Raw genomic sequence first — 52,472 nt, 5'->3', positions numbered from 1 at the left:
CCCGTGATCACTCGCATGATGCCCGGCTGGCTGCCCGGTGGGCGTGGCGAAGCCACGGGGTTGGCGGGGTCGGGCGGAGCCCGAGATCAATCAAAGGGAGGGTGGGTGGGAGAATCACGTGATCGCGGGGCATGACGAAACGGCGCGAACCCGGGGGTCCGCGCCGTTTCGGAGTGGTCTACAGGTACTGACCCGTGTTGGCCACAGTGTCGATCGAGCGTCCGGCTTCGGTGCCCTGCTTGCCCTGCACGAGCGTGCGGATGTAGACGATCCGTTCGCCCTTCTTGCCGGAGATGCGAGCCCAGTCGTCCGGGTTCGTGGTGTTCGGCAGGTCCTCGTTCTCCCGGAACTCGTCCACGCAGGCGGCCATCAGATGCTGGATCCGCAGGCCCTTCTGCCCGGTCTCCAGGAACTGCTTGATCGCCATCTTCTTACCCCGGTCGACGATGTTCTGGATCATCGCCCCTGAGTTGAAGTCCTTGAAGTACAGGACTTCCTTGTCCCCGTTCGCGTACGTCACCTCGAGGAACCTGTTCTCCTCGATCTCGGTGTACATCCGCTCGACCACCCGCTGGATCATCTCGGCGATCGTGCCCTCGCGGCTGCCGCCGTGCTCGGCCAGATCGTCGCCGTGCAGCGGCAGATCGGAGATGAGGTACTTCGAGAAGATGTCCTTCGCCGCCTCGGCGTCCGGCCGCTCGATCTTGATCTTGACGTCCAGGCGGCCGGGCCGCAGGATCGCCGGGTCGATCATGTCCTCGCGGTTGGAGGCGCCGATGACGATGACGTTCTCCAGGCCCTCGACGCCGTCGATCTCCGACAGCAGCTGGGGCACGATGGTGTTCTCGACGTCGGACGAGACGCCCGACCCACGAGTCCGGAAGATCGAGTCCATCTCGTCGAAGAACACGATCACCGGGGTGCCCTCGGAGGCCTTCTCCCGCGCCCGCTGGAAGACCAGGCGGATGTGCCGCTCGGTCTCGCCGACGTACTTGTTGAGAAGCTCGGGGCCCTTGATGTTGAGGAAGAAGCTCTTGCCCGACTGGCCGGTCTTCTCCGCGACCTGCTTGGCCAGGGAGTTGGCGACGGCCTTGGCGATGAGCGTCTTGCCGCAACCGGGCGGGCCGTACAGCAGCACGCCCTTCGGCGGGCGGAGCTTGTGCTCCCGGAACAGGTCCGCGTGCAGGTACGGGAGCTCGATCGCGTCCCTGATCTGCTCGATCTGGCCGCGCAGGCCGCCGATCTCGTCGTAGGAGATGTCGGGGACCTCTTCGAGGACCAGTTCCTCCACCTCGGACTTCGGAATCCGCTCGTACACATAGCCCGAGCGCGGCTCGAGCAGCAGCGAGTCGCCCGACCTGATCGGCTGCTCCAGCAGCGATTCGGCCAGTTTGACCACGCGCTCCTCGTCGGCATGCGAGATGACCAGGGCGCGCTGACCGTCCTCAAGGAGCTCCTTGAGCATGACGATCTCGCCGACGTCCTCGAAGCCGAGGGCCTCGACCACGTTGAGCGCCTCGTTGAGCATGACCTCCTGGCCACGCTTGAGCGAGTCGACGTCCACGGCGGGGCTGACGTTCACCCGGAGCTTGCGCCCGCCGGTGAACACCTCGATCGTGCCGTCTTCCCGGCCCTCGAGGAAGACGCCGAAGCCGGACGGCGGCTGCGCCAGCCGGTCGACTTCCTCCTTGAGGGCGACGATCTGGTCCCTGGCCTCCTTGAGGGTGGAGACCAGCCTTTCGTTCTGGCTGGTGAGGGCGGCCACCTGGGCCTGCACGTCGTGAAGCCGCTCTTCGAGAACCCTGGCCTGCCGGGGGGACTCGGCGAGCTTGCGACGCAGCGCGGTGATCTCCTCCTGAAGGAAGGAGACCTGAGTTGTGAGGTCAGTGACCTCCCGTTCGCGCTGCGCGGCCCGAGCCTCAGCGTCATCGCGAGCTGCCACGCCCGTCACCTCCTTCCATTCGAGGAAAGACTACTCAAGTCACTACCAATCTGACGGCCTTAAAAAACGTAGCCGACTGGTGTTCGTCTCGTTACGTTGAGTGCCTGGTGATTTGGTGCCTTTTCGACTGGTTCATAGACGTGAGCACATCGAACACATGGTTTGTTCCCCGTGTCACGCCACTTTGCCGGTTCGCCGCTAAATCGTCACTGACCTTCTGTTCCCTCCCCGTACGCACCCTTGGACGGGCGCCTGCGTCGCGGCGGCGGCGTGACGCCGTCCGCCATGCGGCGGGCGGTGACAAGGAACCCGGTGTGGCCGACCATCCGATGATCGGGCCGGACCGCGAGCCCTTCGACATGCCAGTCGCGAACCAAGGTCTCCCACGCATGGGGCTCGGTGAAACTCCCGTGCTCCCTGATGGTCTCCACCGTCTTGGACAACTGCGTCGTTGTCGCCACATAACAGCAGATAACACCACCGGGAGTGAGGGCCCGCGCGGAGGCGTCGACGCACTCCCAGGGCGCCAGCATGTCCAGGATGATCCGGTCGACGTCGGTCTCGTCCAGCGCCTCCACGAAGTCGCCGACCACCAGCCGCCACTGCTTCATCTCGCCGCCGTAGAACTTCTCCACGTTCTTGGTGGCGATCTCGGCGAAGTCGGCCCGCCGCTCGTAGGAGGTGAGCGAGCCCTCCGTGCCGACCGCCCGGAGCAGGAAGCAGCTGAGCGCCCCCGAGCCCACCCCGGCCTCGACCACCTTCGCGCCCGGGAAGATGTCGGCCATGGCGACGATCTGGCCGCAGTCCTTGGGATAGATCACGGCCGCGCCGCGCGGCATGGCCAGGGTGTAGTCCTGGAGCAGGTGACGGAACGCCAGATACTGGGTGCCTCCGGACGAGCGCACCACCGATCCTTCCGGCTGTCCGATCAGGTCGGTATGCGGGATCCAGCCCTTGTGCGTGTGGAAGACCCCGTCAGCCTTCAGCGTCAGCGTGTGCCGCTTGTTCTTGGGGTCGGTGAGCTGAACCTGATCCCCGGCCTGAAACGGGCCGTGCCTGCGAAAACCCATGCCGCAAGGCTATCTGTGTTTCTTTGCCGATCCTTCGGATCGGCGGCTCGGCCGCCCTCAGCCTGCGTCTTCCCTCGTCACTCCGGCCGCTTCGCGACCTGCGTTCCTCAGTCCAGACACAGGCGCGGCCGAGCAATTCCTACCTTACGACTGGCGCGGAAGTTTGCCGGGGTGGGTGGAGAGCCGACTAATCGACTCGCCTGGAGGGTTGCGGCCCTGGTAGGTAAGGGTTCATGCTCCCCCGTGAAACCATCCCCGCCGGCCCGGTCAACCTCCGCCCGCCGGTGGACGCGGACATGGACGCCGTGGCCCGCGCCTGTGCCGACCCGGAGATCGCGCGATTCATCCCGCTCATCCCGGTGCCGTACACGCGGGCGGACGCCCTGTTCTGGAAGAACAAGCTGGCCGAGCACGCCTGGGCGGAGGACGGCGCGGACTTCGTGATGGCCGACCCGGCCACCGACGAGCCGCAGGGCGTGATCGGGGTCAAGCCGCCGGACCGGTTCGGCAACGTGGAGGTCGGCTACTGGGTGGCGCCCTGGGCGCGCGGGAAGGGCATCGCCACGGCGGCCACGCGGGCGGTCTCGGCGTGGCGTTTCGCTCAGGGCGCACAACGGCTGGACCTGCTGGCCGACATCGAGAACCTCGGCTCCCAGAAGGTGGCCATGGCGTCCGGTTTCGTCCGGGAGGGCATCCGCCGCGGCGCCGGCAGCCGGCGCGACGGTTCCCGCTGCGACATGGTGGCCTTCGCCCGGCTCGCCACCGACCCCGGCGACCCGATCCGGCCGTACCTGCCGGACTTTCCGGGCGGCGAGCTCACCGACGGCGTGATCCGGCTGGTACGGCTCGCGCCCGCCGACGCCGGCGACTACCACCGCATGATGGGCGACCCCGAGGTCATGGCCCACCACGTGCCCCCCGGCCGCCCCGACTACGCCACCACCGCGCTCCGCTGCCGCAACGCGGGCTACCGCTGGCTGGCCGCCGAACAGGCCGAGATCGCGATCAGGGACGCGGCCACGGGCGCCTTCGCGGGCGACATCCAGCTCTCGCACGTGATCCCGCCCCTCGGCGAGGCCATGACCGGCTACAGCCTGCTGCCCGAATATCGAGGGCGCGGCTATGTGACCCGCGCGGTCAAGCTGCTGGTGGAGTGGGTCTTCGCGCACACCGCGATCCATCGGGTGATCGCCGGGACGGTTCCGACGAACACCGCGTCGCACCGGGTGCTGGAACGCGCGGGCTTCACCCGGGAGGGCGTGGCGAAGGAGCTCCTGCCCGGGCCCGACGGCACCCGGCTCGACGATGTCCGCTGGGTCAGACTGCGCTCCTGAGCTTGGCGAACGCGGCGTCGGTGCGCTGCAGGGCCCGGTCGATCTCGTCGTCGGTGTGCGCCGTGGACAGGAACCAGTTGTGCCACGGGTGCAGGTAGACGCCCTCGGCCAGGCAGGCGGCCGCCCAGGCGACGCCCCGCGCCAGGGTCTCGTCACCCTCGAACGACAGCCACGGGATCTGCACCGGCCCGGTCTGGTTGACCACGAAGCCGTGTGCGGCGGCCTGGGCGGCCAGGCCCGCCCGGAGGCGGTCGCCCGCGCGTTCCATCAGCGCGACGCCACCGGTGTCCCGGAGGATCTCGATAGTGGCCTTGGCGGCGGCCATGGCGCTCGCGGAGAACCAGAAGGACCCGGTCGAGTACAGCGTCTGGGCCGGGCCGCGCAACGCGTCCACGCCCGTCACAGCGGCGATGGGATGCCCGTTGGCCATGGCCTTGCTCCAGGCCGACAGATCCGGCCGCACCCCGAACCCCTCCCACGACCCGCGCAGGTCCAGCCGCCACCCCGCCCGCACCTCGTCGATCACCAGCGCCGCCCCGAGCCGATCGGCCAGCGCCCGTACGCCCCTGGCGAACTCCGCCTCCGCGAACGCCTGATCCTCGAACGAGTCATGCTTGAACGGCGTGACCAGGATCGCGGCCACATCCCCCACCGCCGCCGCGGCCTCCGCGCTGGCCAGATCGTTGTACGTGAACTCCACGTTGTCGGCCCGCTGGTTGGGCGTCACCCCCGACAACCCGGGCGTACACCACGGATCGGCCCCGTGATAGGCCCCGTGCGCCACCAGCACCTTGGTACGCCCGGTGGCCGCCCTGGCCACCATCAGCGCCTGCGTGGTCGCGTCGGTCCCGTTCTTCGAGAACATGGCCCAGTCGGCGGCCGGAATCACCTCCACCAGCAGCTCGGCCAGCTCCACCATGATCGGCCCAGGCCCGTTCAGGCAGTCCCCGCGCGCCTGCTGCGCCGCGGCGGCCTCCTCCACGACCGGATTCCGGTGCCCCACGATCATCGGCCCCCAGCTGCACATGAGATCGATGAACTCCCGCCCGTCCGCGTCCCACTGCCGGGCCCCTTCCGCCCGTACGAAGAACTGCGGGTACGTCTCCCCATGCAGCACGGCGTTGAGATGCCCGTACATCCCACCCGGAATGACCTTGGCGGCCCGTGCCCGCAATTCCGCGTCAATAGACATGAAGATCCTCGTATCTAGTCGGACAGTAGGTTCCGGGCGTCCGTCAAGCCCGCGTCGGAGCCGAGGCCTCCGGCGACGCGGGCCGCGACCACGGTGCCGAGTTCGGCGGCGGCGATGAGGGAGCGGCCGTTGAGGAGGGCGGCGATGAAGCCCGCGCAGTAGGCGTCGCCGCAGCCGGTGGTGTCGACGACCTCGATGTCCAGGGCGGGGACGTGGGTGATGCCCTCGGCGGTGGCGACCAGGCTGCCCCGGGCGCCCACGGTGATGAGGGCGGCGGTCAGGCCTTCGGCGAGCAGGGCGGTGGCGGCCTCCTCGACGGTGGCGGCGCCGGTGATCATGAGGGCTTGTTCCTCGTTGGGGAGGAAGTAGTCCAGGTGCGGGAGGAAGACCTTCGCGGCGGGCATCAGGTCGGGCATGTTGGACAGCAGGTCCATGGTGATGATCGTGCCGCCCGCGCGGGCTTCGTCGAGTAACGCGAAGAAAGCCGGATCGTGAAGGCCCCAGCTCGCGTCCATGCCGCCCAGATGGACCAGGTTCGCGCCCAGGACCTGAGCCGGGTCGAGATCGGCGAGCGCGAACCCGAGGTTGGCGCCGGGAACGTGGAAGGAGGGGCGGCCGCCGTCCGGACGTATCGGGAGGATCGACGCGGCGGTCTGCTCGCCGGACTTTCGCGCCACACCCGACACATCGACGCCATGTCTGGCCATAATCATCAGGAGGAAGTCGCCGAGTTCGTCGTCGCCGACCGCTCCCGCGGAGGCGACGGGGACGCCGAGCCTGGCGAGATCGACCGCCGTGCCCGCGGCGGCCCCGGCGGCCGTGATCCGGACCTGCTCCACCAGATGCGTGTCCTGGCCGGCCGGAATGGACTCCACCGGGCGCGCCAGCACGTCCACGATATGGACGCCTAGGGTGAGGACGGTCATGCCCTGGATAATAGACGGGCGTCCGACTAAAATGTCAACAGCCGGTTTTATCGGGGGAATCATGCCAAAGATCGTGAATCACGAGGAGCGCCGCCAGGAAGTCGTGGCGGCCGCGCGACGCATCATCCTGCGCGACGGCATCGAGGCGGCCACCACCCGCGCCATCGCCAAGGAAGCCGGATACTCCAACGGCGTCCTCACCCACTATTTCACCGACAAGGACGACATCCTCCTGTCGGCCCTCCAGTCCTCACACCGCCGCATCACCGCCCGCCTGACGGCCAAACTCGCCGGCCGCACCGGCCTGACCGCCCTCCGCGAGGTCCTCCTCGACAACCTCCCCCTCGACGAGGAGCGCGTCCAGGAAACGGGCCTGGAGATCGGCTTCTGGGCCCGCAGCATCAGCTCTCCGGCCCTCCTGCAGGTCCAGCGCGAAGAGGCGGCCGACCTCCGCCGCCTCATCCGCACGCTCCTCCAGTCAGCCCGCGACGCCGGCGAACTGACCACCCAGGAAAACCTCGACGACCTGGCCGAACGCCTCCTGGCCCTGGTGGACGGCCTCAGCGTCCACCGCCTCCTCTACCCCGCCGACGACACCCGCATGGAACGCATCATGCGCTCCGAACTGGACCGCCTCGCATTTGACCACGCCTCCGGCACGGCAGGCCCGGCCGCTCCGTAGCCACCCCGAACACCGCGATGGCCGGGGCGGGCGGAGCCCGAGGGGAATCAAAGGGCTGGGTGGGTGGGGAGAACCGGGCCAGGCAATCCCCACGTACCACTCAGGCTTCTCGGTGACCGTCGAAACGCATCGTTCTGGACACTCCGATGCGGACGGTGGTGCCGGGGACGATGGGGACCGGCTCGTTCGGGGGGATGTCGTAGTAGTTGGGGTCGCCGGGAGGCTGGATCTGGGTGCCGTTGACGGAGCCGAGATCGACCAGGGTGACGTCCCAGCCCTCCAGGGCCACCCGGAGGTGGCGGCGGGAGACCGAGCCGTCGGGGCTGGTGACCCTGGCCGGCCGGGCCTGGCCCGCCTGAACCTCGGACGCGCGTTCCGGATCCCGGCCGAGAATGTAGTCGGAGTCCAGCCGCAACGCGAGCCCGTCGTCGAGCAGCAACACCCCGAGCGCGGGCCTGGTCCCCTTGTACGGCACCAGCGTGCTCTGCACCAAAGGCACCCCGCACACCGCGCAGTACGGCACCCGCGGATCGTTGAAGTGGTCGTTCTTGCAATCCACCCCGTGCACCATCGGCCCGGCCTCAGGGGTCGGCGTGGCGTCCAGCTGGGTGCTCTCGCTCACGTCCCCGGTCCGGGTGACCGACCCGGCCTGATGCCCGTTGGCCTGCCGGTGACTCTCGTCCCGGGTCGCCACCGGCATCGGCTCATCCATCGGGGAGGGCTGGGGCCCGGTCGGCATGGGCGGCGGCATCGGCGGATTGCCCTGGGGCATCGGCTGCGGCATCGGCGGAGGCGGCAGGGGATGCGGCAGCGGCCCGGACGGATGCCCGAGCGGACCGGGCTGCCCTGGCGGACCCGGCGGCATCGGGGGCGGACCCGGCGGCATCGGCGGCGGGCTCGGCGGCATCGGGGGCGGGCCGGGAGGCATGGGCGGCGGCCCCGGAGGCATCGGCGGCGGCGCCGGCGGACCCCCATACGGGGGCACGACGGGCTCGCGGGGCGCGATCGGCTCGTGCGGCAGGATCGACTGGGCCGGTCCGGACTGGGCGGGCTGAGCGGGCTGCGGCGGGTACGGATGACCAGGACCGGGCGGCACCGGCCGGTGCACGGTGTGACCCGGCGAAGTGAAGTCGATCTCCACTCCCGCGCCCGCCACCACGCCACCGTCCAAGCGCGCATACGGGCTCGACGCCCCGGAACCCGGCAGGCGGAGCTCCACCTTGGTCACCGGGCCGTTGACCAGCCGATCGGTCCACGTCAGCGAATCCTGGCCCGACAACATCACGTCGCCGTCCGGACCGCCGAGCACGGACGCCATGGCCGCCCCGCACACCAGGACCGCCACACCGCCACCGGCGGAACCGGCCACCGCGCAGGCGATCGGATCCCCGTTCATGGAACGGGCCAGCACCTGGGCCACCCGGCGAGCCAGCACCCGCCCGTCACCCCCCGTGCCCGCAGTCTCCCGCAGCGCGTCGAGCAACTCCTCCACCACCGGGCCCGCGGGACCGCAGACCAGCAGCAACCCATTGAAGTGGGCCACCACGCCTTCACCCGGAAGCGGACGGACAACCCCCGCGCCCTGATCCGTCACAGACCTCTCCCTCCCCGCACGCGCCACCTGTCCAGCGGCGCCGACATCACACCGCGTCGACGAGTCCTCGCCGCGATCCTCGGCCACCCCGAAAGGCAACCGCCACCTGCTACTCGTAACGTGGCAAACAAGAACACTCCTGATCAGCTGACCAGAACACTAGTGGCGGAACGCGAGTTAGACGAGTGGGACAAACAGGTTCGACATGCCACCCACCACACCCACCCACGTCTGGTTGTCGCGTCCAGCGTTCACACCGGGCGACGCCCTGGATGTCGCGCCCTGAAGCCAATCCCTGGCGAAGCCCTTGTCGTCGTGTCCGAAGCTCATACTCCGGTGAAGACCTTGTTGACGTCGGCGGTGACGAGTACGCCGTAGATCTCGCCGCCCCGCTCGACCAGCAGGTACTCCCCGGCGGGGTTACCGCGCATGGCGTCGATGAGTGGCTCGCCCTCCAGGTCGGCGCCCAGCACTAACGCCGGTTCCAGACTACGCGCGACCGCGCCCGCGGTGACCCAGGGGCGGCGCTGCTCGGGGGTGGCGTTGACGGCGGCCTCGTTCACGATCGCGGTCGGGCGTCCCTCGTGGTCGACCACCACGATCGCGCCCGCGCCGGTCTCGCGCGCGCGGCGCAGGGCCTCAGCCAGGGGGACCTCGGCGGTGACCGGGAGCGCGCGGCGGGCCAGAGTCCTGGCCCGGACCTGGGGCAGCCGGGAGCGCACCTTGGCCACCCGCAGCGACTGGGAGGCGCCGATCCAGATGAAGGAGGCCAGCACCATCGACCAGAGCACCGTGGTGAAGTCCGGCTCCTGCCCGGCCATCAGGGGCAGGATCAGCTGGGACAGCACCAGCGCCACGGCCAGCACGCGGCCCACCCAGGCGGCGGCGACCGTGCCGGAGTTGGGGCTGCTGGTGGCCTTCCAGACGCCCGCGCGAAGCATCCTGCCGCCGTCCAGGGGCAGGCCGGGCAGCAGGTTGAAGATGCCGACGATCAGGTTCGAGAACCACAGCATGAAGACCAGGACGCCGGCCACCGAGTTGCCGTCCATCACCCGGTCGGCCAGGAAGAACACCCCGGCCAGCCCGAGCGAGGCCATCGGCCCCGCGAACGAGACGAGGAACTCCTTGCCCGGAGTGTCCGGCTCCTTCTCGATCTCGGAGACGCCGCCCAGCAGATAGAGCGTGATCCGTTTGACCGGAAGACCGTAGGCCTTGGCGACCACGCAGTGCGCGAGCTCGTGCAAAAGTACCGACACGTAGAGCAACACGGCGAACATCAGCGCGATGCCATACTGCGCGAGTTCGGAGAACTCCGGCAGCCGATCACCCACCTGCGGCTTGAAGCTGATCGTGATGAACGCGGCGACGATCAGCCACGTCGGCGACACGTACACCGGGATGCCGAACGGCCGCCCCATGCGCAGCCCCGGAGATGGTGTGCTCATAGCGGTGATGTTCCCCTTCCTTGGCGTCGATCCTACGCTCCGCCAGCCGATATGCGACGCCCAGCAATCATGACCTCCACCAGACCACCCGCACGATTCCGAACACTGGTGCGACCGACCACACAGCCGGAGCGGAGCCGACGATACGGCCGGGGTCCGATCGGTGCGCGTCCGACGAGGCGACCCGGGGGCCGACCAGCGCCCGGCCGACCACGCGGTCCAGGGTCAGTCGGCGGAGCCGCCGGAGGCCCGGACCAGCGTGCGGCCAACCACGCGACCGGGCCGACCAGCGGCCAGCCAACCACACGATCCCGGGTCAGTCGGCAGAGCCGCCGGAGGCCCGGACCAGCGTGCGGCCAACCACGCGACCGGGCCGACCAGCGGCCAGCCAACCACACGATCCCGGGTCAGCCAGCGGAGCCGCCGACGGCCCGGGTCAGCGTGCGACCGGCCATGCAGCCCGGGGCCGACCAATGCGCGGCCGAGCATGCGGATCGGGGTCGCTCGGCGGTGCTGGAGGGGTTCTGTCGGTCGTGTGGCCTACAGTCTGGGCATGACCCTGACCGAGGAGCGCGCGATCATCGGGGCGCTTTCCCCCTCTCGTGCCGGCGATTTCATGACATGCCCGCTGCTTTACAGGTTCAGGGTGATCGATCAGCTGCCGGAGAAGCCGTCGGCGGCGGCCGTGCGCGGAACGCTGGTGCACGCCGTGCTGGAGCGGTTGTACGATCTGCCCGCCGATGGACGGACGGTCGTGGCGGCCCAGGAGTTGCTGGAACCGCAGTGGCGGCGGCTGCTGGCCGAGGAGCCGGATTATGGCGCGCTGTTCGTCGACGACGGCGAGCGGGACGATTGGTTGGAACAGGCGCGGGCGATGCTCGGGCGGTATTTCACGCTGGAGGATCCGCGGCGGCTCGAACCGGCCGAGCGTGAGCTCTACGTCGAGGCCGTGCTGGACAGCGGGCTGATGCTGCGCGGATACATCGACCGGCTGGACGTGGCGCCCACCGGCGAGGTGCGGGTGGTCGACTACAAGACCGGCAGCGCGCCGGGGCCCGACTTCGAGGCCAAGGCGCTGTTCCAGATGAAGTTCTACGCGCTGGTGTTGTGGCGGCAGCAGGGCAGCGTGCCGCGCATGCTCCAATTGATGTATCTGGGCAACGGCGAGGTGCTGCGCTACCTGCCCGACGAAGCCGATTTGCGGGCGACCGAGCGCAAGGTCCAGGCCCTCTGGGAGGCCATCGACCGCTCGCTGCGCACCCGCGAATGGCGAGCCCGCCGCTCCCGGCTCTGCGACTGGTGCGACCACCAGGCCCTCTGCCCCGAGTTCGGCGGCACCCCACCCCCGGTACCCGACCGGGAACCCCGCCCATCCCGCCGCCTCCCCCGCAGAGCCGCCACCGACGAACTCTGACGCCCTCCACCCCGCTCGAAGGCACCAGGAGCACCGGGCCCAGAGGCACCCCCGCCCGATAGGGCGCGGGGAATGGGTGCGCGCATCATTCGCAGAATCTCGAAGACCCGGGCATCAAAACTCCTCACCCGAGACAGCGTCCAAAACGGAACCGGGATGAGTGCGCGCACCACTCACGGGAACTCGAAGACACCAGGATCAAAGACCCCTCACCCCAGACAGCGCCCGACGACGGCGCGCCCAGCACGAACCCCGGCTTCAACGACCGGCGCGGCGCGGGCAACAACAACGACCTGAGACGATCGAGGCACGGCATCTCCTGCTGGGGACCGCCGCCCTGGAGGGACCCGGCGCACACCAGATCCTGGCCTCGCCCGAGCTCGACCATCAAGCCATCCGCGACACGCTGGACCGGGAGTTCGAGCACAGCCTGGGCGCGGCGAAACGGAACCGGGCGAGTGCGCGCACCACTCGCGGGAGCTCGAAGACATCGGGATCAAAGACTCCTCATCGCCCGACAGCACCCAAACAGAACTGGGTGGGCGCACCACTCAATCTCGAAGACGCCAGGATCCAAAGACTCCTCGCCGCCCGACAGCGCCCGAACGGAGCTGGGGTGGGTGTGCGCATCATTCGTGGGGATGAGGCAGGAGGGGTGGGGAGCGGCCTAAATTTGTTGGGTGCGTAGCAGCTTGCGGTCCTGGCTCCGGGCTTTTCCCCTGATCGGGGACTCAGTGCTCGCGGTCACGCTGACGGTGGCGTCCACCGTTTTCATCCTGATCACCGACGCCGAGATGATCGCGGAGTGGAGCGGGGTCGCGCTGGTCCCGATGCGCGAGCCGAACGCGGGCAGCCTGCTGCTGGCCGGGGTCATGACGATGTCGGTGATGCTGCGGCGGCGCTGGCCGTTCGTGTTGCTGCTGGCCGTGGCCGTGCCGCAGTTCGCGCTGGACATGCTGCATTTCAACGCGGGGCTTGCCAGCCTGGCGGCGGCCATCCTGCTCTACACGGTGGCCGCCTACCGAGGGCTGGCGCTGAGCGTGGTCGGCGCGGTGTACACGCTGCTCGGCTACCTGCTCACGGTGGCGCTCGCCAACGAACGGTTCGGCTGGGCCGACCATGTCGTGGTGGTGGCCTTGGTCACGTTGTGCTGGGTGCTCGGGCGGAGTGTGCGGCTGCGCCGGGCGTACCTGGATGAGCTGGTGGATCGGGCGGACCGGCTGGAGCGGGCCAGAGAGGCCGACACCCGGGCGGCGCGGGCGGAGGAGCGGTCCAGGATCGCGCGGGAGCTGCACGACGTGGTCGCCCACCATGTCAGCGTGATGACCGTGCAGGCGGCCGCGGCGCGCAAGATGCTCTACAAGGACCTCCAGGTGGCCGAGGACGCGCTGCTGGCGATCGAGCAGATGGGCCGCACCGCGATGGCGGAGATGCGCAACATCGTCGGCGTGCTCCGCACCGACGGCCCGGCCGAGCGCGGCCCGCAGCCGGGCATGCACGATCTCCCGTCCCTGGTCGAGCAGATGCGCGAGGCCGGGCTGCGCACCCAGCTCTGGCTGGAGGGCGAGCAACTCGACCTGCCGCCCGGCATCGATCTGGCCGCCTACCGCCTGGTCCAGGAGGCGCTCACCAACAGCCTGCGGCACGCCGGCCCCACGGCCAGGGCCTGGGTGACGGTACGGCAGGACCCCGGCGAGCTCACCGTGCACGTCGAGGACGACGGCCGCGGCCCGGACCAGCGCCAGCCCGGGACGGTTCCGGAGCGGAGTCACGGAGCGGGTCATGGCACGAGTCATGGCATGGGTCAGGGCATGGGTCAGGGAAGAACGGGTCACGGGCCGGGCCGGGGGAAAGGGCACGGCTTGGTGGGCATCAAGGAGCGCGTCGCCCTCTATGGTGGAGTCCTGCGGATAGGCCCGCGCCAGGGGGGCGGCTTCGAGGTCCGCGCCCAGTTCCCCCTCAAGGACAGACCATGACGATCAGGGTGCTGCTGGTGGACGACCAGCCGCTGCTGCGCACGGGGTTCCGCTTCATTCTGGAGGCGGAGCAGGACGTCACCGTGGTCGGTGAGGCGGGTGACGGTTCCACGGCGATGGATCAGGCGCGCGCGCTGCTGCCGGATGTGGTTCTGATGGACATCCGGATGCCGGGCATGGACGGGATCGAGGCGACCCGGCGCATCGTCAGGGAGGCGGCGCCGAGTGCGCATGTGCCCCGGGTGCTGGTGCTGACCACCTTCGACCTCGATGAGTACATCGTGGAGGCGCTGCGGGCGGGCGCGAGCGGGTTCCTGCTGAAGGACGTGCCGCCGGACGAGCTGTTGCAGGCCATCCGGGTGGTGGCGGCCGGAGACGCGATCGTGGCTCCCAGCGTCACCCGGCGCCTGCTGGACCGTTTCGCCACCCATCTGCCCACCGCCCACCAGCAGGCCACCCCGGCCCGCCTGGACCGCCTCACCGAGCGCGAACTGGAGGTCCTGCGGCTGATCGCGAAGGGTCTCTCCAACGCGGAGATCGCTCGCGAGCTGGTGGTCAGCGAGACCACAGTCAAGACGCATGTCGGAAATGTGCTGACGAAACTTGCGCTGCGGGATCGGGTGCAGGCGGTCGTCCTCGCGTACGAGACCGGGCTGATCACACCCGGCGCGCTTCCCTGAAGCCGCTGGGCGATCGGGGCACGACACCGACCGAGCCGGCCGATCGAGTGGGCGTGACGATCGTGAATCTGTCGATCCTGAAGAACGGCAGGGCCCGGGCGATCCGTTTCTCCACGTTGAGCGCGATCTGCCGGGAACTCGACTGCCGGCCGGGCGACCTGCTGGACTACGACGCCTGAAGGTCCAGGCCCTCCCACCGACGAGAGACGCTGCTCACATCCGGCACTTTGGCCTCTGTGTGCGCGTTAGCCGGGATGCGGCCTCCGATGGGATGTGCTCGGCTGTCCCCCATGCGGACAGGCCACAGCCGATCGGCTACGGTCCAACATCAGTGTCCGGCGTCCTCCTCACGCGTTGGCGGGCCTCGGCGGGAAGCGCGCAGGAAAGGTCGGTGGTGGTGTCCGTGTCAGCGGACCCGAGTAGTCGTAGCGTCATGATCTGCCCGTCCAGGCGAGGGGGGTGGGCTCGATGAGCGTGGCGCTCGGCCTGCTGGCCGTCTTCGTGCTGACCTTGGCCACCGGCTACTTCGTGGCCCAGGAGTTCGCCTACGTCAGCGCCGACCGGCTGACGTTGACGCAGCAGGCGGCGGCGGGGGACGCCAAGGCGGCCAAGGCGGTCCGGGTGCTGGAGCGGTTGTCGTTCATGCTGTCGGGCGCCCAGCTGGGGATCACCGTCACCGCGCTGGTGGTCGGCTTCATCGCCAAGCCCGCCCTGGCCGAACTCGTGGCCCCCGTCCTGGCGGCGGTGGGCGTGCCCGAGGGCATGACCGGCGGCATCTCGCTGGCCCTGGGGTTCGCGCTGGCCACCGTCATCCAGATGGTGCTGGGCGAGCTGGCGCCCAAGAACTGGGCGCTGGCCAGGCCCGAACCGCTGGCCCGCGCGCTGGCCGGATCCACCCTGGTCTACCTGTCCATCGCCGGACCGGTGATCAGGCTGTTCGACGCCGCGGCGACCAAGCTGCTGCGCCGGCTCGGCATCGAACCAGTCGAGGAGTTGCACCACGGCGCCGCCCTGGAGGAGCTCGGCCACATCATCGGCGAGTCCCAAGCGCACGGCCACCTGCCCGGCAGCCATGCCGACGTGCTGGAACGCGCGCTCGCCTTCGCCGGCCACACCGCCGACGAGGTCATGGTCCCGCGCGTGAACGTCATCACCGTGGACGCCGAGGCCACCGTCGCCGACCTGGACGAGCTGATCGCCGCCCACGGGCACACCCACTACCCGGTGCTCGCCGACCCGGGCCAGGAGGTGATCGGCATCGTCGGCCTGCGCGAGGTCGCCGCCGTCCCGGCCGAGGCGGCCGCCCGGACGCGGATATCCGATCTGGCCCTGCCTGTGCTCATGGTGCCGTTCTCGGCCTCGCTGCCCGCCCTGGTCGCCCAGATGCACCAGCGCGGCCAGGAGGTCGCCTGCGTCCTGGACGAGCACGGCGGCCTGGCCGGGCTGGTCACGTGGGAGGACGTGGCCGAGGAACTGGTCGGCGAGATCGCCGACGAGAACGACGCCGCCGACGCCTCGATCCGGCGCCGCGGCGACGGCTGGGACATCGACGCCGGGCTGCGCATCGACGAGATCGACCTGGCCACCGATCTGGAACTGCCGGACCAGGACGACTACGACACCCTCGCCGGGCTGATCCTGCACCGGCTCGGCCGCTTCGCCGTCCCCGGGGACGTCATCACCGTCGACCTGCCGCCCACGCTGGAGTCCGATCGGCCCACCCAGGCCCGGATCGAGGTCCTCAGCCTGTACCGGCACGTGCCGGAGCGGGTCCATCTGACGCCCATCCTCCCCGGGCAAGCGGAACCGGCCCACGACGGCCAGATCTTGGAGGAGCAGTCGTGAACCTGACCACCGGCCTGGCGGTCACGCTGGCTCTGCTGATCGGCAACGGCTTCTTCGTCGCCGCCGAGTTCGCGCTCGTGGCCGCCAAACGCCACCGGCTGGAGAAGGCCGCCGCGCGGGGCAACAGAGGCGCCGCCGCGGCGGTGTCCGGGATCAAGGAACTGTCGCTGATGCTGGCCGGCGCCCAGCTCGGCATCACCTTGTGCTCGCTCGGGCTGGGCGTGGTCTCCGAACCCGTCATCGCCGGCACTCTCACCCCGCTGTTCGACAGCCTGGGCCTGCCGGAGGCGGGCGCGCACGCGGTCGCCTTCGTCATCGCCCTGGCGCTGGTGACCTTCCTGCACATGGTGATCGGCGAGATGGCTCCCAAGTCCTGGGCGATCGCCCACCCCGAACGCTCGGCCACCCTGCTGGCGTTGCCGTTCCGGGCCTTCACCCTGGCCGTCCGCCCGCTGCTGCGGCTGCTCAACGGCATCAGCGACCTGCTGCTGAGGCTGTTCCGGATCCGCCCGCGCACCGGGGAGGACAATCACCGCACGCCCGAGCAGCTGCGCCATCTGGTCGCGGAATCACGCCGTCTGGGGCTGCTGGAGGCCGATGAGCACGCCATCCTGGCCCAGGCGCTCCAGGCGCCCGCCACCCCGATCGCCGCGCTGATCACCCCCGCCGCCGACATCGTCGCCGTCCCCGCCGACGCCACCCCGGCACAGGTGATCGGCACCGCCACCACCAGCGGCCGTACCCGGTTGGCGGTCTTCGACGGCCGGCGACCGGTGGGCATCGTCCACGTGCGGGACGCCTACCTGGCCGGCCGGCGCGGCCTGGCCACGCGAGCCGGGGCGCTGGCCTACCGCATCCCCTCGCTGCCCGCCGGCACCTCGGTCGCCCAGGCGGTCAGCGTCCTTCGGGACGCGCACAGCCAGCTGGCCCTGGTCCAGCACGCTGACGGCAGCCTGGCCGGGCTGATCAGCCTGGACAGCCTGCTGGCCACGCTGCTGGTCCCCGCATGACGACGGCGCGGTCCCGCGCCGGGCATAACGACGGCGCGGTCCCGCTCCGGCTGAGCGGGACCGCGCCGGGCGGGAGGCGTCAGGTCTGAGCGGCCACCTCGGGTTCGGCGGTGGGTTCGGCGGTGGGTTCGGCGGCGGCCGGGGCGTTCTCCGGGAAGTGGCAGGCGACCTGGTGGCCGGGGGCCAGCTGCAGCAGCGGCGGCTCCTCGGTCTTGCAGATCTCCCGCGCCTTCCAGCAGCGGGTGTGGAACCGGCAGGCGGGCGGCGGGTTGAGCGGGGACGGCACGTCGCCCTGGAGGCGGATGCGCTCGCGCCCGGCCTTGCCCTTGGGGTCGGGGATGGGGACGGCCGACAGCAGGGCGTTGGTGTACGGGTGCATGGGCGACTCGTACAGGCCCTTGCGGTCGGCCAGCTCGACGATCTTGCCCAGGTACATGACCGCGACCCGGTCGCTGATGTGCCGGACCACCGACAGGTCGTGCGCGATCACCAGGTAGGTGAGGTCGAGCTCGTTCTGCAGATCCTCCAGCAGGTTGACCACCTGCGCCTGGATGGAGACGTCCAGCGCGGAGACCGGCTCGTCGGCGATGATGAGCTTGGGCTTGAGCGCGAGCGTGCGGGCGATCCCGATGCGCTGCCGCTGGCCGCCGGAGAACTCGTGCGGGTAGCGGTTGTAGTGCTCGGGGTTGAGGCCGACCAGGGCGAGGATGTCCTGGACGGCCTTCTTGACGCCGTGCTCGGTCTGGACGCCCTGGATCTTGAAGGGCGCCCCGACGATCGCCCCCACCGTGTGCCGGGGATTGAGCGAGCTGTACGGATCCTGGAAGATCATCTGCATGTCGCGGCGGAGCGGGCGGATCTTGCCCTGCGACATGTGGGTGATGTCGTGCCCCTCGAAGATCACCTTGCCGCCGGTGGGCTCGATCAGCCGGGTGATCAGCCGCCCGGTCGTGGTCTTGCCGCAGCCGGACTCGCCGACCAGGCCGAGGGTCTCCCCCTTGCGCACGTCGAAGCTGACGCCGTCCACGGCCTTGACCGCGCCGACCTGCCGCTGCAGCAGGCCCTTGGTGACCGGGAAGTGCTTCTCCAGCCCTTGGACGGAGAGCAGTGGTTCGGTCATGCGGACTCCAGGTTCGGCTTGATCTCGGTCGCCCAGATGGCGCGCCGCTCCTCCCGCGGCAGGTGGCATCGGACCAGATGGCCGCCCTCGGTCTCGACCAGATCCGGGACCTCGGTGTTCGCCTTCCCGCCCGTACGGCCCTCGAAGGCGCAGCGCGGATGGAACGCGCACCCGGCCGGGACGTTGATGAGCGAGGGCGGGGAGCCCTTGATCGGCAGCAGCCGGTCGGTGGGCTCGCGGTCCAGGCGGGGCATGGAGCCCAGCAAACCCCAGGTGTAGGGGTGCTCGGGCCGCTCGAAGATGTCCTCGGCCGAGCCGTACTCGATGGCCTTGCCGCCGTACATGACGAGGATGTCGTCGGAGAGCTCGGCCACCACGCCCAGGTCGTGGGTGATGATGATGAGCGCGGCGTTGAAGTCGCGCTGCAGGTCGCGCATCAGGTCCAGGATCTGGGCCTGCACGGTGACGTCCAGCGCGGTGGTGGGCTCGTCGGCGATGAGCAGCTCGGGGTCGCAGGACAGGGCCATGGCGATCATCGCGCGCTGCCGCATGCCGCCGGAGAACTCGTGCGGGTAGCTGTCCACCCGCCGCTCCGGCTGCGGGATCCCGACCCGGCCGAGCAGGTCGACGGCGTGCTTGCGGGCGACCTTCTTGGCGACCTTGTGGTGGATCCGGTACGCCTCGATGATCTGGGCGCCGACCGTGAAGTACGGGTGCATGGACGACAGCGGATCCTGGAAGATCATCGCCATCTTCTTGCCGCGCAGCCGGCGCACGTGCTCGGGGGTGGCGCTGACCAGCTCCTCGCCGTCCAGCCAGATCTCGCCGGAGATCCTGGCCCGGCCGCCCTTGTGCAGGCCGAGGATGCCGAGCGAGGTGACGCTCTTGCCGGAGCCCGACTCGCCCACGATGCCGAGCGTCTTGCCCCGCTCCAGCTGGAAGGAGAGCCCGTCGACGGACTTGACCAGGCCGTCGTCGGTCGGGAAGTGGATCTTCAGGTCCCGGACGTCCAGGAAGTGCTCGCTCATGTCAGCCTCACCCTCGGGTCCACGACCGCGTACAGCAGGTCCACGATCAGGTTCGCCATCACGATGAAGAAGGCGGCCAGCATGGTGAAGCCCATGATCTTGGGCAGGTCCTGGGTGGAGATCGCCTGGGTGGCGTACTTGCCGAGGCCGGGCAGCGAGAAGACGTTCTCGGTGAGGATGGCGCCGCCGAGCAGAATGCCGACGTCCAGGCCGAAGATGGTCACGATCGGGGTGAGGGCGGCGCGCAGGCCGTGCTTGGTGATGACCGTGGACTCGCGCAGGCCCTTGGCCCGCGCGGTGCGGATGTAGTCCTCCCCCATCGTCTCCAGCATGCCGGCCCGGGTGAGGCGGGCGTAGGCGGCGGCGTTGAGGAAGGCGAGGGTGAGCCAGGGCAGGATCAGGCTGTAGGCCCATTCCGCCGGATTCTCGGTCAGCGGCGTGTACGCCCCGCCTGGCGCGGTTATTCGCAGGCCGTAGCTGAACAGGGACAGCGCGATCAGGCCGGTGAAGAACGGCGGCAGCGAGACGCCCGACAGGGCGATCACCATCGCCGTCCGGTCGAAGATGGACCCGCGTCTCAGCGCCGACAGCACGCCGACGGAGACGCCGGCCAGCAGCCAGATGACCGACGCGCCGGCGGCGAGGGACAGGGTCACCGGCATCCGGTCGACCAGGTCCGGCCAGACCGGGTTCTTCGTGACGAAGGAGTAGCCGAAGCAGGGGGCGGGGCAGTGCTCGACGCCCTTGCCGTAATCGAACTCGGCGCCGACGAAGATGCCCTTCACCCAGCGGCCGTACTGGACGACCACGGGGTCGTTGAGGCCGAGCTTGTTCGCCACGGCGACGACGGTCTCCTGGGTGGCGGCCCGCCCGACGTAGCGGTTGGCGAAGTCGGTGGCGGTGACCCCGGCCAGCCTCGGCACCACGAAGAAGATCGAGAAGGTGACCATGCTGACCACGGCCAGCATGAGCAGGGCGCCGATCAGGCGCCGGATGATGTATGTGACCACTGTCCCCCCTCGGCTGAAGAGGGCCGACTCGATCGGAGCCGGCCCTCTTCTGGCCGCCTGCGGCTGGCTACTCGACGCCGAGCGCCAGGTAGTCGTACATGTCGAAGGCGCCGGTGATGAACTGGTTCGTCACACCCTTGCCGCGGAGCAGCAGGCCCTTCTGGTAGACGGCCGGGAGGACGTAGGCGCCCTCCATGACCTTGGCGTCGGCCTGACCCCAGATGGCGTCACGCTTGGCCGTGTCCAGCTCGGCGAACGCCTGGTCGACCAGGGCGTCCACGGCCGGGTCCTTGATGCTCAGGTTGTAGTTGCCGGCCTCGCGGATGGTCCGGCTGTCGATGATCTGGGACAGGAAGCCGAAGCCGTCGTTCCAGTCGGCGCCCCAGCCGTTGGTGGCCAGGCCGATCCCGTTGGCCTTGGTGTAGGCGGGCTTGCCGGCGTAGGCGGTGAAGTACTCCGAGGTGGGGAAGCCCTTCAGGGTCAGCTTGATGCCGACCTTGGCGAGCGCCTGCTGCATCGACTCGGCCATCGCCTGCTCGCGCGGGCGGTCCGAGCGGAAGGTCATCGTGGTCTCGAAGCCGTTGGGCTGGCCGCAGGCCGTGAGGGCCGCCTTGGCCTGGGCCTCGTCGCCGGAGCCGGTCGGGTAGGTGTCGATCTTCTTCCAGCCGCCGATGCCCGGGGGCAGCAGGGAGGTGGCGATGTCACCGGCGAGCGGGCCGCCCATGGCGGTCTGCAGGCCGACCCGGTCGGCCGCGAGGATGACGGCCTTGCGGCACTCGATGTTGTCCAGCGGCGGGTTGTCGCTGAGGATCGAGATGTACCAGGTGCGGGCCGCGATCGGGTTGTCGGCGCGGGCGTTCAGCTCGGGGTCCTGCTGGACGGTCGCGATGGCGGCCGGCTGGACGCCGCTGCCGGCGATGTCGACGTGCAGGTCGCCGGAGATAATCCGGTTGTCCAGGTCGTCGCCCTGGACGCCCAGGCTGATCTCGTAGGAGTCCGGCAGCGCCTTGCGGATCGGGTCGGTCGCCTGGTCCCACTGGTCGTTGCGGATCAGCGTGTACTGCTTGCCCGGCTCGACCTTGTCGAACTTGTACGGACCCGACGCGAGCACGTGGTCGCGGTACTTGATGCCGGTGTCCTTGGCCTGCGGGATCGGCACGGTGGCCGGCAGCGCCGCGAAGTTGTCGAAACCGGCGTAGGCCTTGTTGAGGTGGAAGATGATCGTCTGGTCGTCCGGCGTCTCGATGGCCTGGTCGGTGTTGACGTCCGGCGTCTTGTAGACCGACTCGAAGTCCTTCGGCAGGTCCAGCCAGTCGTTGAAGTAGGTCGGCCCGTTGACGTAGGTGGTCTTGTCAAGCTGGCGGAGCACGGCGTACTTCACGTCCTTGGACGTGATCGCGGTGCCGTCCTCGTACTTCAACCCGGCCCGCAGCTTGTAGGTCCAGGTCTTGCTGCCGTCGCTGGCCACGCCCAGGCTCTCGGCCAGGTCGGGGACCAGCTCGCGGCCCTTGGCGCCGGGCGCGGGGTTGTAGGTCACCAGGGGGCGGGCGTAGATCCGCAGCAGGTTCCACGACATGCCGTAGTAGGTGTCACCGGGGTCCACGGAGTCCCAGTCGTCGGTGACGGCCATCTTCAGCACGCCACCCTTCTTGTCCGACGGGTTCACCACGTTTTCCAGGCCGGCGTTGAAGCCGGTCGCCCCGCCGGCGGAGGCGGACGCGGCGGGGGCCGCGCCACCGGTCGGCTCCGTGGTGGTGTCACCTCCGCCACAGGCCGACAGAGCCAAGGCCAAGACCGCGCCGGAGGCTACGGCCGCCAGTGTTCTCTTCTTCATTGACGTAAACCCCTTGTTGGTAGGAGCTGGGGGATCAGGACTTCGATGGAGTTCAGCGGCTCGACTTGGGGTCCAGCGCGTCGCGCAGACCGTCACCGAACAGGTTGAAGGCCAGCACGGTGATGAAGATCGCCATGCCGGGGAAGAGCATGAAGTGCGGGACGGTGTAGTACTTGGTGGCGGCGGAGAGCATGGCGCCCCAGGTCGCGGTGGGCGGCTGGATGCCGACGCCGAGGAAGGACAGCGCCGCCTCGAAGAGCACGTTGGCGGGGACCAGCAGGGTGGCGTAGATCAGGATGGGCGCGATCAGGTTCGGCAGGATCTCCCTGAACAGGATGTACGGCCCGCGCGCGCCCAGGCTCCTGGCCGCGTCCACGAACTCCCGCTCGCGCAGGGAGAGCGTCTGGCCGCGGATGATCCGGGCGATGTAACCCCAGTTGAAGAAGCCGATGACGAAGATCAGGAGCAGGATGCGCAGGGTGTCGCCCTGGACTCCGAGCTGGGTCTCGAACTGGCCGAGCACGCCGACCAGGGCCAGCGCGAAGACCAGGATGGGGAAGGCCAGGAAGATGTCCATCAGGCGGCTGATGATGGCGTCCACCCAGCCGCCGAAGTAGCCGGCCACGACCCCCATCACGGTGCCGATGAGCACCGAGAGCAGGGTGGCGAAGAAGGCGATGAGCAGGGAGATGCGGGCGCCGTAGACGACCCGGCTGAACAGGTCGCGGCCGTTCTGCGGCTCGAGGCCGAACAGGAATTCCCCGCTGATGCCGCTGCCGCCCTTGGGGCGCATCGTCATCGTGTCGATCAGATCCTGGTGGAATTCGTTCGGCGGGTGGCCGAACCAGCTCACGATGAGCGGGGCGAAGATCGCGACAAGGACGAGGAAGATGACGACACCCGCGCCCGTGAGGGCGACCTTGTCCTGCTTGAGGCGCATCCATGCGATCTGCCCGAGTGACCGGCCCTGGATCGCTTTGGGTCCCCCCACGCCGGAGAGGACTGCCTCCGGCGTCGCCTTCGTCTCCTCTCCGGAGACGTCGAGCGGTGCGGTCATGCGTTAGGCCCCCTGGGTTCCAGACGACGTCGTCCTATGGGCTGCGCCCGTTAACGTCGCTCCCATATCTTGCGGGTCCGCGTTGTGAGCGGGTCCCGGAGGCAGAATCTATGGGCTGAACTGGGTAAACAAGACCTAGTAGGCGCTATGTGGCCCAACTGTGATTGACGCGCAATGCATTCGTATCGATCTTGTCAAGAATGTCAGAGGCCGGTTCCGGTTACGTCCCGGAACCGTGACATTGCACCGATCTTCGGCAGGACATCCCATCATCCGAGATTTCGTGAGGCGGGCTCAGCTGATGCCGTGCTTCTTGAGGATGTCCTCGACATCGGAGAAATCATCGGACGCGGGCTTGTTCGCGACGGGCTTGGGTGCGTCCTTCTTCGCGGACGGCAGCGGGCGGGTGGGCGCCTCCGCGGCCGTCGCGCCCTCGGGCGCCTTGCCCGGCCTGCCCATCGCCCGGAACTTCGCGAGGGTACGCCCCCGGATCCCGCCGCTCACGAAAAACAGCAGCACCGAGATTCCCGCCAGCACCACTCCGGCCCACACGGCGGGCGAGAAGACCAGCCCGGTGGCGAAGCTCACCAGCGCGGTGCCGATGTTCCAGATCGTCTTCAGCGCGTTCGTCAGGTAGGCGGCGAGCGGCAGCAGCGCCCAGGCGGTCATCCGCAGCCCGGCCGAGAGTCCCCTGCGGCGGAAGGCGAGGTAGGCCATCGCCACCCCGGCTGCGGTCAGGCCCGCGCAGAGCGGAAGCCAGGCAATCTGATCGAACGTCATGATGGGCCCCCTTAATTGCGACTTGATCCCATCCTGGCACGTGCGGGCCCTGTCCGCGCTCCTCCTCTGGGAGGGCTCTACCCCTAGGGGGCACCCCGGGCTAGCCCTGTAGAGCCTGGGGGTTCACACGGATCCGCCGGAAACGCGGGATTCCTACCGTCGAGAGCAAACGTCAGGGTGTCTCGGAGGTGGATCATGTGGCCTTTCACCGGCCGTACGGCGGAACGCGATCGGGTCCGGTCGGCGCTCCGCGCGGACGGCGGAATTCTGATCTCCGGCGACGCGGGCTCGGGGCGGACCCGCCTGCTCGCCGAGTCTCTCGCGGGCGCGCACGGGAGCGGCGCCCGCGTCCAGGGCATCGGACCCGAGGTGCCGTTCGGCGCGTTCGCGCACCTGCTGGGCACCCCGCGGTGCCCGGTGAACCCGCTCGGCTGGGCGATCCAGGCGCTGGGCGAACCCCCGCAGGTCCTCGCCGTGGACGACGCCCACCTGCTCGATCCCTGCTCCGCCGCGCTGGTCCGGCACCTGGTGACCCGCTCGGGCACCCGCCTGGCGGCCACGATCCGGGCCGGCGCGCCCGTGCCCGAGCCGATCCAGGCGCTGTGGCGGGAAGGCGTGGCCGACCGGCTGGACCTGGCGCCGCTCAACCCGCGCGAGACCGGCCTGCTGCTGGCCGCCGCGCTGGGCGGCCCGGTCGAGGTGACCACGGCCCGCCGCATGCACCACGCCAGCGGCGGCAACGTCCGGCTGCTGACCGAGCTCGTCCCCGGCGCGACGCTGGCCAAGGTCGCCGGCCAGTGGCACTGGCCGGGCGAGCTGACGATCACCCCCCGGCTGCGCCAGCTGGTCGAGGCCGAGCTCGCCGGCCTGGACCCGGCCGAGACCGAGGCGGTCGGCCTGGTCGCGCTGGGCGAGCCCGTCGACCTGGACGTGCTGCTCGACCTGGCCGACCGCGACGCCGTGACCCGGCTGCAGCGGCGCGGCCTGATCGTCCTGACTCCCCCGCGCGCCCGGCTGGCCAACCCGATCGTGGCCACGGTCGCCCGGGATCGCGCCCCCGCGCGCACCCGGGAACGGCTGGCCCGCCTGGTCCCCGCCCCCGGCGCCCGCGCCGAACGCTGGAGCGCGGAGCTGAGCGCCCGCGAGATCGAGGTGGCCCGGCTGGCCTCCTGGAACCTGACCAACCGGGAGATCGCCGACTGGCTGGTCCTGTCCCCCCGCACCGTCGCCAACCACCTGTGCCGCGTCTACACCAAGTTGGGCGTGCACGACCGCAGCGACCTGGCCCCGTTCCTGGCGACGGCCTAAAACAGGGCCCGCAGCACGCTCAGGTCGACTTCGAGCAGGGACGGCACGACCAGCCGTCCCGGCACGGCCGGGATGGGCACCACGCTGGGCACCGCCACCACCCGGCACCCGGCCGCCGTCGCCGCGGCCACCCCGTTCGGCGAGTCCTCCAGCACCGCGCAGCGCTCAGGACGCACCGACAGCAACCCGGCCGCGGTCAGGTACGGCTCCGGGTCCGGTTTCGTCCTGACCACATCGTCGGCGGTCACCACGATCGCGAACCGCTCCCGGCCGACCACCTCCAGCACGGCGTCGGCGACCGGTTTCAGCGAGGAGGTGACCAGGCCTGTCCTGACCCCCGCCCCGTTCAGCTCCGCGAGCAGCTCCAGCGCCCCCGGCATCGGCTCCACCTCCACGGCCAGCCGCTCGATCATCCCGTCGAGGAGCCATTCCGCGACCACCCCGGGCGGCACGTCGGCCCCGGTGAGGGCGAGCATGTAGGCGACCGTGCGATCCCAGGAGCCGCCGACCAGCGCGGCCCCGTGCTCGGGCCCCCAGGAGCCGCCGAGGCGCTCCACCACCTCGGTCTCGACCTCGAACCACACCTTCTCGGTGTCGACGAGCAAGCCGTCCATGTCGAACAGAACCGCGTCCACGGCGTTGATTACCCCTCGATAGCTCAGACGTTGAAATATTTCGCCTCGGGGTGGTGAGCCACCAGGGCGGACGTGGCCTGTTCGGGGTGGAGCTGGAACTCCTCCGACAGCTCGACCCCGATCCGGCCCGGGTCGAGCAGCTCGAACAGCTGAACCTGGTCTTCCAGGTTCGGGCAGGCCGGGTAGCCGAAGGAGTACCGGCAGCCGGTGATGTTGACCTTGAGCATGTCCTGCAGCGACTCCTGGCCGCCGATGCCCAGCTCGGATCGCACCCGGGCGTGCCAGTACTCGGCGAGGGCCTCGGTGAGCTGGACGGACAGGCCGTGCAGCTCCAGGTAGTCGCGGTAGGCGTTCTTGGCGAACAGCTCGGCGGTGGCCTCGCTGATCCTGCGGCCCATGGTGGCGACCTGGAGGGCCACCACGTCCACCTCGCCGGAATCTCTGGACTTGAAGAAGTCCGACAGGCACAGGTGGCGGTCGCGGCGCTGGCGCGGGAAGGTGAACCGGGTCCGCTCGCCGCCCGCCTCGTCGAGGATGATCAGCGAGTCGCCGTCCGCCACGCAGGGGAAGTAGCCGTACACGACGGCGGCCTCCAGCAGGCCCTCGGTCTGCAGGCGCTCCAGCCACATGCGCAGCCGGGGGCGGCCCTCGGTCTCGACCAGTTCCTCGTAGGAGGGTCCCGCGCCGCCGCGGGCGGACTTCAGGCCCCACTGGCCCATGAAGGTGGCGCGCTCGTCCAGGAACGCGGCGTACTCGTGCAGAGCGATGCCCTTGACGACGCGGTCGCCGAGGAACGGCGCGACCGGCACCGGGTTGTCTGCCGCCACATCGGAGCGGGCGGGCAGTCGCTCGACCGGGGTGCGCTCCAGCACCGCGCCGGTCCTGACCCGGCGCTCCCGCAGCGCGGGCAGCTCGGCCCCGGCCTCGCCGCGCTTGACCTTCATGAAGGCGTCCATCAGCCGCATGCCCTCGAACGCGTCGCGGGCGTAGCGCACCTCGCCGTCGAACAGCTCGGCCAGATCCTGCTCCACGTACGCCCGGGTGAGGGCGGCCCCGCCGAGCAGCACCGGATACCTGCCGGCGATCTTCCTGGAGTTCATCTCCTCCAGGTTCTCCTTCATGATCACCGTGGACTTGACCAGCAGCCCGGACATGCCGATCACGTCGGCCCGCTTGTCGTCGGCGGCCTCCAGGATGGCCGAGACCGGCTGCTTGATGCCGAGGTTGATCACCTCGTAGCCGTTGTTGGACAGGATGATGTCGACCAGGTTCTTGCCGATGTCGTGCACATCGCCCTTGACGGTGGCCAGCACAATCCGGCCCTTGCCCGCGCCCTCGACCTTCTCCATGTGGGGTTCCAGGTAGGCCACGGCGGTCTTCATCACCTCGGCCGACTGGAGCACGAAGGGCAGCTGCATCTGGCCGGAGCCGAACAGCTCGCCGACCGTCTTCATGCCCTCCAGCAGCACGTCGTTGATGATCTCCAGAGCGGGGCGCTGCTGGAGCGCCAGGTCCAGGTCGCCTTCCAGGCCCTTCTTCTCGCCGTCCACGATCCGCCGCTTGAGCCGCTCCCACAGCGGCAGGCCGAGCAGCTCGGCGGCCTTGCCCTCCCGCATCGAGGCGGCGTCCACGCCCTCGAACAGCTCCATGAACCGCTGCAGCGGGTCGTAGCCCTCGCGGCGCCGGTCGTAGACCAGATCCAGCGCGACCTGGCGCTGCTCGTCGGGGATCCGGGCCATCGGCAGGATCTTGGAGGCGTGCGCGATGGCCGAGTCGAGCCCGGCGTTGACGGCCTCGTTGAGGAAGACCGAGTTGAGCACGATCCTGGCGGCCGGATTGAGGCCGAAGGAGATATTGGACAGCCCCAGCGTGGTCTGCACGGCCGGGTAGCGCCGCTTCAGCTCGCGGATGGCCTCGATGGTCTCCACGCCGTCCCTGCGGGTCTCCTCCTGGCCGGTGGCGATCGGGAAGGTGAGGCAGTCGACCACGATGTCCTCGACCCGCATGCCCCAGTTGGCGGTCAGATCCTCGATCGTCTCCCCGGCGATCCGCACCTTGTCGGCCCTGGTACGGGCCTGCCCGGCCTCCTCGATGCACATCACGACCACGGCGGCCCCGTGTTCCCGGACCGCCGTCATGATCTTGTGGAACCGGGACCCCGGGCCCCGGCCGTCCTCGTAGTTGACCGAGTTGACCACCGCCCGGCCGCCCAGCATCTCCAGGCCCGCCTCCAGCACGGCCGGCTCGGTGGAGTCGATCATGATCGGCAGGGTGGAGGCGGTGGCGAACCGGAACGCCAGCTCCTTCATGTCCCGCACGCCGTCCCGGCCCACGTAGTCCACGCAGAGGTCCAGCAGGTGCGCGCCGTCCCTGGCCTGGGCCCGGGCGATCTCCACGCACTCCTCCCAGTTCTGGGCCAGCATGGCCTCCCGGAACGCCTTGGAGCCGTTGGCGTTGGTGCGCTCGCCGATGGCCAGGTAGGAGGTGTCCTGCCGGAACGGGATGTGCTGGTAGAGCGAGGCGGCCCCGGCCTCGGGGCGCGGGCGGCGCTCGGCCCGCGGCCGCCCGCCCACCCGCTCGACCACCTGGCGCAGGTGCTCGGGGGTGGTGCCGCAGCAGCCGCCGACCAGGGCGAGGCCGTAGTCCCTGGCGAAGATCTCGTGCGCGTCGGCCAGCTCGGACGGGCCGAGCGGGTAGTAGGCACCGTCGGAGGTGAGCTGGGGCAGCCCGGCGTTGGGCATGCAGGACAGCGGCAGCCGGGAGTGTCTGGCCAGGTAGCGCAGGTGCTCGCTCATCTCGGCGGGCCCGGTGGCGCAGTTGAGGCCGATCAGGTCGACGCCGAGCGGCTCGATCACGGTGAGCGCGGCCCCGATCTCGGAGCCGAGCAGCATCGCGCCGTTGGTCTCGATGGTGACCTGGGCGATGATCGGGATGTCCAGCCCGGCCGCGGCCACCGCCCGCTTGGCGCCGATCACGGCCGCCTTCACCTGGAGCAGGTCCTGGCAGGTCTCGATGATCAGCGCGTCCGCGCCGCCCGCGATGAGCCCGGCAGCGTTGTCCCGGTAGGCGTCCCTGAGCGTCGCGTACGGCAGATGCCCGAGGGTGGGCAGTTTCGTCCCCGGCCCCATGGACCCCAGCACGAACCGGGGCTTGCCCGGGGCAGACCAGTGGTCGGCCCGCTCGCGGGCGATCCTGGCCCCGGCCTCGGAGTATTCGGCGATCCGGTCGCCGATCCCGTACTCGCCGAGGGCGGCCAGGTTGGCGCCGAAGGTGTTGGTCTCGACGCAGTCCACGCCCGCCTCGAAGTAGGCGTCGTGCACGGCCAGGACGATGTCGGGGCGGCTGACGTTGAGCACCTCGTTGCAGCCCTCGTGCCCCTCGAAGTCATCCATGGTCGGGTCCTGGGCCTGCAGCATCGTTCCCATGGCTCCGTCGGCGACGAGAACTCGCTCGGACAGGGCCACACGGAAGGACGGTCTGCTGGTCATGCGCCAAAGCCTATCGAGACGCGAATTGGACGCTTTGTCCAATTACTGGGATGTATCTCCTGGTACCTGAGTGAACAGATGGACCAGGTCAAGCATTCCTGCGGTCCCGGCTCGGTTCCCGCAAACCCGGTGGACACCGGGTTGTGCGGTCCTTCCCGCGCGAAGATAACGCTTTGGGCGTCACTCCGAATAGTCTTAGCCTCACGACTACGTGAGGAGGCGGCTTGATCGAGCTCGAAGGGCTCCCTGAGCTCGTCGATCCGGTGCTCATCGCCGCGTTCGAAGGGTGGAACGACGCGGGCGAGGCGTCCAGCGGCGTGCTCGCCCACCTCGAGACGGAGTGGAAGGCCACCCCGCTGGTCGAACTGGACCCGGAGGACTACTACGACTTCCAGGTCACCCGCCCCATCGTGGAGCTGGGCGAGGGCATGACCAGGTCCATCACCTGGCCGACCACCCGGCTGCTGGTGGCCCGCCCGCCCGGGGCCAAGCGGGACGTCGTGCTGCTGCGCGGCATCGAGCCGAACATGCGCTGGCGCAGCTTCTGCGCCGAGATCGTCGGGCTCTGCCACGACCTGGGCGTGGAGCTGGCGCTGCTGCTGGGGGCGCTGCTGAACGACTCCCCGCACACCCGCCCGGTGCCGATCGTCGGCTCGGTCAGCGATCCGGGCCTGGCCCGGGTGCTCAACCTGGACCTGACCAAATACGAGGGCCCGACCGGCATCGTCGGCGTGCTGCAGCACTCGCTCGGCAGCGCCGGGCTGCAGGCGGTCTCGCTGTGGGCGTCCATCCCGCACTACGTGGCCCAGCCGCCCAACCCGAAGGCCACCCTGGCGCTGCTCCGCAGGGTGGAGGACATGCTGGACATTCCCATGCCGTACGGGGACCTCACCGAGGAGGCGCGGGCCTGGGAGACCGGGGTGGACGAGCTGGCCTCGCAGGATTCCGAGGTGGCCGAGTATGTGCGGGAGCTGGAGGAGCGCAAGGACGCGGCCGAGCTCCCGGAGGCCAGCGGCGACGCGATCGCTGCCGAGTTCGAGCGTTACCTGCGCCGCCGCGACCGGGGCACCGACGGGTAAATCCCGAGCATGACTCGGAAAACCCCATTCAAACCCAATTGCCGGTGTTTCACGTATTGCATCGGGATTTGCGGTAATAATTGGCGGCTACAACCGGTCTATGTATGTCCGGGCCCGCTGTTCGGCAACGGTTCGGTCACCAGGAGAAACACGAGTCAGTAACACGCATGACCGGAGTTCTCGCCGCCTTGAACCTGACCATTGTGACTGCTTGACCTCCACACCTTTAGGCACACCTTAGGCACCGTAGGGCGACCATGGCGACAGCCCAACCCGATCCACACGAGAGAGCACAGGAGACGCGTCAGCGCGTTCTGAAGATGGCCGTAATGATGAAATCGAGTACCGCCGCCGACGGGGGCGCCGCGTATCCGCACCTGCGGGGAACGACACCGCAGCAGGCGGTGGACACCTTTCTCGCCCTGCTCCAGGACCGGCTGCCCGGCTGGCTGCGGACCCTGCACGATCTGATGCACCACGCGGGCCGGGGCCGGGTGGGCGACAACCTGCTGCCGGTCGCCAAGGCGGGCATCGCGTACTACGCCGAGGTGCAGGCCGCGGCGATGCCCGCGTTCGTGTCCCCGTCGCTGACCGTGCGGTTCCGGCAGGCGATGCGGGACAGCGAGCTCGGCCCGCAGGCGGAGATCGAGCCGCTGGCCGCCTACCTGGCGGCCGAGCAGGGTCTTGGCCGGATCGGCCAAGGGGTGAACCCTGAGGCCACCGCCCGGCTGCTGCTGGCGGGCTGCTTCCGGCACGCCTACTACGAGACGTTCACCGGCGTGGACTCCGAGCCCTCCCGGGACGAGAGCGCGGGGGACATCGTCAGGGAACTCCGGCTGGAAGCCCGGGGGGCCCTGGAGAGCTGAGCCTCCTCGACAGCCTCGTCGAACCTGGTCCATACGAGGGCGGCCAGGTCGTCGTCGGCGCCGAGCGGGGCGGACACCAGGTCGGCGCTGCTGTCGGCCAGCCGGCCGTGGAAGTGCCCCGGGGCCAGCAGGTAGGAGGCCACGGCGACCCGGGGGGCCGTGCGCGTGGTGCGCGCCCTGGTGAGGGCGTCGGCCAGGGTGGGGGTGCCACCGGCCGCGAAGGCGGCGGTGACCGGGCGCGACAGCCGTACCGACAGCAGGCGGGCGGCCGCGCGGACGTCGTCCAGGGCCGAGGGGTCGGCCGAGCCGGCGGCGCCGAGCACGACCGCGTCGCCGGGCCGCAGCCCGGCGGCGGCCAGCCGCCGGGCCAGGACCGAGGTGAGCAGCGGGTGCGGGCCGAGCGGCCCGGCCACCCGGGCGTCGGGGCGCACGCCGGCGATGATCGCGGGCAGGTCGACGTGGGCGTGGTAGCCGCCGGCGAGCAGCAGCGGCACGACCACCACCGGGCCGACGGTGGCGGCCAGCACGTCGGCCAGCGGCGGGGTGCTCAGCTCCAGGAAGGCCAGCCGGACGCGATGGCCGGGGCGTAGCCTGCGGACCCGGCCGGCCAGGTCCGCCAGCACCGCCGACCACCGCTCGTCGCGGGCGCCGTGTCCCGCCATCACCAGGGTGGTCATGCTCCGCGTGGTCATGCTCCGGGTGGTCATGCTCCGGGTGGTCATGCTTCGTCCCGCTCGCAGGCCAGCCGGTAGCCGCGTTTGACCACGGTCTCCACGATGCCGCTCGGGCCGAGGGCGCGGCGGAGCCGGGTGATCGCCATCTCCACCGCGTGCTCGGCCGAGTCCCGGGACGGCCCGCCGGGCAGTACCAGGCGAAGGTCGGAGCGGGCCACCACGTGTCCCGGCCGGTCGGCCAGGCGCTTGAGCACGGCCATCGGCGCGGGCGGGAGCGGCTTGAGCTCGCCGTCCACGGCCACCGCGTGGCCGCGGATCTCCAGCCGGTGGTTGCCGGCGACCAGGCGGGTGACGCTGTGCTCGGGCAGGTGCCTGGCGAGCGTGCGGGCCAGCGAGCCGAGCCTGGCCCGTTCCGGCTGGATCACGCGTACGCCCCGGGACACCAGCGGCTGCGCGGTGACCGGGCCGACGCAGGCGGCCACGACCGGGCCGGAGAAGGCGGCGACGAGGGAGTCCTCCAGGCCGTCGGCGCGGGCCGCGTTCAGCATGGCCAGCACGGCGGGGGCGCTGGTGAAGGCCACCGCGTCCACCGAGCCCGAGACGGCCTGGCTGACCAGGCGGCGCAGCGGCGAGGTGTCCCGGTAGGGCAGCCAGCGGTAGACGGGCACCTCGGTCACGTGCGCCCCGGCCGCCCGCAGTTCGGCGACGAAGCCGGTCAGCGGTTCGCCGTGCAGTTGGACGGCGATCCTGCGGCCGCGCAGGTCCTGGGCGAGCAGGTACTGCTTGACCTCCTCGCAGGACTCGGTGGCCGGGGTCCAGTGGTCGGACAGACCGGCCGCGCGGACCGCGCCGCGCGCCTTGGGGCCCCGGGTGAGCAGGCGGGCTCCGTTCAGGTGCCCGGCCAGGTCGACGGACAGGCCCCAGCCCTCGGCGGCGGCCATCCAGCCGCGGAAGCCGACCCCGGTGGTGACCACCACGTCGTCGATAGGGGCGGCCAGGCACTCCCGGGTGGAGGCGAGCAGGTCGGCGTCCTCGGCCAGCGGCACCAGCCGGATCGCGGGGGCCCGGACCACGCGGGCGCCGCGCCGTTCCAGCAGGGCGGCGAACTCCTCGCGGCGGCGGGTGGCGGTCACCCCGATGGTGAAGCCGGCCAGCGCGTCGGGCGCGGTCTCGGGGGATCCGAGCTCGATCGGAGACCCTGGCGGGGCTTCCATTGGAGCTTCCGCGAAAGGAGCTTCTTCGAGTAGCGCGGTCACAGAACGCTCACCTCTACCATCCCACTGGTGACACGAATCGGAAATATCGGGATAAAGGTCGCCGGATCGTCCAGGCAGGCTCCGGTGACCAGGGAGAACACTTGCTTGTGCATGGGGGAGGCCACGGTGGGCTCCCCGTTCCTGGTGCCGACGATGCCTCGGGACAGCACGTACGCCCCGCTGTACGGGTCCCGGTTGCCGGTGGCGTACACGCGGCCGTCGAAGGTCCGGAAGAGCGCGACCTGCTCGGATCCCAGCAGGGCGCAGGCGCCCCGTTCCGGGAGCAGGTCGGCGTAGCCGCAGACGGACGTCCATGTCTTCATGAGCTCACCCCCACGGGTCTGATCTGGTCGCGTTCGGTGACGAAGGTGATCGACGGGTCGGGCACCCCGGGCGCGTTGACGAAGCTGGTGAAACGCCGGAGTTTGTCGGGGTCGTCGAGAGTGGCCCTCCATTCGTCGAAATATCCGGCGACGTGTCGTTCGATCTGGGCGTCCAGGTCGGCGCACAGCCCGAGCGAGTCGTCCACGATCACGTCGCGCAGGTGGTCCAGGCCGCCGTCCATGGCCTCCAGCCAGGTGGAGGTGCGCTGGAGGCGGTCGGCGGTGCGGACGTAGAACATCAGGAACCGGTCGATGGTGCGGATCAGCGTGTCGGTGTCCACGTCGGACACCAGCAGGTCCGCGTGGCGGGGTTTGAAGCCGCCGTTGCCGCAGACGTAGAGGTTCCAGCCGTTCTCGGTGGCGATGACACCGAAGTCCTTGGAGCGGGCTTCCGCGCATTCGCGGGCGCAGCCGGAGACGGCGGACTTGAGCTTGTGCGGGGAGCGCAGGCCCCGGTAGCGGGTCTCCAGCATGATCGCGAGGGCGGCCGAGTCCTGCACGCCGTAGCGGCACCAGGTGGAGCCGACGCAGGATTTCACGGTGCGCAGGGCCTTGCCGTAGGCGTGGCCCGACTCGAAGCCCGCGTCGACCAGGCGGCGCCAGATCTGCGGGAGCTGCTCGACGCGGGCGCCGAACAGGTCGATGCGCTGCCCGCCGGTGATCTTGGTGTAGAGGCCGAAGTCGCGGGCCACCTCGCCGATCACGATGAGCTTGTCCGGGGTGATCTCGCCGCCGGGGATGCGCGGGACGACCGAGTAGGTGCCGTTCTTCTGGATGTTGGCGAGGAAGTGGTCGTTGGTGTCCTGGAGGGCGACATGCTCGCCGTCCAGGACGTGCGCGTTGTGCAGGGAGGCGAGGATGGACGCGACGGCCGGCTTGCAGATGTCGCAGCCGCGGCCGGTGCCGTGCTCCTGGATCAGCTGGGTGAAGGTGGTGATGGCGCGGACCTGGACGATCTCGAACAGCTCGGCGCGGCTCTGCGTGAAGTGCTCGCACAGCGCCTTGCTGACCGGCACGCCGGATTTGACGAGGATCTGCTTGAGCAGCGGGACGCAGCTGCCGCAGGTGGATCCCGCCCGGGTGCAGGCCTTGATGCCGGAGACGTCGGTGAGCGCCTTGTCGAGTACGGCTTCGCGGACCGTGCCCGCGGTGACGTTGTTGCAGGAGCAGACCTGGGCGTCGTCGGGGAGGTCCAGCGTGACGCCGCCGGTGAACAGCAGGTCGCTCGGGAGGCCGGGCAGGGGTTTGCCGACGTAGGGGCGCAGGGTGTCGTACGGGCCCGCGTCGCCGACGCAGATACCGCCCAGGAGGGTTCTGGCGTCGTCGCTGACGAACAGCTTCTTGTAGACGCCGCCGACCGGGTCCATGTAGGTGACGTCCAGCGCTCCGGACATCTGGCCGAACTGGGCGACGGCCACGCCGAGCAGCTTGAGCTTGGTGGACAGGTCCGCGCCGGAGAAGCTCGACGTGCCGCCCATGATCCGGTCGGCGGCCACCTCGGCCATGGTGAAACAGGGTCCGACCAGGCCGTAGATCTGGCCGCCTGTCAGCGCGCACTCGCCGATCGCGTAGATCGACGGATCGGAGGTGCGCATGCCCTCGTCGACCACGATGCCGCCGCGCTCGCCCACCGCGAGGCCGGACGCGCGGGCCAGCTCGTCGCGGGGCCGGATCCCGGCGGAGAAGACCACGATCTGGGCGGGAATGACCTCGCCGTCGGGTTTGACCAGGCCGGTCACCCGGTCCGGTCCGGCGATCTCCTTGACGCCCGCTCCGGCGTGCACGGTCAGGCCGAGGCGTTCCACGTGGTCGCGCAGGACCGCGCCGCCGCCCTCGTCGACCTGGCGGGGCATCAGCCAGGGGCTCATCTCGACCACGTGGGTCTCCAGGCCGAGCCCGCGCAGCGCGTCGGCGGCCTCCAGGCCGAGCAGCCCGCCGCCGACCACGATCCCGGACGTGGCGGTCGCGGCGGCGGCCCTGATCGCGTCCAGGTCCTCGATCGTCCGGTACACGAAACATCCGGCCCGGTCCTTGCCGGGCACGGGTGGCACGAAGGGCGCCGACCCGGTGGCCAGCACCAGCACGTCGTATTCCGAAATTTCGCCATCGGCGGTGATGACCGTACGGGCGGCGCGGTCGATGCCCGTCACCCGGGAGCCGAGCCGCAGCGTGACCCCCTCCGGAACCGGATAGGTCAGATCCTCAGCGGTCTTGCCCGCCAGATACGAGGTCAGCGCCACCCGGTCGTACGCCGGTCGCGGCTCCTCCCCCACGATCGTGATCGACCCGGCGAACCCCCGCAGCGACTCCACCAGCCGGTAGGCCGAAGGCCCGTGACCCACTACCACGACCCGCGTCATACGCTTACCCCTTCCTGCTCGCACAGCCAGCTCACGATTCCCTCGACGGCGTCGGCGCATCCGCCGCACCCGGTGGTCGCCCGGGTCGCCGCGGCCACCGCCGCCAGATCCCGGGCGCCCTCCTCCCAGCAGGCCCTGATCTGGCCTTTCGTCACGTTGTTGCAGCGGCACACCTTGGCCGCGTCGGGCATGCGCACCGGACTGTCGGCCACCGGCGCGGACGACAGGCCGGGGAAGAGCAGGCTGGCCCGGTCCCCTGGCAGCGGCCCGCCCCGGTCGTAGAGCTGGGTGAGCGTGCCGACGGCGGCGCTCTCCCCGACCAGGATCGCGCCGACGAGGCGGTCGTTCCTGATCACGAGCTTGCGGTAGGTCCCGGTCCGGCGGTGGCTGAAGCTGACGATCTCGGCGTCGGCCTCGGTCAGGTGGGTCTCGCCCATCGCGGCGAGCTCGACGCTCCTGGCCTTGAGCCGGGTGACCAGCCGGGATCCCCGGTAGCGAGCGGCAGTGTCGGCGCCGGTGATCAGGTCGGCCACGATGGCGGCCTGCTCCCAGCAGGGCGCGACCAGCCCGTACACCTGGCCGTCGTGCTGGGCGCACTCGCCGACCGCGAAGATCGACGGATCGTCGGTGCGCATCTCGTCGTCGACCACGATCCCGCGTTCCACGTGCAGCCCGGCGTCCCTGGCCAGGTCCACGACCGGCCGGACACCGCAGGCCAGGACGACCAGGTCGCCCTCGACCAGACCGCCGGTGACCTCGACCCCGGCTTCGGTGATGGCGGTGACCTCGGCACCGGTCCTGATCTCCACGCCGAGCGCGGTCAGCGTCTCGCCGAGCACAAGCCCGGCTTCGGCGTCCAGCTGGCGTTCCATCAGGTGCCCGGCCACGTGCAGCAGCGTCACCGGCAGGCCGCGCCCGGCCAGGCCGCGCGCGGCCTCGATGCCGAGCAGCCCGCCGCCGACCACGACCGCCCGCCGGGCCCGTCCGGCCGCTTCGACGATCTTCTCGCAGTCGTCCAGCGTGCGGAACGGGATGGCCAGCTCCACGCCGGGGATCGGCGGCACGAACGGCCGGCTGCCGGTGGCCAGCACCAGCACGTCGTACGGCTCCCGCCGCCCGTCCGCCGTGATGACCGTGCGGCAGTCCCGGTCGATGGCCGTGACCTCGGCGCCGAGCACGGCGGTGACCCCGTGCTCGGCGTACCAGGCCTTGTCGTGCAGCCGGACGATCTCGGGCGTGGCCGTGCCCGCCAGCACGTTGGACAGCAGCACCCGGTTGTACGGCTGCCAGGTCTCGGCCCCGAACACGGTCACCCGGACGCGCTTGTCCCTGGCCCGCACGTCGCTGACCACGCGGGACCCGGCCATGCCGGTGCCGACGACGACCAGCCTCATGGCGTGCCCCCTTCGACCCTCACAGCGCAGACCTTGAATTCGGGCATTCTCGAGATCGGGTCCAGCGCCGGGTTGGTGAGCCGGTTGACGCCCTCCCAGTGGAACGGCATGAACACGGTGTCGGGGCGGATGGCCTGGCTCAGCCGGGCGGGGGCCTCGGTGGAGCCGCGGCGGCTGGCGACCCTGACCCGGTCGCCGGCCGCCACGCCGATGCGCTCGGCGAGTTGGGGATGCATCTCCACGAACACCTCGGGCGCGGCCGCGGTGAGGGCGGGGATCCTGCGGGTCTGCGCGCCGCTCTGGTAGTGCGCGAGCACCCGCCCGGTGGTCAGGTAGAGGGGGTAGTCGTCGTCGATGTCCTCGACGGGGGGCCGGTGCTCGACGGGGACCATCCTCGCCCGGCCGTCGGGGGTGGCGAAGCGGTCCAGGAAGGGCCGGGGCGTGCCGGGGTGATCCTCGGCGGGGCAGGGCCAGAAGACGCCGGTCTCGGCCGCGATCCGCTCGTAGGTGATGCCCGCGTAGTCGGCGACGCCGCCCGCCGTGGCCCGCCTGAGCTCGTCGAAGACCGCGGGCGGCTCGTCGGGGAACTCGTGCCCGAGGCGGCGCGCGAGGGCGGCGAGGATCGACAGGTCGCTCCGCACCCCCGAGGGCGGAGCGACGGCCTGGCGGCGCAGCAGCACGCGCCCCTCCAGGTTAGTTAATGTGCCTGCCTCCTCCGCCCACTGGGTGGTGGGCAGGACGACCGTGGCCAGTTCCGCGGTCTCCGACCTGACCAGATCCGACACCACGAGCAGGTCGAGCGCGGCCAGCCTGGCGGTGATGTGGCCGGAGCGCGGCGCGGAGACGACCGGGTTGGAGCCGAACAGCAGCAGGGCTTTCGGCCCGGCGGGGGTGCCGAGCGCGTCGAGCAGTTCATAGGCGGAACGCCCGGGTCCGGGCAGATCGGCGGGATCGACGCCCCACACGGCGGCGACGTGCGCGCGGGCGGCCTGGTCTTCGATGTGCCGGTAGCCGGGCAGCTGGTCGGCCTTCTGGCCGTGCTCCCTGCCGCCCTGGCCGTTGCCCTGGCCGGTCACGCAGCCGTAGCCGGAGCCCTCGCGCCCGGGCAGGCCGAGGGCGAGGGCGAGGTTGATGAACGCGGTGACCGTGTCGGTGCCCTTCGCGTGCTGCTCAGCGCCCCTCGCGGTCAGGATCACGGCCCTGCGCGCGGTCCCAAGAGCCTGGACGGTGTCGCGCATCCGCGCCACCGGAACACCGGTGATGCGCTCCACCCGCTCCGGCCACCAGGCGGCGACGCTGTCCCGGACGGCCTCGAAGCCGTTCACCCGCTCGGCCAGATACGCCTTGTCCGCGTATCCCTCGGCGATCGCGATGTGCAGCAGCCCCAGCGCGAGCGCCAGGTCGGTGCCCGGCGTGAGCTGCAGGTGCAGGGTCGCGAGCTTGGCGGTCGGGGTGATCCGGGGGTCGGCGACGATCAGCTGCCCCGCCCGGTTGAAGTGCCGGACGAACGGGGGCATGGTCTCGGCCACGTTGCCGCCCGCCAGCAGCACCACGTCCGCCCGGGCGAGATCGGTGATCGGGAAGGGCAGGCCGCGGTCCATGCCGAACGCCCGGTTGCCGGCCGCCGCGGCCGACGCCATGCAGAACCGGCCGTTGTAGTCGATCTGGCTGGTGCGCAGCGCCACCCGGGCGAACTTGCCCAGCTGATAGGCCTTCTCGTTGGTCAGACCGCCGCCGCCGAACACGGCCACCCCGTCGGGGCCGTGTTCCGCTTGGATGCTCTTCAGCCGATCGGCAATGAAATCGAGGGCTTCGTCCCAGCCGACCGGATTTCCGTACAAGAGGGGGGTGGTCAGCCGGTGCGGGGAGGTGAGCAGATCGCCCGCCGTCCAGCCCTTCTGGCAGAGCCCGCCCGCGTTGGCGGGGATGTCGTCGCGTGGGGTGATCCCGTCCGGCCGCACGTGCATGCCGCACTGCAACGCGCAGTACGGGCAGTGCGTGGCCGTTCCCACCGGCAGCCGCGACATCACAGGCGGCGCGGCGGGAAGTGAGACGGGCATGGGTCCGATGGTGCTTTCAGGCCGTTTCACGGCTGGGTCCCTTCTGTTACCGCTGTGCTACAAGGCACTAACCGCCGCTCACGATCGCCTCCGGCCACCGGTGAGGAACCTCACACCCGGGCGGCGGCGAGGCTCGGCGCCAGCCGGTGGCCGACCGTGCGCAGGTAGCAGAACCAGGTCAGCGCGCAGCAGATCGCGTAGAAGATGGCGAAGGCCGCGATCGCCGCGCCCGCTCCCCCGGTCGACGCGATCGAGGTGCCGAAGCCGCGATTGATGAAAAATCCACCGAAGGCGCCGATGGCGGAGATGAACCCGATGGCCGCGGACGCGTCCCGCTTGCCGACGCGGACAGCCTCCTCGTACTCGTCCGTGCCCGGCTCGATCCCCGCCACCGCCTTGGCCCGGAAGATCGCCGGAATCATCCGGTAGGTGGACCCGTTGCCCACGCCCGCCGTGCCGATCAGCAGCATGTAGGCCGCGAAGAACAGCACGAAGTTGTGCTGCGCCAGCCCGGCGTAGACCAGCAGGACCGCGCCCGCCATCGCGACGAAGTTCCACAGCGTCACGGTCGCGCCGCCGAGCCGGTCCGACAGCCACCCGCCCACCGGCCGGATGAGCGAGCCGACCAGCGGCCCCAGGAAGGCCAGCGTGATCAGATCCGCGCGCTCCGCGAACTGCGACTTGATCAGCAGCGGGAACGCCGTCGAATACCCGATGAACGACCCGAACGTCCCGATGTAGAGCACCGACATCACCCAGGTCTGCGGATCCCCGGCCGCCCGCGCCATCTCCCTCGGCTCGGCCTTGGCCGAGCTCAGGTTGTCCATGAAGAAGTACGCCCCGGCGGCCGCCGCCACGATGAACGGCACCCAGAACAGACCCGCCGCGGCCAGCCCGAACCCGCCGATCACCAGTGGCATCACCAGCTGCACCGACGACACCCCGATGTTGCCCCCGGCCGCGTTCAGCCCGAGCGCCGACCCCTGCTTGGCCTGGGGGTAGAAGTAGGTGATGTTCGCCATGCTGGAGGCGAAGTTCCCGCCGCCGAGCCCCGCCGTCGCCGCGATCACCAGGAACATCCAGTACGGCGTCGCCGGATCGTTCACCGCCACCGCCAGCAGCACCGCCGGGATCAGCAGCAGCAGCGCGCTCGCCACGGTGAAGTTGCGCCCGCCGTACCGGGCCGGGCCGAAGGTGTACGGGATGCGCAGCGCGGAGCCGACCAGGTTGGGCAGCGCCACGATCCAGAACAGCTGGTCGGTGGAGAACTTGTAGGCCCCCAGCTTGACCGCGACGATGCTCCACACCGTCCACAGCGTGAAACCCAGATGCTCGGCGAAGATCGAGAAGATCAGGTTGCGGCGGGCGACCGTGCGGCCGGACGCCGCCCAGAACGCGGGGTCGTCGGGACGCCAGTCACGGATCCAGGCCATCGCGTGTCCTTTCCTTGGGGGATGTCCCGAGAAAAGTAAGCGGCGGCCGTTACGCACTTTGACGATTAGTAACGGTGCGCCCGTTACGTGTGACGCACCGAGGAAACACGCAACTCATACGACGCACACAGGCAACATGGAATTAACCAGGGTTGGCGGAGTCCGCGGCGGGGAATTCCTGAACCGGTGTCGCCGTCGCCGCGGGGAGCGTGCATGACTGCCCGACAGATTCGTCCTTTCACCGATCCGGTGCTGCGCGGAGTGGCCGAGCCGGTCACCGTCTTCGACCGCGCGCTGCGCGATGTGGTGAAGGCGCTGACCCTCACCATGCGGGCGGGTCCGGGCCGGGCCGGTCTGGCCGCGCCGCAGCTCGGCCTGCCGCTGCGGGTGGTGGCCTTCGACTACGACGGCAAGGCCGGCCACGTGGTCAACCCGCGCCTGGAGCTGTCCGAACGCCGCATCGTCGCCGACGAGGCCTGCCTGTCGGCCCCCGGCGTGTGGTGTCCGTTGGAGCGCTCCTTCTCCGTCGTCGCCCGGGGTCGCGACATGTACGGCAAGCCGGTCACGGTCCGCGCCATCGGCATGCTCGCGCGCGTGCTCCAGCACGAGGTGGATCACCTCGACGGCGTGCTCTTCAGCGACCACCTGGCCCCGGAGGAACGCGAACGTTTCCTGGCCCGCGTCTGACCTCACCGGGAGATTACGGAAATACGACACGTATCGGTTACGGAGGGTAACCGATCTCCGGGCTGGGGATAGACACTGGTGGACGGCCTCCCGTGACGTGTGGGGTCCCCGAGGTTCCACATCACTCGGGAGGTCGCCACCATGTCCGTCGCACGCAGATCGTTCCTGACGATCGGCGGAGGGCTGGCCGGAGCGGTGCTCCTCACCGCTCCCGCCGAGGCCTCGCCCGCACAGACGGCCACACCGGCGGCCATACCGAGGCCGCCGCGAATATATCTCCGTGAGGAATGGGAGGCCCGCCCGCCGAAATCCAAGGCCGTGGTGCTCAACCGCGTCCCCGACAAGCTGATCGTGCACCACACGGCCACACTGAACCACGCTGAGACCAGCCTGAAGGCGGCCTTCGGGCTGTCGCGCGCCATCCAGCGCTACCACATGCGCCACAACGGCTGGGACGACATCGGCGAGCAGTTCACCATCAGCCGCGGCGGCCACGTCATGGAGGGCCGCAACCGCACGATGCGCGCCGTCCGGCACTGGCGGCACGTGGCTGGAGGCCAGGCCGCCGCCCACAACCGCCACACGCTCGGCATCGAGACCGAGGGCACCTACATGGAGGAACTACCGCCCCAGCGCGCCGTGGACTCCTTGCTCCGCCTGCTCACCTGGCTCTGCTGGCACTACGAACTGGAACCCGACACCGCCATCATCGGCCACCGCGACGTCAACGCCACCTCCTGCCCCGGCGACAAACTCTACGAACTCCTCCCCGAAATCCGCGAAAAAGTCACCCAACGCCTCGACCGCGGCTACCAGTCCCACTACAACTACCGCCTCACCCCCACCGACTGGGACTCCCTCCCCGCCCCCACCCACTACTTCGACCACGGCCCCACCGTCGGCCCCAACGACCACATCCCCGACCCCCATCAACAAACCCAAACCACCCCTGACCCCACCGAAACCCACCCACCGACCCCGGATGCCCTTTATGCCGATGGACCTCTCCCACCAGCCGCAGCCCCTCCCAACGCCAGCGAAGCCCAACCACCGACAACAGATGCCCTTGACGCTGGCGAAGCCCAGCCACCGGCCGCAGGACCCGCCTGACGCCAGCAAAGGTCACCCACAGACGACCGACGCCCTTGACGCCACCCAAACCCACTCACCAGCCGCAGGCCCACATGACGCCACCGAAGCTCACCCACGGACCGCCGAACGCCCCTGACGCCACCCAAACCCACTCACCGGGCGCGGACTCGCCTGACGCCAGCGAAGCCCAACCACAAGACTGCGACGTTAACTCCGCCGAATCTCGCCCACCGGCAACAGACGCTTTTGGCGCCGGTGCGGCGAGAAGTGACGCGGTGGTAAACGGCGCCGGATAACGGCGAGCAACCCTACAAAGCGATGCCCAGGAGGGTGTCGGCGGTGTCGCGGACGAGGTTTGGGGCGTCGGGGTCGGTTCCCTCGTTCGACGCCCATTCGTCGATGGCCGCCAGCGCGCCGGGGGCGTCCAAATCGTCGGCCATACGTTCCCGTACCCGGTCGAGGAGGGCGAGCCCGCCAGGGCCCGATGGGCGGGCGATGGCGGTGCGCCAGCGGGCCAGGCGGGCTTCGGCGTGGGTGAGGTCGGCGGGGGTCCACGCCCAGTCGGCGCGGTAGTGGTGGGCGAGGAGCGCGAGCCGTACCGCCATGGGGTCGTGGTTCTGCCGGAGCTTGGAGACGAAGACGAGGTTGCCCCGGGACTTGGACATCTTCTCGCCGTCCAGGCCGACCATGCCCGAGTGCACGTACGCCCGCGCGAACGGCCACTCGCCGGTCGCCACATGCCCTTCGCTCGCGCCCATCTCATGATGCGGGAACACCAGATCGGATCCCCCGCCCGCGACATCGAAGCCGCTGCCCAGATTGTTCAGCGCGATCGCGGTGCACTCGATATGCCACCCAGGCCGCCCGGGACCGAAAGCGGACGGCCAGGACGGCTCGCCGGGACGTTCGGCCCGCCACAGCAGCCAGTCCAGCGGGTCGCGTTTGCCAGGACGGCCGGGGTCGCCGCCGCGCTCGGCGAACAACTCCAGCATCAGCTCCTCGCTGTACCCGGAGACGGCCCCGAACTTGGGCGCGGCCGAGCGGGCGAAGTAGACGTCGCCGTCCACCCGGTAGACGGCGTCCCCGAGCCGCTCGATCAGCTCGGCCACCTGGCCCACCACCTCGGTCACCCCGACATACTCACGCGGCGGGATGATCCGCAGCGCCGCCATGTCGGAGCGGTAGAGCTCGATCTGATCCGCCGCGAGCTCCCGCCAGTCCACCCCGGTCTGCTCGGCGCGCTCGAGCAGCGGATCGTCCACGTCCGTGGTGTTCTGGGTGTAGTGCACCTCGTGGCCCGCGTCCCGCCAGACCCGGTTGACCAGGTCGAACGCGAGATAGGTGTTGGCGTGGCCGAGATGGGTGGCGTCGTAGGGGGTGATGCCGCAGACGTACATCCGGGCTTCGCCGTCGGGAGTTGTCGGTGAGACCTGTCGCGCGGCGGTGTCGTACAGGTGCAGGGGGCGCCCGGAACCGGGTAGCCGCGGGATGTTCGGTGCAGGCCACGATCGCATGACCCGAGCCTATCCGCGCCCCTCAGCCGGTATCTCCACGGTGTGCCAGGTCCGCGGGTCCTCGGGAAACGGCAGGAAATCGTAACGCACGCCGTTCTCGGCGAGCGCCACCAGCGTGACCGACAGGCTCGCGTAAACGCGCCGCTCCCCGACCTCGTGGCGCACCAGCAGCGCGCGCGGATCGTCGGCGGGCACGCCGTCGCCGCTGGCCAGCTCCAGCCAGTCGCCCCAGAACCGGTCCGGCGCTCCCCCGGTCACCCGCTCCGGCCGCTCCGCCCGCGCGAACCTCGGCCGGAAATATCCGACCCGCGCGTTCTCATCCTCCCCCGGCATACCGGCGTTGACGATCACATGCAGCCCGCGCGGCAGCTTCTCCTCAGCGATCCGCTGCCCGTCCCAGGTCCACAACCGCACACCATCCAACCCGCCGACGACCAAATAGAAAGGGTCATACCTCGACAAATCCACATGCGGCATCTCACCCGCGTCCGCCGCGCGCAGCGGCAGATCCCCTCGGGTCAACCGGACGTCCAGGCCCGCGGGACGACCCTGGCCGTTGAGCAGCGCCGCCACCCGCCGCGCCGCCGGATTCACCGCCAGCCACGTGCCACCCGCCAGCAGATCCTTCCCGCCGAGCAGCCCCGGATGCTCCGGCCAGTACGACCCCGGCGACATCCACGGCCGGGCCACGAACTCATCGCGCACCCCGGCCAAAAGGACCGGCACCTCCGCGTCGGGTTCGACACTCACGATCACCGTACACAATGCCCGTTCCCTCCATTATCGGTAGAGACTCATGCAGAGTGCCCGAAATAGTGCGGCCCGTCTAGATCGGCGGCCAGGGGATGGCCGGCCAGTCCTCCGAGGGGTAGGGGTGAACGCCGGTGTCCAGGAGTTTCCTTACCCGGTTCCAGGTCGCCTCGACCTCGGCGACCGTGAGTAATTCGCGCAACCTGCGCCCCAGGCGTCCCCTTTCTATCTCCCGCTCCAGCGTCACCAGCACGCTCACCGCCTCGCGCGGCAGCGGCTTGCCCCGCCACTGCCACAGCACGGTCCGCAGCTTCCCCTCCTCCGAGAAGCAGACCCCGTGATCCACGCCGTAGATGTGCCCGTCCGGCAGCGGCAGCAGGTGGCCCGCCTTACGGTCGGCGTTGTTGACGACCGCGTCGTACACCGCCATCCGGCGCAGCGCGGGCTGGCGGCCGCGCACCAGCGCCATCAGGTCGGCCTCCGGGTCGGCGTCGATCCACAGCTGCACCATGCCGGGCCCGAACGGGCCGTCCCGGTACACGGTGGGCGGCACCAGGCGCCAGCCCGTGGCCGCGGCCACCTCGTAGGCGGCCACCTCGCGGGCGGCCAGCGTGCCGTCCGGAAAATCCCACAACGGCCGCTCCCCGCGGACCGGTTTGTAGACGCACGCGGCGAGCTGCTCGCCCTGGCTGATCGTGCAGTAGAGCGTCATGTTGGTGGCCTCGACCAGCCGGCCGGCCACCTCCAGCCTGCCTTCGCGCAGCAGACGCATGGCCGCGGCGTCGTCGAGACCCGGGCCTTCCTCGGCGCTCTCCGCTGTCATGCAGTCAATCCCCCGGGGTGGTGACCGTTGAGACGAACACAGATGTGGCCCTCGGCGTCCAGCGGCTGGCCGCAGAGCGGGCAGGGCGGGCGGCCCGCCGCCACCACGTCGAGGGCCCGGCGGCTGAACGCGCGGGCGAGGGCGGGGCTGATCCGGACTCGGAGCACGGCCGGGGCGGGCCGATCCGGGTCGACGAACAGGGGGTCCTCCTCCTCGTCGTCCTCGGTGGTCGCCTCCTGCGCCTCGATGATCACCTGGGCGGTCTCCGGGTCCCAGGCCAGGGCCATCGTGCCCACCCGGAACTCCTCGTCGATCGGCATCTCCAGCGGTCCCATGTCGGCGAGCTCGGCGGAGGCCGCGGCCGGGACGGGGGCCCGCCCGCCGCTGCGGCGCAGCACCTCGTCGAGCAGCTCGTCCAGACGATCGGCCAGCACCGCCACCTGAAACTTCTCCAGCGAGACCGTCGTGACCCTGCCCTGCCCCCGGGCCTGCAGAAAGAAGGTTCGCGCGCCCGGTTGCCCCACGGCACCGGCCACGAACCTGTCTGGCGGATCGTAGTCGAAGACCGGCATAAGCAGACCCTACGTGGTCCCAGCTCCGCCGCCGACGGCGGCATCGCTCCCGGTGATGTTTTCTCCCCCGTCTTTGTCCGCCGAACCCTGTTCAGGCAGAGCGATATTTCCGGTCTCGTTAAGTTTGAGCAGGAAGGGGCGTATGGGGGTGTATCTGATGATTGTGACCGAAGCCGGATCCGCTGTGACGCGCTGGAACTGGTCCAGATGGATGCCCATCGCGTCCGCCACGATCGCCTTGATCACATCGCCGTGGCTGCAGACCAGATAGGTCGCCTTCTCCCCCAGCCGCTCGTTCCAGTCGCGTACGGCCCGCACCGCGCGGTGCTGGACGCTCGCCAGCGCCTCCCCGCCCGGGAACACGGCCGCGCTCGGATGCGCCTGCACGACCTGCCAGAGGGGTTCCTTGGCCAGTTCGGCGAGCTTCCGCCCGGTCCACTCCCCGTAGCCGCACTCGATGAACCGCTCATCGCTGTGGATCTCCAGCCCTCGCCCGGCGGCGACCGCCTGGGCGGTCTCCTGGCAGCGCACCAGCGGACTGGAGACGATCGCGTCGAGCGCTATCCCGGCCAGCCGCTCCGCGACCCGGTCCGCCTGCTCCCGGCCGCGCTCGTCCAGGTGCACGCCCGGGGTGCGCCCGGCCAGGACCGGGCCGGTGAGTTCGGTCAGCCCGTGCCGCAGCAGCAGGAGCGTGCTCATGCGGTGATCACACCGAGCGACAGCAGCGTCAGCAGCAGCGACCCGGCGAACACGCGGTAGACGACGAAGATGTTGGTGGAGTGCTTGGCCACCCATTTGAGCAGCCAGGCGATCGAGGCGTACCCCACGATGAAGGAGACGACGGTGCAGATGATCGTCGGCACCAGCGGCGGGCCGCCGCCGTCGCCGACGTGGCGCATCTCGAAGATGCCGGACAGCACGACCGCCGGGATGGACAACAGGAAGGAGTAGCGGGCGGCCGCCTCGCGGGTGTAGCCGAGGAACATCGCGCCGGTCAGCGTGGACCCGGAGCGGGACGCGCCGGGGATCAGCGGCAGCATCTGCCAGGCGCCGATGATCAGGCCGTCCTTCAGCGTCAGGTCCTCGATCTGTTTGCGCTTGGACCCCCACTGCTCGGCCACCAGCAGGATCAGGCCGAACACGATCAGCATGCTCGCGTTCAGCCACAGGTTGCGGGCCGGACCCTCGATCAGGTCGGCGAACAGCAGCCCGGCCACCGAGATCGGGATCGTGCCCAGGATGATGTACCACCCCATCCGAGCGTCCAGGGTGCCGCGCAGCTCCTTGTCCCGCAGGCTGCGCAGCCAGGCCCAGCTGATCCGCACGATGTCGCGCCAGAAGAACAGCAGCACCGCCAGCATGGTGCCGAGCTGGATCACCGCGGTGAAGGCGGCCCCCGGGTCGGGCCAGTCCAGCAGCTTGGGCACGATGAGCAGATGCGCGGAGCTGGAGATCGGCAGGAACTCGGTGAGTCCCTGCACGATGCCCAGCACGATGGCCTGGAGAACGTCCACGATCGGCCAGCTTAGAGCCTTCGACGCGATACTCTGGCTCACAATGGATCAGCGATTTGTCGGGCGCAGCGGCCTGTCTGTGTCCCGGATCGGTCTGGGCACGATGACCTGGGCTCGCGACACCGGCGCCGAGGAGGCGACGGCTCAGCTCACCGCGTTCGCCGACGCGGGCGGCACGCTGATCGACACCGCCGACGTGTATGCGGGAGGCGACGCCGAACGCCTGATCGGCCGCCTGTTAGCCGAGGTGGTCCCGCGCGCCGACCTGATCGTCGCCACCAAGGCGGTGCTCACCCCCGGCGGCAAGGACGGCTCCCGCCGCCACCTCGTCCGCGCCCTGGACGCCTCCCTCGACCGGCTCGGCCTGGACGAGATCGACCTGTGGCAGTTACACGCCTTCGACCCCGACGTCCCCCTCGACGAGACGCTCGCCGCCGTCGACACGGCGGTCTCCTCCGGCCGTACGGCTTACGCCGGTGTCTGCAACTACACCGGCTGGCAGCTGGCCGCGGCCGGAACCTGGCAGCGCAGCGTCCCGGGCCGGGCTCCCCTGGTCGCCGCGCAGGTCGAATACTCCCTGGTCGCCCGCGAGGCCGAGGACGAGCTGCTCCCCGCCGCCGCTCATGTGGGCGCGGGGGTCCTGGCCTGGTCCCCGCTGGGCCGGGGCGTGCTCACCGGCAAGTACCGCACCGGCATCCCCGCCGACTCCCGGGCCGCGACCCCGCATTTCGCCGACTTCGTCCAGCCGTATCTGGACGAACGTTCCCGCCGCATCGTCGAATCGGTGACCACCGCCGCCGAGGGCCTGGGCGTCTCCCCGCTCGCCGTCGCCCTTTCCTGGATCCGGGACCGCCCGGGCGTGTCGGCCGCCATCGTCGGCGCGCGCACCCATGCCCAGCTGCTGGGCGTGCTCCAGTCCGAGAAGCTCACCCTCCCGTGGGAGATCAGGGAGGCCCTGGACGACGTGTCGTCCTGAGTCCCGGCCGGCTTTCCGGGAAAACGAGAGGGTGCCTCGCGTATTACGCATCGATACCGAATCGCAACTTTCTGCGGAATTCCCTGGCGCGCCGGAAAAACTTGAGAGAACCAAGTAAGCGTTGCGCTTATTGGGATGGGGAGGGACTTCTATGGGGATGGGACGTCACGCGTCCGCCATCTCCGCCGGTGCGCTGGCGCTCGCGCTCGGCGGGGGAATACCCCTACTGGCGGCGGGGTCCGCGCGGGCGGCCGACTGCGATTCCCAAGGGCTGCTCTCGGGGGTCACCAACAGCCTGTGCCAGGTGGTCGACGGAGTCACCGACGTGGTGGACGGGGTGACCGGCGGCACGCTGTCCACGGTCACCGACACGCTGGACAGCACGGTGAGCGGGGTGACCAACACCGCGGGCAACGCGGGCCGCGCGGTCAGTGCCAGCCCTGCGCCCACGCCGAGCGGCGGCTCGCCGGGGGGCTCTACGCCCTCCACACCGCCGGCCCATAGCGGCGGCCTCGGCGAGACCGTGCGCGCCGTCTGCCTGCCGTTGCTGGCCGGTCCCGAGTGCGACGAGAAGCCGTCCACGCAGCCGCGGCCCCGGGCCAGCAAGTCGCCCCGGCCGCGGCCCACCCCGTCCGAATCCGACTCCGGGAGCGGAACCCTTCCGACCGACCCTCCCAAGCCGCCGGAGAACCGCCCGCAGTTCCTCGTGGACGGCGAAGGCGATCCCGTTCCGCCGGGCGAGCCGGACGGCGACGGGATGGTCATCAGGATCGAGGACGCCGAGGTGCCGCTGCTGTGGCCCGGGCAGCTCATCCCGGCCCTGACCGGCGAGACGCGGGGGGCCTCCGCCCGGCCGCGCCAGCCGTACGACCCCGTGGGCACCGCGCTGACGGCGGTGCTGCTGCTCTCAGCGGTCCTGGCCACCCGCGTGGTCGCCTCCCGGCGCGCCCGCGAAAAGAATGACGAACCAGACGGCCTGCCGTTGTCCGGCCTGCCCATGACCACCGGCCGCCACCACCGCCTGGCCTGAAAACCACCTGACCTGAAGCACAGTCCGGCTTGAAGCTCGACCAGGCTTGACCCATGGCCATGGCTTGAAGCACGGCCTGACCCGGTGGCTTGAAACACCACCTGACCTGACGCATGGCCTGGCTGGAAGCACCGCCTGGTTTGAAGCATGGCCGTAGCTTGAAGGACCGCCTGGCCCGGTGGCTTGAAGTACCGCCTGACCTGACGCGTGGCCTGGCTGGAAGCACCGCCCTGCCGGGCTTGGTGAGTCTTGTCAGGCGCCGATGGCGTGGACGCCGCCGTCGACGTGGACGATCTCGCCGGTGGTGGCGGGGAACCAGTCGGAGAGCAGGGCCAGGCAGGCTTTGGCAGCGGGCACGGTGTCGGCGAGGTCCCAGCCGAGGGGGGCCTTGTCGGGCCAGCTGTCCTCGAACTCCTGGAAGCCGGGGATGCTCTTGGCGGCCATCGTGCGGAGCGGCCCGGCCGCGACCAGGTTGACCCGGATGCCGTGCTTGCCGAGATCCCGGGCGAGGTAGCGGTTGGCCGACTCCAGACCGGCCTTGGCGACGCCCATCCAGTCATACACCGGCCACGCCTTGGTGGCGTCGAAGTCGAGGCCGACGATCGCCCCGCTGCCCCCCTTCATCAGGGGCAGGCAGGCGACGGCGAGCGACTTGTAGGAATATGTGGAGACATGCAGGGCGGTGGCCACGTCCTCCCACGGGGTGTTGAGGAAGTTGCCCCCCAGGCAGCTCTGCGGCGCGAAGCCGATCGAGTGCACCACGCCGTCCAGACCGTCCAGATGCTCGCCGACCCGGTCGGCCAGCGTGTCGAGATGCTCGGTGTTCTGCACGTCGAGCTCGATCACCGGCGGCGGCTTGGGCAGCCGCTTGGCGATCCGCTCCACCAGGCTCAACCGGCCGAACCCGGTCAGCACCAGGGTGGCGCCCTCCTCCTGGGCCAGCTTGGCCACGCTGAACGCGATGGAGGCGTCGGTGAGCACGCCGGTGACGAGCAAACGTTTGCCGTCGAGAATTCCCATGTCCTAGTGCCCCATTCCTAATGACCCGTTCCTAGTGGCCCATGCCGAGACGGCGACCGGTCGCCCGGCGTCCGCAGCCCCGGATAGTGGCCCGTTCCTAATGGCCCATGCCGAGGCCGCCGTCGACGGGGATGACCGCGCCGGTGATGTAGGAGGCGTCATCGCTGGCCACGAACCGGACGACCCTCGCGATCTCGGCCGCGTGCGCCTGCCGGCCTAGCGGGATCTGCTTGCGGATCAGCTGCTGCTGCTCCTCGGTGAGCTGCGCGGTCATGTCACTCTCCACGAAACCAGGAGCGATGACGTTGACCGTGATGTTACGGGAGGCCAGCTCGCGCGCGAGCGATCGGCCGAAGCCGACCAGACCTGCCTTGGAGGCGGCGTAGTTGGCCTGACCAGCCGAGCCGAGCAGGCCGACCACCGAGGAGATCAGGATGATCCGCCCGCGCCTGAGGCGCAACATCGGCCGGACGGCGCGCTTGGCCACCCGGTAGGCGCCGGTCAGGTTGGTGTCGATGACATCGGTGAAGGTCTCCTCCTTCATCATCGCCAGCAGCGTGTCCTTGGTGATCCCCGCATTAGCGACGACCACCTCGACCGGGCCGTGCTCCGCCTCGGCCTTGTCGAATGCCGCGTCGATGTCGGCCTGACTGGTGACGTCGCAACGGACGCCGAACAACCCTTCCGGGGGTTCGCCGGAACGATGAGTGACGGCGACGGCGTCGCCGGTCGCCGCGAGTTCACGCGCGATCGCGAGACCGATGCCACGGTTGCCGCCGGTGACGAGTACAGAACGAGCCATGCTCCGACGCTATCGGCTACCACACGGTAACGGCTTGTCCGCACAAGACAAGATCACAGGTCCGGCGTGGTGGACTTCGGCCAGTCGCGGCGAAATCGCGGCAGACTCGCAGCCGGATCTGGAGCGGATCACGGGCGTGTCGGCGCTGGACCAGCGCCGATCCAGAAGCAGGACCAGCGCCGAATCGGAAGCCGGATCAGCGCCGAGTCGGAACTGGCTAAGCGCTGGATCGCGGCAGTGTCAGCCGTGGGTCCGAGGGGCGGATCAGCGCCAGATCCCGGCCCACCCGCTTGGGAAACCGGCGGAACGAAGGCCTCAGGCTCTACCTCCAAGAGACGCCACCGCGCCAACTCCCGCCTACAGCAACACCTTGGTTACGTCTGGTGGTCTGGCGGTGCGCTGTGCTCGTGGTCGAACAGCACAAGTGTGGCGGCAACAACATCACCGATTCTCCACGAACACGGGCTGACGTTCCGCAACGCCTTGAAAGGCACCTTGAGCTGGGTGCTGGCACGTTCGTTGCGGGCGCGGATCGCGCGATGGACGTAGGCCCGCCGGATCTCCCCGTCGGTCAACGTGCTGCCTTGGGCTTCTTGTACGACAGGCCGACCCCGGCGGGACGTCCTCATAGCCGAGGCCAGCGAGAGAGACCGCCCCCTCGGCGACGAACGCGTCGTCCACAGGACCGAGGATTGCCGAGGATTGCATGGTCAGGGGCTGCTGGAATGCGCGGCGATCCGATGACGATCGGCTCGTGATCTTCCTTTGGATCCGCGTGATCTAGGAGTGCCCGGGCTTCTCGCGTTCGGGATTCACT

Annotated in this window: 45 protein-coding genes; 15 read left to right on the top strand and 30 right to left on the bottom strand. The window is 70.0% G+C overall.

Annotation, left to right across the window (positions count from 1 at the left end):
• Positions 1–178 precede the first annotated feature (178 nt).
• Together arc and Aple_RS43945 are read right to left on the bottom strand one after the other, a co-directional pair.
• Positions 179–1,951, bottom strand: coding sequence for a proteasome ATPase (gene arc, locus Aple_RS43950; protein WP_218038814.1), 1,773 nt, complete (start codon positions 1,949–1,951; stop codon positions 179–181).
• 197 nt (positions 1,952–2,148) lie between these two features.
• Positions 2,149–3,012 (bottom strand): tRNA (adenine-N1)-methyltransferase, encoded by an 864-nt coding sequence (locus tag Aple_RS43945; protein ID WP_155350727.1) that lies wholly within the window; start codon positions 3,010–3,012, stop codon positions 2,149–2,151.
• Between the two features lie 233 nt (positions 3,013–3,245).
• Here Aple_RS43945 and Aple_RS43940 point away from each other — a divergent pair, with 233 nt between their 5' ends.
• Positions 3,246–4,346, top strand: a complete 1,101-nt coding sequence (locus Aple_RS43940; protein ID WP_155350726.1) for a GNAT family N-acetyltransferase — start codon at positions 3,246–3,248, stop codon at positions 4,344–4,346.
• Here Aple_RS43940 and Aple_RS43935 read toward each other — a convergent pair.
• The gene (locus Aple_RS43935) at positions 4,330–5,538 is read right to left on the bottom strand and encodes an aminotransferase class III-fold pyridoxal phosphate-dependent enzyme (RefSeq protein WP_155350725.1); all 1,209 of its coding nucleotides are present in this window, start codon (positions 5,536–5,538) and stop codon (positions 4,330–4,332) included. The genes Aple_RS43940 and Aple_RS43935 overlap by 17 nt on opposite strands.
• 14 nt (positions 5,539–5,552) lie before the next feature.
• On the bottom strand, positions 5,553–6,464 hold the full coding sequence (locus Aple_RS43930; RefSeq protein ID WP_155350724.1) for a carbohydrate kinase family protein: 912 nt from the start codon (positions 6,462–6,464) through the stop codon (positions 5,553–5,555).
• A 61-nt stretch (positions 6,465–6,525) separates the two neighbouring features.
• On the opposite strand from Aple_RS43930, the gene Aple_RS43925 reads away from it, so the two are divergent.
• Positions 6,526–7,146: a TetR/AcrR family transcriptional regulator gene (locus Aple_RS43925; RefSeq protein WP_155350723.1), complete on the top strand. Its 621-nt coding sequence runs from the start codon at positions 6,526–6,528 to the stop codon at positions 7,144–7,146.
• 100 nt (positions 7,147–7,246) lie between these two features.
• Here Aple_RS43925 and Aple_RS55865 read toward each other — a convergent pair whose 3' ends face one another.
• Together Aple_RS55865 and Aple_RS43915 are read right to left on the bottom strand one after the other, a co-directional pair.
• On the bottom strand, positions 7,247–8,740 hold the full coding sequence (locus Aple_RS55865; RefSeq protein ID WP_155350722.1) for an FHA domain-containing protein: 1,494 nt from the start codon (positions 8,738–8,740) through the stop codon (positions 7,247–7,249).
• Between the two features lie 326 nt (positions 8,741–9,066).
• On the bottom strand, positions 9,067–10,185 hold the full coding sequence (locus tag Aple_RS43915) for a site-2 protease family protein (RefSeq protein ID WP_246265249.1): 1,119 nt from the start codon (positions 10,183–10,185) through the stop codon (positions 9,067–9,069).
• A 553-nt stretch (positions 10,186–10,738) separates the two neighbouring features.
• Between Aple_RS43915 and Aple_RS43910 the strand changes: the two genes are divergently transcribed.
• The 6 genes from Aple_RS43910 to Aple_RS43885 all read left to right on the top strand — a co-directional run bounded on the left by Aple_RS43910 (position 10,739) and on the right by Aple_RS43885 (position 17,110).
• Positions 10,739–11,599 (top strand): RecB family exonuclease, encoded by an 861-nt coding sequence (locus Aple_RS43910; protein WP_155350721.1) that lies wholly within the window; start codon positions 10,739–10,741, stop codon positions 11,597–11,599.
• Between the two features lie 680 nt (positions 11,600–12,279).
• Positions 12,280–13,575, top strand: a complete 1,296-nt coding sequence (locus Aple_RS43905) for a sensor histidine kinase (protein WP_155350720.1) — start codon at positions 12,280–12,282, stop codon at positions 13,573–13,575.
• Entirely contained in the window at positions 13,572–14,255 is a 684-nt protein-coding gene (locus Aple_RS43900; protein WP_155350719.1) for a response regulator, read from the top strand. The genes Aple_RS43905 and Aple_RS43900 overlap by 4 nt, the downstream gene beginning before the upstream one ends.
• On the top strand, positions 14,252–14,434 hold the full coding sequence (locus Aple_RS43895) for a helix-turn-helix domain-containing protein (protein ID WP_155350718.1): 183 nt from the start codon (positions 14,252–14,254) through the stop codon (positions 14,432–14,434). Before Aple_RS43900 ends, Aple_RS43895 begins: the two co-directional genes overlap by 4 nt.
• Positions 14,435–14,723: 289 nt before the next feature.
• Positions 14,724–16,100, top strand: coding sequence for a hemolysin family protein (locus tag Aple_RS43890; RefSeq protein WP_155350717.1), 1,377 nt, complete (start codon positions 14,724–14,726; stop codon positions 16,098–16,100).
• Positions 16,097–17,110: a hemolysin family protein gene (locus Aple_RS43885; RefSeq protein ID WP_155350716.1), complete on the top strand. Its 1,014-nt coding sequence runs from the start codon at positions 16,097–16,099 to the stop codon at positions 17,108–17,110. The genes Aple_RS43890 and Aple_RS43885 overlap by 4 nt, the downstream gene beginning before the upstream one ends.
• 79 nt (positions 17,111–17,189) lie before the next feature.
• Here the strand turns inward: Aple_RS43885 and Aple_RS43880 are convergent, their stop codons facing one another.
• The 6 genes from Aple_RS43880 to Aple_RS43855 form a co-directional block, all read right to left on the bottom strand.
• Positions 17,190–18,230 carry an ABC transporter ATP-binding protein gene (locus Aple_RS43880; RefSeq protein WP_155350715.1) on the bottom strand — a complete coding sequence of 347 codons (1,041 nt, stop codon included), beginning with the start codon at positions 18,228–18,230 and terminating at the stop codon, positions 17,190–17,192.
• Positions 18,227–19,258, bottom strand: coding sequence for an ABC transporter ATP-binding protein (locus tag Aple_RS43875; protein WP_155350714.1), 1,032 nt, complete (start codon positions 19,256–19,258; stop codon positions 18,227–18,229). Before Aple_RS43875 ends, Aple_RS43880 begins: the two co-directional genes overlap by 4 nt.
• On the bottom strand, positions 19,255–20,268 hold the full coding sequence (locus Aple_RS43870; protein ID WP_155350713.1) for an ABC transporter permease: 1,014 nt from the start codon (positions 20,266–20,268) through the stop codon (positions 19,255–19,257). Before Aple_RS43870 ends, Aple_RS43875 begins: the two co-directional genes overlap by 4 nt.
• Positions 20,269–20,335: 67 nt before the next feature.
• On the bottom strand, positions 20,336–22,102 hold the full coding sequence (locus tag Aple_RS43865; RefSeq protein ID WP_155350712.1) for an ABC transporter substrate-binding protein: 1,767 nt from the start codon (positions 22,100–22,102) through the stop codon (positions 20,336–20,338).
• 52 nt (positions 22,103–22,154) lie between these two features.
• Positions 22,155–23,159 (bottom strand): ABC transporter permease, encoded by a 1,005-nt coding sequence (locus Aple_RS43860; RefSeq protein WP_155350711.1) that lies wholly within the window; start codon positions 23,157–23,159, stop codon positions 22,155–22,157.
• A gap of 294 nt (positions 23,160–23,453) precedes the next feature.
• The gene (locus Aple_RS43855; protein WP_155350710.1) at positions 23,454–23,939 is read right to left on the bottom strand and encodes a cellulose synthase; all 486 of its coding nucleotides are present in this window, start codon (positions 23,937–23,939) and stop codon (positions 23,454–23,456) included.
• A 195-nt stretch (positions 23,940–24,134) separates the two neighbouring features.
• Between Aple_RS43855 and Aple_RS43850 the strand changes: the two genes are divergently transcribed.
• A complete protein-coding gene (locus Aple_RS43850; protein ID WP_155350709.1) occupies positions 24,135–25,247 on the top strand; it encodes a helix-turn-helix transcriptional regulator in 1,113 nt (370 codons plus the stop codon).
• Here the strand turns inward: Aple_RS43850 and Aple_RS43845 are convergent.
• Positions 25,244–25,882 (bottom strand): HAD family hydrolase, encoded by a 639-nt coding sequence (locus Aple_RS43845; protein WP_155350708.1) that lies wholly within the window; start codon positions 25,880–25,882, stop codon positions 25,244–25,246. The genes Aple_RS43850 and Aple_RS43845 overlap by 4 nt on opposite strands.
• A gap of 23 nt (positions 25,883–25,905) precedes the next feature.
• Positions 25,906–29,370, bottom strand: coding sequence for a methionine synthase (gene metH, locus Aple_RS43840; protein WP_155350707.1), 3,465 nt, complete (start codon positions 29,368–29,370; stop codon positions 25,906–25,908).
• Between the two features lie 224 nt (positions 29,371–29,594).
• On the opposite strand from metH, the gene Aple_RS43835 reads away from it, so the two are divergent.
• Positions 29,595–30,449 carry a PAC2 family protein gene (locus Aple_RS43835; protein ID WP_155350706.1) on the top strand — a complete coding sequence of 285 codons (855 nt, stop codon included), beginning with the start codon at positions 29,595–29,597 and terminating at the stop codon, positions 30,447–30,449.
• 329 nt (positions 30,450–30,778) lie between these two features.
• Complete coding sequence (locus Aple_RS43830; RefSeq protein ID WP_155350705.1) at positions 30,779–31,315, top strand: TetR/AcrR family transcriptional regulator; 537 nt, start codon at positions 30,779–30,781, stop codon at positions 31,313–31,315.
• Here the strand turns inward: Aple_RS43830 and Aple_RS43825 are convergent.
• The 7 genes from Aple_RS43825 to Aple_RS43795 form a co-directional block, all read right to left on the bottom strand.
• On the bottom strand, positions 31,210–32,037 hold the full coding sequence (locus Aple_RS43825; protein ID WP_246265247.1) for a sirohydrochlorin chelatase: 828 nt from the start codon (positions 32,035–32,037) through the stop codon (positions 31,210–31,212). The two genes, Aple_RS43830 and Aple_RS43825, sit on opposite strands and share 106 nt — an antisense overlap.
• Positions 32,034–33,203 (bottom strand): uroporphyrinogen-III synthase, encoded by a 1,170-nt coding sequence (locus tag Aple_RS43820; protein ID WP_155350704.1) that lies wholly within the window; start codon positions 33,201–33,203, stop codon positions 32,034–32,036. The genes Aple_RS43825 and Aple_RS43820 overlap by 4 nt, the downstream gene beginning before the upstream one ends.
• 38 nt (positions 33,204–33,241) lie before the next feature.
• Positions 33,242–33,568 carry a nitrite reductase small subunit NirD gene (gene nirD, locus Aple_RS43815; RefSeq protein ID WP_155350703.1) on the bottom strand — a complete coding sequence of 109 codons (327 nt, stop codon included), beginning with the start codon at positions 33,566–33,568 and terminating at the stop codon, positions 33,242–33,244.
• Positions 33,565–35,988 carry a nitrite reductase large subunit NirB gene (nirB, locus tag Aple_RS43810; RefSeq protein WP_155350702.1) on the bottom strand — a complete coding sequence of 808 codons (2,424 nt, stop codon included), beginning with the start codon at positions 35,986–35,988 and terminating at the stop codon, positions 33,565–33,567. Before nirB ends, nirD begins: the two co-directional genes overlap by 4 nt.
• Complete coding sequence (locus tag Aple_RS43805) at positions 35,985–37,382, bottom strand: FAD-dependent oxidoreductase (protein WP_155350701.1); 1,398 nt, start codon at positions 37,380–37,382, stop codon at positions 35,985–35,987. Before Aple_RS43805 ends, nirB begins: the two co-directional genes overlap by 4 nt.
• Entirely contained in the window at positions 37,379–39,442 is a 2,064-nt protein-coding gene (locus Aple_RS43800; RefSeq protein ID WP_155350700.1) for a molybdopterin oxidoreductase family protein, read from the bottom strand. Before Aple_RS43800 ends, Aple_RS43805 begins: the two co-directional genes overlap by 4 nt.
• Before the next feature lie 110 nt (positions 39,443–39,552).
• Positions 39,553–40,875: an MFS transporter gene (locus Aple_RS43795; protein ID WP_155350699.1), complete on the bottom strand. Its 1,323-nt coding sequence runs from the start codon at positions 40,873–40,875 to the stop codon at positions 39,553–39,555.
• Positions 40,876–41,088: 213 nt separating this feature from the next.
• Between Aple_RS43795 and Aple_RS43790 the strand changes: the two genes are divergently transcribed.
• Together Aple_RS43790 and Aple_RS43785 are read left to right on the top strand one after the other, a co-directional pair.
• Positions 41,089–41,562, top strand: a complete 474-nt coding sequence (locus Aple_RS43790; protein ID WP_155350698.1) for a peptide deformylase — start codon at positions 41,089–41,091, stop codon at positions 41,560–41,562.
• A gap of 141 nt (positions 41,563–41,703) precedes the next feature.
• Positions 41,704–42,672 carry a peptidoglycan recognition protein family protein gene (locus Aple_RS43785; RefSeq protein ID WP_155350697.1) on the top strand — a complete coding sequence of 323 codons (969 nt, stop codon included), beginning with the start codon at positions 41,704–41,706 and terminating at the stop codon, positions 42,670–42,672.
• 290 nt (positions 42,673–42,962) lie between these two features.
• Here Aple_RS43785 and mshC read toward each other — a convergent pair whose 3' ends face one another.
• The 6 genes from mshC to Aple_RS43755 form a co-directional block, all read right to left on the bottom strand.
• Positions 42,963–44,168: a cysteine--1-D-myo-inosityl 2-amino-2-deoxy-alpha-D-glucopyranoside ligase gene (gene mshC, locus Aple_RS43780; protein WP_155350696.1), complete on the bottom strand. Its 1,206-nt coding sequence runs from the start codon at positions 44,166–44,168 to the stop codon at positions 42,963–42,965.
• A 9-nt stretch (positions 44,169–44,177) separates the two neighbouring features.
• A complete protein-coding gene (locus Aple_RS43775; protein ID WP_246265246.1) occupies positions 44,178–44,918 on the bottom strand; it encodes an NRDE family protein in 741 nt (246 codons plus the stop codon).
• Between the two features lie 76 nt (positions 44,919–44,994).
• A complete protein-coding gene (locus Aple_RS43770) occupies positions 44,995–45,741 on the bottom strand; it encodes an SCO1664 family protein (protein ID WP_155350694.1) in 747 nt (248 codons plus the stop codon).
• A complete protein-coding gene (locus Aple_RS43765; RefSeq protein ID WP_155350693.1) occupies positions 45,738–46,313 on the bottom strand; it encodes a DUF3090 domain-containing protein in 576 nt (191 codons plus the stop codon). The genes Aple_RS43770 and Aple_RS43765 overlap by 4 nt, the downstream gene beginning before the upstream one ends.
• Before the next feature lie 9 nt (positions 46,314–46,322).
• Entirely contained in the window at positions 46,323–47,012 is a 690-nt protein-coding gene (locus tag Aple_RS43760) for a histidine phosphatase family protein (RefSeq protein ID WP_155350692.1), read from the bottom strand.
• The gene (locus Aple_RS43755; protein ID WP_218038813.1) at positions 47,009–47,827 is read right to left on the bottom strand and encodes an undecaprenyl-diphosphate phosphatase; all 819 of its coding nucleotides are present in this window, start codon (positions 47,825–47,827) and stop codon (positions 47,009–47,011) included. The genes Aple_RS43760 and Aple_RS43755 overlap by 4 nt, the downstream gene beginning before the upstream one ends.
• 43 nt (positions 47,828–47,870) lie before the next feature.
• Here Aple_RS43755 and Aple_RS43750 point away from each other — a divergent pair, with 43 nt between their 5' ends.
• Both Aple_RS43750 and Aple_RS43745 read left to right on the top strand, forming a co-directional pair.
• Positions 47,871–48,803 (top strand): aldo/keto reductase, encoded by a 933-nt coding sequence (locus Aple_RS43750; RefSeq protein ID WP_155350691.1) that lies wholly within the window; start codon positions 47,871–47,873, stop codon positions 48,801–48,803.
• A 151-nt stretch (positions 48,804–48,954) separates the two neighbouring features.
• Entirely contained in the window at positions 48,955–49,833 is an 879-nt protein-coding gene (locus Aple_RS43745) for a hypothetical protein (protein ID WP_155350690.1), read from the top strand.
• Positions 49,834–50,085: 252 nt separating this feature from the next.
• Here the strand turns inward: Aple_RS43745 and fabI are convergent, their stop codons facing one another.
• The 3 genes from fabI to Aple_RS43730 form a co-directional block, all read right to left on the bottom strand.
• Complete coding sequence (fabI, locus tag Aple_RS43740) at positions 50,086–50,853, bottom strand: enoyl-ACP reductase FabI (RefSeq protein WP_155350689.1); 768 nt, start codon at positions 50,851–50,853, stop codon at positions 50,086–50,088.
• 97 nt (positions 50,854–50,950) lie between these two features.
• The gene (fabG, locus tag Aple_RS43735; RefSeq protein WP_155350688.1) at positions 50,951–51,655 is read right to left on the bottom strand and encodes a beta-ketoacyl-ACP reductase; all 705 of its coding nucleotides are present in this window, start codon (positions 51,653–51,655) and stop codon (positions 50,951–50,953) included.
• A gap of 374 nt (positions 51,656–52,029) precedes the next feature.
• On the bottom strand, positions 52,030–52,230 hold the full coding sequence (locus Aple_RS43730; protein ID WP_155350687.1) for a hypothetical protein: 201 nt from the start codon (positions 52,228–52,230) through the stop codon (positions 52,030–52,032).
• Positions 52,231–52,472 lie beyond the last annotated feature (242 nt).

The organism is Acrocarpospora pleiomorpha (genome assembly GCF_009687885.1).
GTDB classification, from domain to species: domain Bacteria; phylum Actinomycetota; class Actinomycetes; order Streptosporangiales; family Streptosporangiaceae; genus Acrocarpospora; species Acrocarpospora pleiomorpha.
The sequence above is the reverse complement of the archived record's forward strand: the minus strand, read 5'-3'. Positions and strand labels throughout refer to the sequence as shown.

Bases quoted from the DNA above. Each gene is read 5' to 3' on its own strand.
- Aple_RS43750 (WP_155350691.1), top strand. From the start codon at position 47,871: ATGGATCAGCGATTTGTCGGGCGCAGCGGCCTGTCTGTGTCCCGGATC.
- Aple_RS43935 (WP_155350725.1), bottom strand. From the start codon at position 5,538: ATGTCTATTGACGCGGAATTGCGGGCACGGGCCGCCAAGGTCATTCCG.
- Aple_RS43795 (WP_155350699.1), bottom strand. From the start codon at position 40,875: ATGGCCTGGATCCGTGACTGGCGTCCCGACGACCCCGCGTTCTGGGCG.
- Aple_RS43850 (WP_155350709.1), top strand. From the start codon at position 24,135: ATGTGGCCTTTCACCGGCCGTACGGCGGAACGCGATCGGGTCCGGTCG.
- mshC (WP_155350696.1), bottom strand. From the start codon at position 44,168: ATGCGATCGTGGCCTGCACCGAACATCCCGCGGCTACCCGGTTCCGGG.
- Aple_RS43745 (WP_155350690.1), top strand. From the start codon at position 48,955: ATGGGGATGGGACGTCACGCGTCCGCCATCTCCGCCGGTGCGCTGGCG.
- Aple_RS43915 (WP_246265249.1), bottom strand. From the start codon at position 10,185: ATGAGCACACCATCTCCGGGGCTGCGCATGGGGCGGCCGTTCGGCATC.
- nirD (WP_155350703.1), bottom strand. From the start codon at position 33,568: ATGAAGACATGGACGTCCGTCTGCGGCTACGCCGACCTGCTCCCGGAA.
- Aple_RS43855 (WP_155350710.1), bottom strand. From the start codon at position 23,939: ATGACGTTCGATCAGATTGCCTGGCTTCCGCTCTGCGCGGGCCTGACC.
- Aple_RS43940 (WP_155350726.1), top strand. From the start codon at position 3,246: ATGCTCCCCCGTGAAACCATCCCCGCCGGCCCGGTCAACCTCCGCCCG.
- Aple_RS43925 (WP_155350723.1), top strand. From the start codon at position 6,526: ATGCCAAAGATCGTGAATCACGAGGAGCGCCGCCAGGAAGTCGTGGCG.
- Aple_RS43825 (WP_246265247.1), bottom strand. From the start codon at position 32,037: ATGACCACCCGGAGCATGACCACCCGGAGCATGACCACGCGGAGCATG.
- metH (WP_155350707.1), bottom strand. From the start codon at position 29,370: ATGACCAGCAGACCGTCCTTCCGTGTGGCCCTGTCCGAGCGAGTTCTC.
- Aple_RS43800 (WP_155350700.1), bottom strand. From the start codon at position 39,442: ATGCCCGTCTCACTTCCCGCCGCGCCGCCTGTGATGTCGCGGCTGCCG.
- Aple_RS43860 (WP_155350711.1), bottom strand. From the start codon at position 23,159: ATGACCGCACCGCTCGACGTCTCCGGAGAGGAGACGAAGGCGACGCCG.
- Aple_RS43770 (WP_155350694.1), bottom strand. From the start codon at position 45,741: ATGACAGCGGAGAGCGCCGAGGAAGGCCCGGGTCTCGACGACGCCGCG.
- fabI (WP_155350689.1), bottom strand. From the start codon at position 50,853: ATGGGAATTCTCGACGGCAAACGTTTGCTCGTCACCGGCGTGCTCACC.
- Aple_RS43820 (WP_155350704.1), bottom strand. From the start codon at position 33,203: ATGGAAGCCCCGCCAGGGTCTCCGATCGAGCTCGGATCCCCCGAGACC.
- Aple_RS43790 (WP_155350698.1), top strand. From the start codon at position 41,089: ATGACTGCCCGACAGATTCGTCCTTTCACCGATCCGGTGCTGCGCGGA.
- Aple_RS43930 (WP_155350724.1), bottom strand. From the start codon at position 6,464: ATGACCGTCCTCACCCTAGGCGTCCATATCGTGGACGTGCTGGCGCGC.
- Aple_RS43765 (WP_155350693.1), bottom strand. From the start codon at position 46,313: ATGCCGGTCTTCGACTACGATCCGCCAGACAGGTTCGTGGCCGGTGCC.
- Aple_RS43945 (WP_155350727.1), bottom strand. From the start codon at position 3,012: ATGGGTTTTCGCAGGCACGGCCCGTTTCAGGCCGGGGATCAGGTTCAG.
- Aple_RS43875 (WP_155350714.1), bottom strand. From the start codon at position 19,258: ATGAGCGAGCACTTCCTGGACGTCCGGGACCTGAAGATCCACTTCCCG.
- Aple_RS43890 (WP_155350717.1), top strand. From the start codon at position 14,724: ATGAGCGTGGCGCTCGGCCTGCTGGCCGTCTTCGTGCTGACCTTGGCC.
- Aple_RS43830 (WP_155350705.1), top strand. From the start codon at position 30,779: ATGATGAAATCGAGTACCGCCGCCGACGGGGGCGCCGCGTATCCGCAC.
- fabG (WP_155350688.1), bottom strand. From the start codon at position 51,655: ATGGCTCGTTCTGTACTCGTCACCGGCGGCAACCGTGGCATCGGTCTC.
- Aple_RS43910 (WP_155350721.1), top strand. From the start codon at position 10,739: ATGACCCTGACCGAGGAGCGCGCGATCATCGGGGCGCTTTCCCCCTCT.
- Aple_RS43760 (WP_155350692.1), bottom strand. From the start codon at position 47,012: ATGAGCACGCTCCTGCTGCTGCGGCACGGGCTGACCGAACTCACCGGC.
- Aple_RS43805 (WP_155350701.1), bottom strand. From the start codon at position 37,382: ATGAGGCTGGTCGTCGTCGGCACCGGCATGGCCGGGTCCCGCGTGGTC.
- Aple_RS43865 (WP_155350712.1), bottom strand. From the start codon at position 22,102: ATGAAGAAGAGAACACTGGCGGCCGTAGCCTCCGGCGCGGTCTTGGCC.
- Aple_RS43900 (WP_155350719.1), top strand. From the start codon at position 13,572: ATGACGATCAGGGTGCTGCTGGTGGACGACCAGCCGCTGCTGCGCACG.
- Aple_RS43785 (WP_155350697.1), top strand. From the start codon at position 41,704: ATGTCCGTCGCACGCAGATCGTTCCTGACGATCGGCGGAGGGCTGGCC.
- Aple_RS43880 (WP_155350715.1), bottom strand. From the start codon at position 18,230: ATGACCGAACCACTGCTCTCCGTCCAAGGGCTGGAGAAGCACTTCCCG.
- nirB (WP_155350702.1), bottom strand. From the start codon at position 35,988: ATGACGCGGGTCGTGGTAGTGGGTCACGGGCCTTCGGCCTACCGGCTG.